At 74.9% G+C, this 54,669-nt stretch carries 56 protein-coding genes (2 of these 56 only partly in view); 27 read left to right on the plus strand and 29 right to left on the minus strand.

Annotated elements, in window-relative coordinates:
• Positions 1-975: the 5' end (the start) of a hypothetical protein gene (locus tag AB0C99_RS19310; RefSeq protein ID WP_362476364.1), read on the minus strand. The gene continues 1,410 nt to the left of window position 1, outside the view; only the first 975 of its 2,385 coding nucleotides appear in the window; the start codon lies at positions 973-975; its stop codon lies beyond the left edge, outside the window.
• Positions 976-1,202: 227 nt separating this feature from the next.
• Between AB0C99_RS19310 and AB0C99_RS19315 the strand changes: the two genes are divergently transcribed.
• The 3 genes from AB0C99_RS19315 (at position 1,203) to AB0C99_RS19325 (ending at position 3,024) form a co-directional block, all read left to right on the plus strand.
• Positions 1,203-2,030, plus strand: a complete 828-nt coding sequence (locus AB0C99_RS19315) for a DeoR/GlpR family DNA-binding transcription regulator (RefSeq protein ID WP_362476365.1) — start codon at positions 1,203-1,205, stop codon at positions 2,028-2,030.
• Positions 2,027-2,461 (plus strand): SRPBCC family protein, encoded by a 435-nt coding sequence (locus AB0C99_RS19320; RefSeq protein ID WP_362476367.1) that lies wholly within the window; start codon positions 2,027-2,029, stop codon positions 2,459-2,461. The genes AB0C99_RS19315 and AB0C99_RS19320 overlap by 4 nt, the downstream gene beginning before the upstream one ends.
• Before the next feature lie 62 nt (positions 2,462-2,523).
• Complete coding sequence (locus AB0C99_RS19325) at positions 2,524-3,024, plus strand: SRPBCC family protein (protein WP_362476369.1); 501 nt, start codon at positions 2,524-2,526, stop codon at positions 3,022-3,024.
• Here the strand turns inward: AB0C99_RS19325 and AB0C99_RS19330 are convergent.
• Positions 2,984-4,114: a PLP-dependent cysteine synthase family protein gene (locus AB0C99_RS19330; RefSeq protein ID WP_362476371.1), complete on the minus strand. Its 1,131-nt coding sequence runs from the start codon at positions 4,112-4,114 to the stop codon at positions 2,984-2,986. The genes AB0C99_RS19325 and AB0C99_RS19330 overlap by 41 nt on opposite strands.
• Before the next feature lie 213 nt (positions 4,115-4,327).
• On the opposite strand from AB0C99_RS19330, the gene AB0C99_RS19335 reads away from it, so the two are divergent.
• Together AB0C99_RS19335 and AB0C99_RS19340 are read left to right on the plus strand one after the other, a co-directional pair.
• Entirely contained in the window at positions 4,328-4,615 is a 288-nt protein-coding gene (locus AB0C99_RS19335; protein ID WP_362476373.1) for a hypothetical protein, read from the plus strand.
• A gap of 196 nt (positions 4,616-4,811) precedes the next feature.
• A complete protein-coding gene (locus AB0C99_RS19340; RefSeq protein ID WP_362476374.1) occupies positions 4,812-5,306 on the plus strand; it encodes an ATP-binding protein in 495 nt (164 codons plus the stop codon).
• A gap of 42 nt (positions 5,307-5,348) precedes the next feature.
• On the opposite strand, the gene AB0C99_RS19345 is transcribed toward AB0C99_RS19340, so the two are convergent.
• The 4 genes from AB0C99_RS19345 to AB0C99_RS19360 form a co-directional block, all read right to left on the minus strand.
• Positions 5,349-7,907 (minus strand): FtsX-like permease family protein, encoded by a 2,559-nt coding sequence (locus AB0C99_RS19345; RefSeq protein WP_362476376.1) that lies wholly within the window; start codon positions 7,905-7,907, stop codon positions 5,349-5,351.
• The gene (locus tag AB0C99_RS19350) at positions 7,904-8,692 is read right to left on the minus strand and encodes an ABC transporter ATP-binding protein (protein WP_362476378.1); all 789 of its coding nucleotides are present in this window, start codon (positions 8,690-8,692) and stop codon (positions 7,904-7,906) included. The genes AB0C99_RS19345 and AB0C99_RS19350 overlap by 4 nt, the downstream gene beginning before the upstream one ends.
• Entirely contained in the window at positions 8,689-8,967 is a 279-nt protein-coding gene (locus tag AB0C99_RS19355) for an SHOCT domain-containing protein (protein WP_362476380.1), read from the minus strand. Before AB0C99_RS19355 ends, AB0C99_RS19350 begins: the two co-directional genes overlap by 4 nt.
• Positions 8,968-9,218: 251 nt before the next feature.
• Complete coding sequence (locus AB0C99_RS19360; protein ID WP_362476382.1) at positions 9,219-9,980, minus strand: methyltransferase domain-containing protein; 762 nt, start codon at positions 9,978-9,980, stop codon at positions 9,219-9,221.
• A gap of 128 nt (positions 9,981-10,108) precedes the next feature.
• Between AB0C99_RS19360 and AB0C99_RS19365 the strand changes: the two genes are divergently transcribed.
• Positions 10,109-10,513, plus strand: a complete 405-nt coding sequence (locus AB0C99_RS19365; protein WP_362476384.1) for a hypothetical protein — start codon at positions 10,109-10,111, stop codon at positions 10,511-10,513.
• Between the two features lie 209 nt (positions 10,514-10,722).
• Here AB0C99_RS19365 and AB0C99_RS19370 read toward each other — a convergent pair whose 3' ends face one another.
• Positions 10,723-11,091 (minus strand): S26 family signal peptidase, encoded by a 369-nt coding sequence (locus AB0C99_RS19370; RefSeq protein WP_362476386.1) that lies wholly within the window; start codon positions 11,089-11,091, stop codon positions 10,723-10,725.
• 101 nt (positions 11,092-11,192) lie between these two features.
• Positions 11,193-12,425 (minus strand): ROK family protein, encoded by a 1,233-nt coding sequence (locus tag AB0C99_RS19375; protein WP_362476388.1) that lies wholly within the window; start codon positions 12,423-12,425, stop codon positions 11,193-11,195.
• A gap of 207 nt (positions 12,426-12,632) precedes the next feature.
• On the opposite strand from AB0C99_RS19375, the gene AB0C99_RS19380 reads away from it, so the two are divergent.
• Together AB0C99_RS19380 and AB0C99_RS19385 are read left to right on the plus strand one after the other, a co-directional pair.
• Positions 12,633-13,856, plus strand: coding sequence for an MFS transporter (locus AB0C99_RS19380; protein ID WP_362476390.1), 1,224 nt, complete (start codon positions 12,633-12,635; stop codon positions 13,854-13,856).
• Between the two features lie 141 nt (positions 13,857-13,997).
• Positions 13,998-14,747 (plus strand): maleylpyruvate isomerase family mycothiol-dependent enzyme, encoded by a 750-nt coding sequence (locus AB0C99_RS19385; RefSeq protein WP_362476392.1) that lies wholly within the window; start codon positions 13,998-14,000, stop codon positions 14,745-14,747.
• Positions 14,748-15,056: 309 nt separating this feature from the next.
• Here the strand turns inward: AB0C99_RS19385 and AB0C99_RS19390 are convergent, their stop codons facing one another.
• The 3 genes from AB0C99_RS19390 to AB0C99_RS19400 form a co-directional block, all read right to left on the minus strand.
• Positions 15,057-15,722, minus strand: coding sequence for a response regulator transcription factor (locus tag AB0C99_RS19390; protein WP_362476394.1), 666 nt, complete (start codon positions 15,720-15,722; stop codon positions 15,057-15,059).
• Positions 15,719-16,939, minus strand: coding sequence for a sensor histidine kinase (locus AB0C99_RS19395; RefSeq protein ID WP_362476396.1), 1,221 nt, complete (start codon positions 16,937-16,939; stop codon positions 15,719-15,721). The genes AB0C99_RS19390 and AB0C99_RS19395 overlap by 4 nt, the downstream gene beginning before the upstream one ends.
• A gap of 102 nt (positions 16,940-17,041) precedes the next feature.
• Positions 17,042-17,746, minus strand: coding sequence for a TetR/AcrR family transcriptional regulator (locus tag AB0C99_RS19400; protein WP_362476398.1), 705 nt, complete (start codon positions 17,744-17,746; stop codon positions 17,042-17,044).
• A 178-nt stretch (positions 17,747-17,924) separates the two neighbouring features.
• On the opposite strand from AB0C99_RS19400, the gene AB0C99_RS19405 reads away from it, so the two are divergent.
• Positions 17,925-18,380, plus strand: coding sequence for a nitroreductase family deazaflavin-dependent oxidoreductase (locus AB0C99_RS19405; RefSeq protein WP_362476400.1), 456 nt, complete (start codon positions 17,925-17,927; stop codon positions 18,378-18,380).
• Positions 18,381-18,480: 100 nt separating this feature from the next.
• Here AB0C99_RS19405 and AB0C99_RS19410 read toward each other — a convergent pair whose 3' ends face one another.
• A complete protein-coding gene (locus AB0C99_RS19410; RefSeq protein WP_362476402.1) occupies positions 18,481-20,091 on the minus strand; it encodes a geranylgeranyl reductase family protein in 1,611 nt (536 codons plus the stop codon).
• Between the two features lie 143 nt (positions 20,092-20,234).
• Between AB0C99_RS19410 and AB0C99_RS19415 the strand changes: the two genes are divergently transcribed.
• Both AB0C99_RS19415 and AB0C99_RS19420 read left to right on the plus strand, forming a co-directional pair.
• A complete protein-coding gene (locus AB0C99_RS19415; RefSeq protein ID WP_362476404.1) occupies positions 20,235-21,602 on the plus strand; it encodes a dipeptidase in 1,368 nt (455 codons plus the stop codon).
• 93 nt (positions 21,603-21,695) lie between these two features.
• The gene (locus AB0C99_RS19420; RefSeq protein ID WP_362476406.1) at positions 21,696-22,433 is read left to right on the plus strand and encodes an MBL fold metallo-hydrolase; all 738 of its coding nucleotides are present in this window, start codon (positions 21,696-21,698) and stop codon (positions 22,431-22,433) included.
• A gap of 28 nt (positions 22,434-22,461) precedes the next feature.
• Here the strand turns inward: AB0C99_RS19420 and AB0C99_RS19425 are convergent, their stop codons facing one another.
• A complete protein-coding gene (locus tag AB0C99_RS19425) occupies positions 22,462-23,496 on the minus strand; it encodes an NUDIX domain-containing protein (protein WP_362476408.1) in 1,035 nt (344 codons plus the stop codon).
• A 157-nt stretch (positions 23,497-23,653) separates the two neighbouring features.
• Between AB0C99_RS19425 and AB0C99_RS19430 the strand changes: the two genes are divergently transcribed.
• Positions 23,654-23,824 (plus strand): hypothetical protein, encoded by a 171-nt coding sequence (locus AB0C99_RS19430; protein WP_362476410.1) that lies wholly within the window; start codon positions 23,654-23,656, stop codon positions 23,822-23,824.
• 37 nt (positions 23,825-23,861) lie between these two features.
• Here the strand turns inward: AB0C99_RS19430 and AB0C99_RS19435 are convergent, their stop codons facing one another.
• Complete coding sequence (locus AB0C99_RS19435) at positions 23,862-24,791, minus strand: ROK family protein (protein ID WP_362476412.1); 930 nt, start codon at positions 24,789-24,791, stop codon at positions 23,862-23,864.
• A gap of 188 nt (positions 24,792-24,979) precedes the next feature.
• Here AB0C99_RS19435 and AB0C99_RS19440 point away from each other — a divergent pair, with 188 nt between their 5' ends.
• Positions 24,980-26,005, plus strand: a complete 1,026-nt coding sequence (locus tag AB0C99_RS19440) for a LacI family DNA-binding transcriptional regulator (protein WP_362476414.1) — start codon at positions 24,980-24,982, stop codon at positions 26,003-26,005.
• Between the two features lie 21 nt (positions 26,006-26,026).
• Here AB0C99_RS19440 and AB0C99_RS19445 read toward each other — a convergent pair whose 3' ends face one another.
• The 6 genes from AB0C99_RS19445 to AB0C99_RS19470 form a co-directional block, all read right to left on the minus strand.
• Positions 26,027-27,760, minus strand: a complete 1,734-nt coding sequence (locus AB0C99_RS19445) for a serine/threonine-protein kinase (RefSeq protein ID WP_362476416.1) — start codon at positions 27,758-27,760, stop codon at positions 26,027-26,029.
• A gap of 96 nt (positions 27,761-27,856) precedes the next feature.
• Positions 27,857-29,146 carry an aldolase/citrate lyase family protein gene (locus AB0C99_RS19450; protein WP_362476418.1) on the minus strand — a complete coding sequence of 430 codons (1,290 nt, stop codon included), beginning with the start codon at positions 29,144-29,146 and terminating at the stop codon, positions 27,857-27,859.
• Positions 29,147-29,306: 160 nt separating this feature from the next.
• The gene (locus AB0C99_RS19455; protein WP_362476420.1) at positions 29,307-30,269 is read right to left on the minus strand and encodes an electron transfer flavoprotein subunit alpha/FixB family protein; all 963 of its coding nucleotides are present in this window, start codon (positions 30,267-30,269) and stop codon (positions 29,307-29,309) included.
• Positions 30,270-30,335: 66 nt separating this feature from the next.
• The gene (locus AB0C99_RS19460) at positions 30,336-31,121 is read right to left on the minus strand and encodes an electron transfer flavoprotein subunit beta/FixA family protein (protein ID WP_362476422.1); all 786 of its coding nucleotides are present in this window, start codon (positions 31,119-31,121) and stop codon (positions 30,336-30,338) included.
• A 208-nt stretch (positions 31,122-31,329) separates the two neighbouring features.
• Positions 31,330-31,863 (minus strand): flavin reductase family protein, encoded by a 534-nt coding sequence (locus AB0C99_RS19465; RefSeq protein ID WP_362476424.1) that lies wholly within the window; start codon positions 31,861-31,863, stop codon positions 31,330-31,332.
• A gap of 221 nt (positions 31,864-32,084) precedes the next feature.
• The gene (locus AB0C99_RS19470; protein ID WP_362476426.1) at positions 32,085-32,396 is read right to left on the minus strand and encodes a thioredoxin family protein; all 312 of its coding nucleotides are present in this window, start codon (positions 32,394-32,396) and stop codon (positions 32,085-32,087) included.
• A 221-nt stretch (positions 32,397-32,617) separates the two neighbouring features.
• Between AB0C99_RS19470 and AB0C99_RS19475 the strand changes: the two genes are divergently transcribed.
• Positions 32,618-33,343: a lysophospholipid acyltransferase family protein gene (locus AB0C99_RS19475; RefSeq protein ID WP_362476428.1), complete on the plus strand. Its 726-nt coding sequence runs from the start codon at positions 32,618-32,620 to the stop codon at positions 33,341-33,343.
• 33 nt (positions 33,344-33,376) lie between these two features.
• Here AB0C99_RS19475 and AB0C99_RS19480 read toward each other — a convergent pair whose 3' ends face one another.
• The 4 genes from AB0C99_RS19480 to AB0C99_RS19495 all read right to left on the minus strand — a co-directional run bounded on the left by AB0C99_RS19480 (position 33,377) and on the right by AB0C99_RS19495 (position 37,512).
• Complete coding sequence (locus AB0C99_RS19480; protein WP_362476430.1) at positions 33,377-34,069, minus strand: phenylalanine--tRNA ligase beta subunit-related protein; 693 nt, start codon at positions 34,067-34,069, stop codon at positions 33,377-33,379.
• 172 nt (positions 34,070-34,241) lie between these two features.
• A complete protein-coding gene (locus AB0C99_RS19485; protein WP_362476471.1) occupies positions 34,242-35,321 on the minus strand; it encodes a low specificity L-threonine aldolase in 1,080 nt (359 codons plus the stop codon).
• Positions 35,318-36,079 (minus strand): SDR family oxidoreductase, encoded by a 762-nt coding sequence (locus AB0C99_RS19490; RefSeq protein WP_362476473.1) that lies wholly within the window; start codon positions 36,077-36,079, stop codon positions 35,318-35,320. Before AB0C99_RS19490 ends, AB0C99_RS19485 begins: the two co-directional genes overlap by 4 nt.
• A 26-nt stretch (positions 36,080-36,105) precedes the next feature.
• The gene (locus tag AB0C99_RS19495) at positions 36,106-37,512 is read right to left on the minus strand and encodes a DUF6421 family protein (RefSeq protein WP_362476432.1); all 1,407 of its coding nucleotides are present in this window, start codon (positions 37,510-37,512) and stop codon (positions 36,106-36,108) included.
• Positions 37,513-37,782: 270 nt separating this feature from the next.
• Between AB0C99_RS19495 and AB0C99_RS19500 the strand changes: the two genes are divergently transcribed.
• Complete coding sequence (locus AB0C99_RS19500; RefSeq protein WP_362476433.1) at positions 37,783-38,466, plus strand: glycerophosphodiester phosphodiesterase family protein; 684 nt, start codon at positions 37,783-37,785, stop codon at positions 38,464-38,466.
• 2 nt (positions 38,467-38,468) lie between these two features.
• Here the strand turns inward: AB0C99_RS19500 and AB0C99_RS19505 are convergent, their stop codons facing one another.
• On the minus strand, positions 38,469-39,020 hold the full coding sequence (locus AB0C99_RS19505; RefSeq protein ID WP_362476435.1) for a GNAT family N-acetyltransferase: 552 nt from the start codon (positions 39,018-39,020) through the stop codon (positions 38,469-38,471).
• A gap of 181 nt (positions 39,021-39,201) precedes the next feature.
• Here AB0C99_RS19505 and AB0C99_RS19510 point away from each other — a divergent pair, with 181 nt between their 5' ends.
• The 4 genes from AB0C99_RS19510 to AB0C99_RS19525 all read left to right on the plus strand — a co-directional run bounded on the left by AB0C99_RS19510 (position 39,202) and on the right by AB0C99_RS19525 (position 42,505).
• Positions 39,202-39,774: a DUF5134 domain-containing protein gene (locus tag AB0C99_RS19510; RefSeq protein ID WP_362476437.1), complete on the plus strand. Its 573-nt coding sequence runs from the start codon at positions 39,202-39,204 to the stop codon at positions 39,772-39,774.
• Between the two features lie 84 nt (positions 39,775-39,858).
• On the plus strand, positions 39,859-40,797 hold the full coding sequence (locus AB0C99_RS19515) for a M56 family metallopeptidase (RefSeq protein WP_362476438.1): 939 nt from the start codon (positions 39,859-39,861) through the stop codon (positions 40,795-40,797).
• Positions 40,798-40,993: 196 nt separating this feature from the next.
• Entirely contained in the window at positions 40,994-41,668 is a 675-nt protein-coding gene (locus AB0C99_RS19520; protein ID WP_362476440.1) for a phosphatase PAP2 family protein, read from the plus strand.
• A gap of 129 nt (positions 41,669-41,797) precedes the next feature.
• Complete coding sequence (locus tag AB0C99_RS19525) at positions 41,798-42,505, plus strand: helix-turn-helix domain-containing protein (RefSeq protein ID WP_362476442.1); 708 nt, start codon at positions 41,798-41,800, stop codon at positions 42,503-42,505.
• Here the strand turns inward: AB0C99_RS19525 and AB0C99_RS19530 are convergent.
• Entirely contained in the window at positions 42,471-43,940 is a 1,470-nt protein-coding gene (locus AB0C99_RS19530; protein WP_362476474.1) for a hypothetical protein, read from the minus strand. The genes AB0C99_RS19525 and AB0C99_RS19530 overlap by 35 nt on opposite strands.
• A 246-nt stretch (positions 43,941-44,186) precedes the next feature.
• On the opposite strand from AB0C99_RS19530, the gene AB0C99_RS19535 reads away from it, so the two are divergent.
• Positions 44,187-44,837: a DUF305 domain-containing protein gene (locus tag AB0C99_RS19535; protein WP_362476443.1), complete on the plus strand. Its 651-nt coding sequence runs from the start codon at positions 44,187-44,189 to the stop codon at positions 44,835-44,837.
• A 68-nt stretch (positions 44,838-44,905) separates the two neighbouring features.
• Here AB0C99_RS19535 and AB0C99_RS19540 read toward each other — a convergent pair whose 3' ends face one another.
• Positions 44,906-45,277, minus strand: a complete 372-nt coding sequence (locus tag AB0C99_RS19540; protein ID WP_362476444.1) for a helix-turn-helix transcriptional regulator — start codon at positions 45,275-45,277, stop codon at positions 44,906-44,908.
• 168 nt (positions 45,278-45,445) lie between these two features.
• Here AB0C99_RS19540 and AB0C99_RS19545 point away from each other — a divergent pair, with 168 nt between their 5' ends.
• The 5 genes from AB0C99_RS19545 (at position 45,446) to AB0C99_RS19565 (ending at position 50,527) form a co-directional block, all read left to right on the plus strand.
• Entirely contained in the window at positions 45,446-46,531 is a 1,086-nt protein-coding gene (locus tag AB0C99_RS19545; RefSeq protein WP_362476445.1) for an NADH:flavin oxidoreductase/NADH oxidase, read from the plus strand.
• A gap of 149 nt (positions 46,532-46,680) precedes the next feature.
• Entirely contained in the window at positions 46,681-47,766 is a 1,086-nt protein-coding gene (locus tag AB0C99_RS19550) for an exo-alpha-sialidase (protein ID WP_362476446.1), read from the plus strand.
• A 43-nt stretch (positions 47,767-47,809) separates the two neighbouring features.
• On the plus strand, positions 47,810-48,487 hold the full coding sequence (locus AB0C99_RS19555) for a uracil-DNA glycosylase (RefSeq protein ID WP_362476448.1): 678 nt from the start codon (positions 47,810-47,812) through the stop codon (positions 48,485-48,487).
• A complete protein-coding gene (locus AB0C99_RS19560) occupies positions 48,484-49,509 on the plus strand; it encodes a BadF/BadG/BcrA/BcrD ATPase family protein (protein WP_362476449.1) in 1,026 nt (341 codons plus the stop codon). Before AB0C99_RS19555 ends, AB0C99_RS19560 begins: the two co-directional genes overlap by 4 nt.
• Positions 49,510-49,606: 97 nt before the next feature.
• Complete coding sequence (locus tag AB0C99_RS19565) at positions 49,607-50,527, plus strand: hypothetical protein (protein ID WP_362476451.1); 921 nt, start codon at positions 49,607-49,609, stop codon at positions 50,525-50,527.
• Positions 50,528-50,645: 118 nt separating this feature from the next.
• Here the strand turns inward: AB0C99_RS19565 and AB0C99_RS19570 are convergent, their stop codons facing one another.
• Positions 50,646-51,698, minus strand: a complete 1,053-nt coding sequence (locus AB0C99_RS19570; RefSeq protein WP_362476453.1) for a lactonase family protein — start codon at positions 51,696-51,698, stop codon at positions 50,646-50,648.
• A 124-nt stretch (positions 51,699-51,822) separates the two neighbouring features.
• A complete protein-coding gene (locus AB0C99_RS19575) occupies positions 51,823-53,328 on the minus strand; it encodes an FUSC family protein (RefSeq protein ID WP_362476475.1) in 1,506 nt (501 codons plus the stop codon).
• 292 nt (positions 53,329-53,620) lie between these two features.
• Between AB0C99_RS19575 and AB0C99_RS19580 the strand changes: the two genes are divergently transcribed.
• The gene (locus AB0C99_RS19580) at positions 53,621-54,157 is read left to right on the plus strand and encodes an Lrp/AsnC family transcriptional regulator (RefSeq protein WP_362476455.1); all 537 of its coding nucleotides are present in this window, start codon (positions 53,621-53,623) and stop codon (positions 54,155-54,157) included.
• Positions 54,154-54,669, plus strand: partial view of an HAD family phosphatase gene (locus tag AB0C99_RS19585; RefSeq protein ID WP_362476456.1) — the 5' portion only. The gene runs 204 nt beyond the window's last position; 516 of the gene's 720 nt are visible here — the first part of the coding sequence; its start codon is at positions 54,154-54,156; its stop codon lies beyond the right edge, outside the window. The genes AB0C99_RS19580 and AB0C99_RS19585 overlap by 4 nt, the downstream gene beginning before the upstream one ends.

Raw genomic sequence — 54,669 nt, forward strand, 5'->3', positions numbered from 1 at the left:
GGCCCGTTCGATCCGCAGGTCCAGGCGGTTCTCGCTGCGGCCCCGGCGGCAGACCACGACCAGGACGGTGCCGGCGAGGACCAGCAGGGCGGCGCGCACGACCAGGCCGAGCGCGCCGATGAGGCTGCCGGGGGTGTCGTACCGGGCGGTGGCCTGGGCGAGGACGGCGGCCACGGTGAGGAAGCCGGCGGCGGTGTGCGCGGCGCGCAGCCGGGCGACGAGCCGGCGCCCGTACCAGAAGCCGGGGCGGCCGAGGGCGGGCCGCAGGGTGACGGGGGTGGCGCCGTCGGCGGCCTCGGTGTCGGAGGCGGGCGGCACGGCAGGGCCGGGGTCGGTCTCGTAGCCGGTGGGCGGGCGCTGGGCCTCGTACGCGCTCCAGGTGCGGTTGGACAGGTACCAGAGCAGTCCGACGAGGGCGGTGGGGACGACGGCGGCGAGGGCGAGGCGGCGGCCGGGCTGGGACCACCAGCCGCCGCGCTCGGCGGAGAGGAAGCCGAGCCAGGAGCGCTGCCCGGCGCAGGGGCCGGAGCCCGCGCACTGCCAGGCCGTCAGGTCGAGGGCGACCTCGCAGGCGGCGGCGGTGAGGAGCACGGTGAGGGTGAGCGCGACGAGCCGGACGAGGACCCCGTAGAGGCGGACCAGGCGGGCCCGGCCCGGCGCGGGCGGGCGCATCCAGTGGGCGAGGTTGGCGACCATGAACGGCAGGAGCAGCAGCCAGAGGGCGCGGGCCCCGTTGCCGGAGGTGAGGTTGGACCAGCAGTACGCCTCGGGGACGGGCCGGTCGGCGTGGCGCTCGGGGTGGTCCTCGGCGTCGAGGTCGTCCCTGCGGCGGTACATCGCGGCCGTCCGGTCGCCGGTGACCCGCGCGGTGCGCGGGTCGTCCAGCATGTCGGCCGCGGTGGCCCCGCCCACGCCGTGGACGAGCAGTTCGAGCGCCGCACCCCCGTGCTTCGGGTCGGGTGTGGCAGGGGACACTTCGGTGACTCGCTCTCTGAGTGGGAGGATTCGACGGCAACAGCAGGATCGCGGACGGCCGGGCCTCTCGGCGCGGCCCTCCCGGATTCCGTCACCCGTTCTCCTCATTCCCCTTTTCCGGACCCCTGTCTCCCTCTCTCTCCGTCTCTCTTCCTCTTCTCTTCCTCCTTTTTCCTCTCTCGCTATCCCTCTCTCCCCGTTCCCTACGGAAAGGACCGGCCCCGGCGGTGACTGACAATCAGAACCTTCTCGCGGAGCAGCGGCGCGCCCTGATTCTCGACGAGGTACGGCGGCGCGGCGGCGTCCGGGTGAACGAGCTGACCCGCCGCCTCAACGTCTCCGACATGACGGTCCGCCGGGACCTGGACGCGCTGGCCCGGCAGGGCGTGGTGGCGAAGGTGCACGGCGGGGCGGTGCCGGTGGCCGACGCGAGCAGCCACGAGCCGGGCTTCGAGGCGAAGTCGGCGCTGGAGCTCGGGGCGAAGGAGGAGATCGCGCGGGCGGCGGCGGCGATGGTCCGGCCCGGGACGGCGATCGCCCTGTCGGGGGGTACGACCACGTACGCGCTGGCCCGGCAGCTGCTGGACGTTCCGGACCTGACGGTGGTGACCAACTCGGTGCGGGTCGCGGACGTCTTCCACGAGGCGCAGCAGGCGGGCGCCGGCGGGGAGGCGCGGCCGGGGGCGGCGACGGTGGTGCTGACCGGCGGGGTGCGCACGCCCTCGGACGCGCTGGTGGGGCCGGTGGCCGACCAGGCGATCCGCTCGCTGCACTTCGACGCGCTGTTCCTGGGCGTGCACGGGATCTCGGTGGAGGCGGGGCTCTCAACGCCGAACCTGGCGGAGGCCGAGACCAACCGGCGGCTGATGCGGGCGGCGCGCCGGGTGGTGGTGGTCGCGGACCACACCAAGTGGGGCACGGTGGGGCTGAGTTCGTTCGCGACGCTGGACGAGGTGGACACCCTGGTGACGGACCGGGGGCTGTCGGCCCAGGAGCGCGAGGAGATCGCGGAGCGGCTGCCCGGTCTGGTGGTGGCGGGCGAGGAGCCGGAGTGAGGCGGTTCCGGGTGGAGCGGACCACGGCGCTGGCGCCCGGCGCGGTGTGGCGGCGGCTGACGGACTGGCCGGCGCACGGGGCGCAGGTGCCGCTGACGCGGACGACGGTGCTGACGGCGGGGCCGAGCGGGGTGGGCACCCGCTTCACGGCCAGGACCGGTCTGGGGCGGTTCGGCTTCGACGACCCGATGGAGGTCGTGGTCTTCGAGCCGCCCGCCCCCGGCCGTACCGCCGTGTGCCGGCTGGTGAAGCTGGGCCGGGTGGTGCGGGGCGCGGCCTCGTTCGAGGTGGCGGAGACGCCCGGGGGCAGCCGGGTGGTGTGGACGGAGGAGCTGAGCGTACGCGGGGTCCCGGCCGCCCTCGATCCCGTACTGGCCCTGGCGGGGCGGGTGCTGTTCGGGCGGGCGCTGGACGGACTGCTGCGTAACTGACGGCTGGTCAGCTACGGTGGGGGGTCGAACTGATTCCCGATCCCCGACGGGAGGTACGACCCATGGCACACCGACTGAGGCCGGTGGAGCTCGGCTTCGCCGCGTCCGCCCCGCTGCGCCTGGTGTTCACCACGGCGGTCGCCGCCCCGCCGGCGGCGGTCTACCGCTCGCTGGCGGTGGAGGTGGCCAGCACCCCCGCGTGGTTCCCCGCCGTCGCCTTGGCCACACCGACCGGCGGCGGCGCGGGCCGGACGGTGCGGCTCAGGGGCGGGGTGGTCTTCCACGAGACGATCCTCGCGACCGACCCCGCCGCCCGCTACGCCTACCGGGTCGACGAGACGAACGTCCCCGGCCTCTCCGCGCTCCTGGAGGAGTGGGTGCTCTCCCCCACGGCGGACGGCACGCACGTGCGCTGGACCATGGCCGTCGACGGCAACGGCGCCTGCCGGCTGGCGATGCGGCTGGCCCGGCCCGGTGTCGGCAAGTCCTTCCGGGACGCGATGCGCGGCCTGGAGCGGCGGCTCACTCCGGCCAGACACCCGTCTCCAGGAAGCGCTGGATAGTCGCCGCGTACGGGGCGATGTCGAGGCCCTGCTCGGCGAGCCAGGCGTCCGAGTAGTACTTGTCGAGGTAGCGCTCGCCCGGGTCGCAGATCAGGGTGACGACGCTGCCGGTGCGCTTCTCGGCGACCATCTGGGCGACGATCTTCAGCGCGCTCCACAGGCCGGTGCCGGTGGAGCCGCCCGCCTTGCGCCCGATGGCCGTCTCCAGGGCGCGGACGGCGGCCACGCTCGCCGCGTCGGGCACCTTCATCATGCGGTCGATGGCGCCGGGCACGAAGCTGGGCTCCATGCGGGGCCGGCCGATGCCCTCGATCCGCGAGCCGCAGTCGGCGCTGGCGTCGGGGTCGTGGTGGGTCCAGCCGTCGAAGAAACAGGAGTTCTCCGGGTCGGCGACGCAGACCCGGGTGTCGTGCTGCATGTAGTGCACGTAGCGGGCGATGGTGGCCGAGGTGCCGCCGGTGCCGGCCGTGGCGACGATCCAGGCGGGCTCGGGGTACCGCTCCAGCTTGAGCTGCTGGTAGATCGATTCGGCGATGTTGTTGTTGCCGCGCCAGTCGGTGGCCCGCTCGGCGTAGGTGAACTGGTCCATGTAGTGCCCGCCGGTGCGCTCGGCGAGCGCGGCGGCCTCGTCGTACATCGTGCGCGAGTCGTCGACGAAGTGGCACTGCCCGCCGTGGAATTCGATCAGGCGGCACTTCTCGGGGCTGGTGGTGCGGGGCATGACGGCGATGAACGGGACGCCGATCAGCTTGGCGAAGTACGCCTCGGAGACGGCGGTCGAGCCGCTGGACGCCTCGATGACCGGGGCGCCCGGGCGGATCCAGCCGTTGCACAGGCCGTAGAGGAAGAGCGAGCGGGCCAGCCGGTGCTTGAGGCTGCCGGTGGGGTGGGTCGACTCGTCCTTGAGGTAGAGGTCGATGCCCCAGCTCTCGGGCAGCGGGAAGCGCAGCAGGTGGGTGTCGGCCGAGCGGTTCGCGTCGGCGTGCACCTTGCGCACGGCCTCCTTGAGCCAGGACCGGTAGCCGGGGTCGCTGCGGTCCACGTCGATGGTGGTGGCGGCGTCGCGCGCGATGTCGTCGGTGCTGGTCATGTGCGCCTCTCCTCGTGCCGGTGGGCAACGTGCCCCACTGACCGACGATACCGCTCTCACCTGGGCAAACGTTCGCTTTGGGAGTCCATAGGAGTGCCTTGCAGACGGCCGCGCGAGGGGCGGTCCGGCGGCCGTTCCGGGGGCCTGCTGGTGCCGGGGGCGGCGGCCCGGCACACTGGGAGCGGAGTGCCTGCGCGAAGGGGGCGGAGCGAGATGACGGAGCCCGAGTTCACGGCCACGGGGGTACGGATCGACCGCTGGCCCAGGTCGCTGACCCGCGCGGGCGAGGTCCGCGTCGAGGACGGCCGGCTGTCGCTGCTGACCAGTTACGGGAGCGAGATCGACAGCGCGCCGGTGGACACGGTCCGCGCGGGCCGCCCCTGGTTCGCGAAGTCCGACGAGGCGGTCGCGACGGTGAACGGCACGCGCTACCGGATCTCCGGGATGTCGGCCTCCGGGCGTCTCCTGGACGTCCTCCGGAAGGCGGACCCTCACCCCTGATCCGGGCTTCGATCCGTCCCTGACCTGCGGCGAGTCGCCGCGAGTTGCGGCCCCGTCACCACTGGTCCAGGCTGGGAACCATCTCACCCAGGGTTTACCGGCGGTGACGCTGCGAGCCGGCCCACCGTCCTGCCACACCGCATGACAGATCCGAATCTCCGTCTTCTTCCGGACCTCATTTCGGGGAGTCGCAGCCGTGATCAGCGAGCCCAGCAGGTACTGCACGGTGGAGCTCCAGGCCCTGCCGTCGCGGATCGGTCAGGTCCGCAGAATCGTTTCGGCGCAGTTGCGCCACTGGCAGCTCGACGCGTTGGTCGATCTCGCCGAGCTCGGTGTCACCGAGCTGCTGACCAACGTCCACCGGCACGCCGAGCCCGACAAGACGTGCACCGTCGAGGTCGAGCTGCTGCTCGACCGGCTCACCGTCTCGGTCCGGGACCACGATCCCCGGATCCCGGACGTGACCGAACCCCCGGACGTGGACGCCGAGTTCGCGACCTCGGGCCGCGGCCTCGCCATCATCGAGGCGATGAGCGAGAGCTGGGGCGTCCGCCCGCAGGGGGCCTCGGGGAAGGTCGTCTGGTTCACCCTCCAGGCCCCGCCCTCCCCGCTCGCGGACACCCCGCGCTCCCACGTCGTGTACGGGGCGACGACGACGGGGCCGCTGCAGTCCCCGGCGCTGGTGCGCTGAGCCCGGGGGTCGCCTCCCCCGGGCTCGGCGCCGCCGCCCCCGTCACTCCGTGGCGATCGCCCGCAGCACGTCCAGGCGGGCGGCCCGGCGGGCCGGGCGCCAGGCGGCCGTGACGCCGGCGGCGAGGCCGACCGCGGCGACCGCCGCGAGCCGCACCGGCGGCAGGGCGAGCACGAAGGAGCCGTCGTCCGCGCCGCCCGAGGCGCGGACCAGCACCCAGCCGAGGAAGCCGCCGAGGAGCAGCCCGCCCGCCGTGCCGAACGCGGCGATCAGGACCGACTCCCAGCGGACCGTCGCCCGCAGCTGGGCGCGGGTCTGGCCGACCGCCCGCAGCAGGCCCAGCTCCCGGGTCCGCTCGTGGACGGCGAGCGTGAGCGTGTTCGCGATCCCGAGCAGGGCGATCAGCACCGCCAGCGCGAGCAGCGCGTAGACCAGCGTCAGCATCATGTCGATGCCCGCCGCCGAACTCTCCGCGTACTCCGCCCTGGTCTGCACCTCCGGGCCGCCGAAGCGCGCCGCGACCCGCTCCACCGCCGCCTTGCCCGCCTCCGCCGCGACCCCGTCCCGGAACGTGACGGCCACCAGCCGGTCCGCGTCCTGGGTGCGGTGCGGCGCCCAGGCGGCCCGGCTGAGGACGTAGTCCCCGGCGAGGTCGGCACGCTCGTACACGGCCCGCACCGTGAAGGTCGCCCTGGTGCCGTCAGCGAAGGCGAGTTCGGCCGGGCGCCCGGGTGCCAGCCCGTACCGCTCCGCCTCGGCCGCCGCCACCGCGAGACCGTCCGTGCCGAGCCCGGCCAGGGAGCCCCGTACCGTCCCCAGGTCGAAGGCGCGGGCCAGCGCCGCCGGGTCGGCGACGGTCAGGGCCCGGCCCCGGCCGTCCACCTCCGCGACGCCCTGGCCCAGTCCCACCGCGCTCCCGACCTCGGGCAGCGCCGCGATCGCGGGCGCGAGCCGGGGGCTCAGCCCGCTGCCGCCCGCCCCGAAGGACGGCGCGGCGACGGCGACGTCCCCGGCGAAGGAGCGGGAGACCGTCCGGTCCATCGTCGCCTTCAGCGAGGCGCCGAAGACGGTGAAGAGCGCGACCACGGCCACCCCGGTCATCAGCGCCGTCGCCGTGGCCGCCGTGCGCCGGGGGCTGCGCAGCGCGTTGCGGCGCGCGAGCCGGTGGTCCACGCCGCGCAGCGGGGCGCCCAGGACCCGTACCGCGAGCGTGGCGGCCGGCGGGCCGAGGACCACGAAGGCGGCGAGGGCGAGCACCGCCCCGGCCCCCGCGAGCCACAGCGACGGCGTGCCCAGCACCCCGGCCAGGGCCAGGCCCACGGCCAGGGCGAGCAGTCCGGCGCCCGTCGCGGTCCGGGCGCGGGAGGCCCCGGAGGCGTCCACCGCCGTCTCGCGCAGCGCGGCGAGCGGGGCGGTGCGCCCGGCGCGCACGGCGGGCAGCAGCGCGGAACCGGCGCAGACGGCGATCCCTACACCGAACGGCAGCGCGAGGGAGCCCGCCTCCACCACCAGCGCGCCCTCCGGGAAGGGGAAGCCGAGCGCGGGGAACAGCGCCTGGAGCCCGGCCGCGACGCCGATCCCGGCGAGCAGCCCGGCGCCGGAGGCGAGGACGGCGACGGCGAGCGCCTCGGCGAGCGTCATGGTGACGACCTGGCGGCGCCCGGCGCCGAGGGCGCGCAGCAGCGCGTTCTCGCGGGTCCGCTGGGCGACGACGATCGCGAAGGTGTTGTGGATGGTGAACACCGAGACCAGCAGCGCCACCCCGCTGAACACCAGCAGGAAGGTGGTGAACAGGTCGAGGAAGCGGCCGGAGACCGCCGTGTTGCTCTCCTCGGCCGCCTGCTGCCCGGTCACGGCCTCGGTCCCCGCCGGGAGTACGGGTCCCAGCGCGTCGACGAGCGCCCGCTGGGAGGTGCCGGGACCGGCCCGGACGAGGATGTCGGTGGCCTGGCCGGGCTTCGGCGTGAGGTACTTCTCGGCGTCCGCGCGGGTCAGCCCCGTGTAGGTGACCTGCCCCATGCCGTCCGCCCCGCCGAAGGTGGCGAGGCCGACGACGGTCACCCGCAGCGGTTCGGGGGTGCGCAGCACGGTGGTGGAGCCGATCCGCAGCCCGCCCGCCTCGGCCGCGCCGCGGTTGACGACGGCCTCCCCGGCGCGCTCCGGGGCGCGCCCGGCGACCACGGCGTACGGGTTGAGCTCGGGGTCCGGGATCCAGTAGCCGGCGAGGGTGGGCGGCCCCTTGCCGCCGACCGGGCGGCCGTCGGCGCCGACGAGCTGCCCGGCGCCCTCGATGCGGGGGACGGCGGCGGCGACGCCGGGCACCCGGGCCAGCCGTTCGGCGAGGGCCGCGTCGACGGGCCGCCGGGCTCCCTGCGCCTCCCCGGCGACGGTCACCACACCAGCACCCCGGACGACCGCGTCGGTGCCGCGGTTGGCGTCGGCGAACAGGGTGCCGAAGCTCGCGCGCAGGGTGTCGCCCATGACCAGGGTGCCGGTGAGGAAGCCGACGCCGAGCAGGACGGCGGCGAAGGTGCCGAGGAAGCGGCGCCTGCGGGCGCGCAGCGAGGCGAGGCCGAGGCGCAGGGTGACGGCGGCGGTCATCGCGGCGCTCCCGCCTGAGCGTGGAGTTCGCGCGGATCGAGGGCCTTCATCCGGTCCAGGACCCGCCCGGGCGTGGGGGCGGGCATCCGGTCGACGAGCCGTCCGTCGGCGAGGAAGACGACCTCGTCGGCGTGGGAGGCGGCGACCGGATCGTGGGTGACCATCACGACCGTGCGGCCGGTGCGCCGGACGGTGTCGCCGAGCAGCCGCAGCACCTCCTCGCCGGAGCGGGAGTCGAGGTTGCCGGTGGGTTCGTCGGCGAAGACGACGTCCGGGTCCCCGGCGAAGGCGCGGGCGACGGCGACCCGCTGCTGCTGCCCGCCGGAGAGCTCGCCGGGCCGGTGGCGCAGCCGGCCGCGGAGGCCGACCGCGTCGACGAGGGCGTCGACCCGGGCCCGGTCGGGGGCGCGGCCCGCGAGGTCGAGGGGCAGGGTGATGTTCTCGGCGACGGTGAGGGTCGGCAGCAGGTTGAACGCCTGGAAGACGAAGCCGATCCGCTCCCGGCGCAGCAGCGTGAGCCGCCGGTCGTCGAGCGCGGACAGCTCGGTGTCGCCGATCAGGACGGTGCCGGAGGTGAGCGTGTCGAGCCCGGCGGCGCAGTGCATCAGGGTGGACTTGCCGGAGCCGGAGGGCCCCATGATGGCGGTGAAGCGGCCGGCCGGGAAGTCGACGCTCACCCCGTCCAGGGCCCTGACCTCGGTGTCCCCGCGGCCGTAGACCTTGACGGCGTCGACGACGCGGGCGGCGGGTGTGGCGGTGGCCGTGACGGCGGGCGTGGCGCTCATGAGCGGCGCCCCTTCTCCCCGGCGGAGCGCCCGAACTGCTCCTCCAGGACGGTCAGCCGACGCCAGTACTCGTCCTCGTCGATCTCACCGGCGGCGAAACGGTGCCCCAGCAGCGCGATCGGCGACTGCTCGTCGACGCGCGGGCCCCAAGGGCCGCGGCGGCGGCGCGGGCCGAAACGGCGCAGGGCGGTGACGACGGTGACGATCACCGCCGCCCAGACGAGCGGGAAGAGGAGGACCCAGGGTCCGGGTCCCGCGTGGGCGAGGGTGTTCATGGTGCTCAGCTCCTCGGGTGGTCGATGCTTCGAGACTCACCCGAGGGACCCCTCCGGGTCGTCGTGCGGCCGGCGGCTCCTCCGGTACGCCACGGGGAGTACCGGAGAGGGCGACGGCTGCTCCTGGGCGCGAAGGGGCCCGAGGGCGGGAGCGGGAGCCGGGCGGGGACCGGGGGCCGGGAGCGGTGCGGGCCCGGGAAGGCGGGAGCGGTGCAGGCCCCGGAGGGCGGGAGCGGTGCAGGCCCGGCCTCTCAGTCGACCGGCACCAGCGTCAGGTACGCGATCCCGAGCAGCCCCCGGTAGCCGAGCCAGGCCGAGCGCTGGCGGTCCACGCGGGCGCGGAGCGCGGCGGCCTCCGGGTGGCGGGGGTGGCGGGCGAGCCAGAGTTCGGCGTCGTGGCGGTAGCCGGATTCGAAGGCGTCCCACTCCTCCTCGCTCGCCGTCTCGGTCCACAGCGGCCGGAAGCCCGCGTCGATCGCGAGGTCGACGAGCCCGGCGAGGGACGGGTGGTCGTCGGCGCGGGCGCCGGGCCACATCGTGGCGAGCTCCGCGTCGGTGGGGGTGCGCCGCCAGTAGCCCTCTCCCAGCACGACCCGCCCGCCCGGCCGCACCAGGCGCCGCAACTCCCGCAGCACGAGGCCGAGATCGTACGTGCCGTCCGCGCACAGGGCCTGGCCCGAGCCGAGGCACAGCACCGCGTCGGCGGGCTCGCGCGTGGTGCCACGCGCGGACTCCTCGACGTACCGGACCCGCTCGGACAGCCCGCGCCGGGCGGCGCGTTCGCGGCCGAGGGCCAGGTCGGCGCCGTCGATGTCGACGCCGGTCCCGGTGGCGCCGGGCGTGGCCTCCAGGACCCGCAGCATCAACTCGCCCTGGCCGCAGCCGATGTCGAGCACACGCGCGGGCGAACTCGCCGCGACCCGGGCCACGAGCCCGCGGGCCCGGTCCTCGGAGAGCGGACCGTGGAAGGTGAGGCCGCTGCCGAGGCGCGGCGGAAGGTCGTGTGCGGTCATGGGGCGCGACCCTATGCGCCCCGCACGGCGGCGACCAGCGCTTTTCCCGGGCCTCGGCACGGGCTGCGACCAGCGCGTCTCCGGGGCCTCGGGCACGGGCGGCGCCCGGGGCGTGAGAGGGTCCGGGGATGACGGAAGCGACGACGGACGACCTGGACCGGGCCGTGGCCGACGCCTCGGCCCCCGCGTGGACGACCCGGGTACGGGCCGGGCGCGACCTGGCCCCGTACGCCGGGCTGCCCCGGGCGGCGGAGGCGCTCCTCGCGCTGCTGCTGGACCCCGAGGACACGGCCGTGACGCGCGCGACGGCGGAGGCCCTGACCCGGGCGGGCACGGCGGACGCCTTGCGCTTCGTCGCCCGCGCGGCGGCCCGGGCGGACGCCCAGCAGGCCGACTGGCTGGCGACGGGCGCCCACGACGCCCTCCCGGAGACGACCACCGAGCCCACCGCCCCACGGGACGCACTGGCCGAGGACCCGGACGAGGCGGTACGCAGGGGAGCCGAACTCCTGGCGGCACGGCCGACCGGCTGAACTGAACGGGCGAGGCGGCGCCCCGGACCCGTGCGAGCGCGGCGGCACGAGCCCGCAGGGGCGCGGCACGGTACGGCGCCCCCCAGACACGTGCAGGCGCGGCACGGTACGGCGGCCCCGTAACCCCGTACAAGGCACGGCGGCCCCGCCCCGCACCCCGTACCGGCGCGGCACAGCCCCCTCCCGTACCCCCGCCGATCGCCGCGCGGTCAGGCCCCGGCGTCCGGTGCGGTGGCCCGGCGGGCCTTCTCCGCGGCTCCCGGGCGGGGGACGCCGTCGACCGAGACGCAGATGCCGAAGACGCGGGCGTGCCCCGTCCAGCCGTTGACGTGGCCGCGGTTGTTGCTGATCTGCACCCGCCGCCTGGCGTGGTCCACGGCCGAGACGAGGTGCAGGTACACCGTCCCGGCGACGCGGGCGAGGACGATGTCGCCGGGGGTCAGCCGCGCCGGGTCGACAGGCACGACGAGCACCCGCTGCCTGCTGCGGATCAGCGGGACCATCGAGGAGCCGGTGGGCCGGAAGCCCGCCTCCGCCCCGGCCGCGAGCCTGCTCGCCACCCCGTCCAGTACACCCATGCGGCGATCGTGGCAGACCCGCCGGGCACCGCCCCACCGGTTTTCCGGCCCGGCGGGGCCCGACGCACGGGGTCCGGCGGGGGTTCTCCGGGGGCCCCGCCCTACTCCCCCGACGCCCCGCCGAGCGCCGTCAGCGGGTCGTCCAGGACCGGCTGCCAGGCGAGTTCGGCGGCGCCGACCAGGCTGTTGTGGTCCAGGGTCGCGGGGAGGATCGGGACGCCGCCGCTGCGGCCCCAGAGGCTGCGGTCGGCGACGACGGCGCGGAGGCGGCCGGGGTCGGCGTTGAGGAGTTCGCGGTGCAGGCCGCCGAGGATGATCCGGTCCGGGTTGAGGATGTTCACCAGGCCCGCGAGCCCGAGGCCGAGCCGGTCGATCAGCTCCTCCGTCGCGACCCGGACGCCGGGGTCGTCGCGCTGGTCGCGCAGCAGGTCGCGGGCCTGCTGGAGCAGGGAGACCTCGGGTCCGGGGGCGCGGCCGGCGGCGGTGAGGAAGGCGAGCGGGTCGGTCTCGACGTCGAGGCAGCCGCGCGAGCCGCAGTGGCAGGGGCGGCCCTCGGGGTTGACGGTGAGGTGGCCGACCTCCAGGGCGAGGCCCGAACTCCCGGTGTGCAGGCGCCCGTCGAGGACGAGGGCGCCGCCGACGCCGCGGTGGCCGGTCGCCACGCACAGCAGGTCCTTCGCGCCGCGCCCGGCGCCGTGGCGGTGCTCGGCGAGGGCGGCGAGGTTGACGTCGTTGCCGGTGAAGGCGGGGCCCTCGATGCCGGCCGCGCGGACCTGCTCGGCGAAGATCTCGCGGACCGGCGCCCCGGCGGGCCAGGCGAGGTGGAGCGGGTTGAGGGCGGTGCCCTCGGGCTCGGCGACGGCGGAGGGCGCGGCGAGGCCCGCGCCGACGCAGCGGCGGCCGGTCTCGCGGAGCAGCCCGGCGCCCGCCTCGACGACCGCGCCGAGGACCTGCGCGGGGTCGGCGGAGACGGTGACGCAGCCGGGGGCGGTGGCCACCAGGGTGCCGCCGAGGCCGACCAGGGCGGCGCGGAAGCCGTCGGCGTGGACCTGCGCGGCGAGGGCGACGGGGCCCTTCTCGTCGACGGACAGGCGGTGCGAGGGCCGCCCCTGCGAACCGGCGGCGGCGCCCGGGTTGGAGTCGACCCGGATCAGGCCCAGGGCCTCCAGCTCGGCGGCGACGGCTCCGGCGGTGGCGCGGGTCACGCCGAGCTCGGCGGTGAGCACCGCCCGGGTCGGCGCCCGGCCCGTGTGCACCAGCTCCAGCGCGGGTCCGAGCGCGCCGCGCCCCCTGTCCAGCCGTGTCCGCGTGGTCGTCGTCGCCTTGCCGTTCATGGGGGCGAGTCTCCCATGATCGGTCCGCTGATCGGTCCGTGCCGGGGTCCTGTCGGCCTCCCTTTGGCCGGGTATCGCCGCCTCCCGAGCGGGCCGGGCGCGCGGGGCGGCCCGCCGCGCGCCCGGGAACGGCCGGGGTACGCGGCCCGCGCGGGGCGCCGCGCACCCGTCTTGAAACCGGAGCCCGATGCCCCCTATCCTGACTTTGTGCCGCTACTAAACAAAGTACGGACGGCCGTATCGGGGGGCCCCGGCGGAGACACCGCCTCACTCCCCCTGTCCCGCCTCCGCTCCGCCCTGACCCTGTTCTTCGCCCTCGACGGCTTCCTCTTCGCCGGCTGGGTGGTCCGCATCCCGGCCATCAAGCAGCAGACCGGTGCCACCGCCGGAGACCTCGGCCTCGCCCTGCTCGGCGTGTCCGCGGGCGCAGTCGTCACGATGACCCTCACCGGGCGCCTCTGCCGCCGCTACGGCAGCCACACCGTGACCGTCGTCACCGCCGTCCTGCTCTCGCTCTCCCTCGCCCTGCCGCCGCTCACCCGCAGCCCGCTCGCCCTCGGCCTCGTCCTGCTGCTGTTCGGCGCCGCGTACGGCGGCATCAACGTGGCCATGAACAGCGCCGCCGTCGATCTCGTCGCCGCCCTCCGCAGGCCCGTCATGCCGAGCTTCCACGCCGCCTACAGCCTCGGCGGCATGGTCGGCGCCGGGCTCGGCGGGCTCGTCGCCGCCGGGCTCTCGCCCACCGCGCACCTGCTCGCCCTGACCGCCGCCGGACTGCTCCTGACGGCCGCCGCCGGCCCCGTACTCCTGCGGCACCCCTCGCCCGCGCCGCCCGAGCGCCTGCCCGCCCGGCCCGCCACAGGGCGCCCGTCCGCCGGGGCCCGCCGCGCCGTCCTGGTGTTCGGCGTGATCGCGCTGTGCACGGCATACGGGGAGGGGGCGCTCGCCGACTGGGGCGCCCTGCACCTCTCGCAGGACCTGGGCGCGCACCCCGGCGTCGCGGCGGCGGGCTACTCGCTGTTCGCACTCACCATGACGGCCGGGCGGCTGTCCGGCACCGTCCTGCTCGAACGGCTCGGCCAGACCCGCACCCTCGTCGCCGGCGGGCTCACCGCCGCCGCGGGCATGATGCTCGGCGCGCTCGCCCCGACCGTCTGGGCGGCGCTGCTCGGCTTCGCCGTCACCGGGCTCGGCCTCGCCAACATCTTCCCCGTCGCCGTCGCCCGCGCGGGCGCCCTCGCGGGCCCGAGCGGGGTCGCCACCGCCTCCACCCTCGGCTACGGCGGGATGCTGCTGGGCCCGCCGTCCATCGGCTTCCTCGCCGAGTGGTCCTCCCTGCCGGTGGCCCTCACCACCGTCGCCGTCCTCGCCGCGGGCGCCGCCGTCATGGGCTACGTCACCCGCAACCCGCGAGCCGACAGCGCGAGTTGAGGGAGCGGCGCGGGGCCTGCCGGACCCGGCGGGGCCCGGCCTGACCGAGGCGGGGCCCCGCCCGGGCCCCGCTCCGGCCGGGTGGCCTGGGCCGCGAAAATCCGGCCCGGCCCACCGCCCCGACGGGCCATAATCCGCCCCATGGACACCCTGAGCACCGACACCCACATCGACTCGCTCGACGCGGCGGGCGCCGCCCTCCTGGCCGCCGCCGCGAAGGCCGGCACCGACGCCGAGGTCCCGACCTGTCCGGACTGGCGGGTGCGCGACCTGCTGCGGCACACCAGCATGGTGCACCGCTGGGCCACCGACCTCGTGACCACCGGCGATCCGTCCTTCCGCCCCGGGATCACGGAGCCGCCGCAGGAGCTGGACGGCGACGCGCTCCTCGCGTACGCCCACGAGAGCCACGCGCGGCTCGTCGGGGCGCTGCGCGCCGCCCCGGACGACCTGGACTGCTGGACCTTCCTGCCCGCCCCGTCGCCGCGCGCCTTCTGGGCCCGGCGGCAGAACCACGAGACCACCGTGCACCGCGCCGACGCCGAGTCCTCGCTGGCCACGGCGCCGGGGCCGGTGGACCCGCTCGTCGCCGCCGACGGCATCGACGAGCTGCTGAGCGGCTTCCACGCCCGCGACCGCAGCCGGGTCCGCACCGACCGGCCGCGCACCCTGCGGGTCCGCACCACGGACGGTGACGCCGTGTGGACCGTGCACCTGTCCGAGGCGGCGCCGCGCACCGAACGGGGCGCCGAGGGCCCCGCCGACTGCGAACTGAGCGGCCCCGCGGCGGTGTTGTACCTCGCGCTGTGGAACCGGCTCCCGCAGGACACGCTCACCGTCACCGGCGACCCGGCCCTCGCGCGGCTGTGGCGGGAGCACTCGGGGATCTGAACGCCCTGGGACGCGCCCCGGGACGCGCCCCGGGCGGCGCCCCGGGCGGTGCCCCGGTCCGAGCCGGGGTCCGCGCCCGCATCCGGGCCGGGGCCCGAGCCCGGGTCCGGGCCGGGGCCCGAGCCCGGGTCCGAGCGGGGGCCCGAGCCCGGGTCCGAGCGGAGGTCCAAGCCGGGGTCCACGTCCCGGTCCGAGCCGGGGTCCACGCCCGGGCCCGCGCCGGGGTCCGAGCCCGGGTTCCAGGCCGGAGTCCGCGCCCCGTCCCGCGCCCGGGCGGCGCCCCGCTCCCGCCCCGCCCCCGCCCCGCCCTCAGCCGAGCCAGCCCGGCCGGACCAGCCCCGACTCGTAGGCGAGGACGACGAGCTGGGCCCGGTCGCGGGCGCCGAGCTTCACCATGGTGCGGCTCACGTGCGTCTTGGCGGTGAGCGGGCTGACCACCAGCCGGCGGGCGATCTCGTCGTTCGACAGGCCGATGCCGACCAGGGCCATCACCTCCCGCTCGCGCTCGGTGAGCCCGTCCAGACCGGCGACGCGCTCCGGCGCCCTGGACCGGGCGGCGAACTCCTCGATGAGCCGCCGCGTCACCCCGGGCGACAGCAGCGCGTCGCCGTCGACCACGGCGCGCACCGCCCGCACCAGCTCCTCCGGTTCGGTGTCCTTGACGAGGAAGCCGGAGGCGCCGGAGCGGATGGCCTCGAAGACGTACTCGTCGAGCTCGAAGGTGGTCAGCATGACCACCCGGACCGCGCCGAGCCCCGGGTCGCCGGTGATCAGGCGGGTGGCGGCGAGCCCGTCCCGGTGCGGCATCCGGATGTCCATCAGGACCACGTCCGGGCGCAGTTCGCGCACCCGGGCGACGGCCTCCTCTCCGTCGGCGGCCTCGCCGGCCACCTCGATGTCGGGCTGCGCGTCCAGCAGGGCGCGGAAGCCCGCCCGGACGAGCGACTGGTCGTCGGCGAGCACGACGCGGATCACGGGGACTCCTCGGGACGTACGGGGAGGGTGGCGCGCACCCGGAAACCTCCGTCGGGCCGGGTGCCCGCCTCGATGGTGCCACCGAGCGCGGCGGCCCGCTCCCGCATCCCCGCCAGCCCGTTGCCGCTGCCGCCCGCGTCGCCGCCGGTGGCCGGGCCCGCGTCGTCGACCCGTACGGTCAGCGCGTCCGGCCCGTAGCCGAGGACGAGTTCGGCGGTGCGCGAGCCGGAGTGGCGCACGACGTTGGTCAGCGCCTCCTGCGCGATCCGGAAGGCGGCGAGCTCGGTGCCGGGCGGCAGGTGCCGCCGCCGCCCCTCCACCCGGCTGGTCACGGCGAGCCCGGCGGCGGCGGCCTGTTCGACGAGCTCGGGCAGCCGGTCGAGGCCGGGGGCCGGGGCGCGGGGCGCGTCGCCGGGGGCGCGCAGGGTGTCGAGCACCTGCCGCACCTCGCCGAGCGCCTCCTTGCTCGCCGCCTTGATGGCGGTGAGGGCGGTACGGGCCTGGGCGGGGTCCGCGTCGAGCAGGGCGAGCCCGACACCGGCCTGGACGTTGATGACGGACAGCGAGTGGGCGAGGACGTCGTGGAGTTCGCGGGCGATCCGCAGGCGTTCCTCGTCGGCCCTGCGGCGCTCGGCGGCGGCCCGTTCGGCGCGCTCTTTCACCCACTGCTCGCGCCGCACCCGGGCCAGCTCGGCGGCGGCGAGGATCGCGACGGCGAAGGCGGCGACCGGGAGCTCCTGCCCCCAGGGCGCGGGGCCGTCGCCCGGCGGCGGCAGCCACCGGTAGAGCCAGTGCGCGAGGAGCAGGTGCCCGGCCCAGAGCAGGCCGAGGGCCCACCAGGCCGCGTGGCGGTGCCCGTGCACGACGGCGGCGAAGCAGGCGACGGCCACGGCGGCGAAGACCGGGCCGTACGCGTAACCGGCGGCCAGGTACCCGAGGGTGGCCGCCGCCACGCCGAACACCACCGGGACGGGGTGGCGGTGGCGCACCAGGAGCGGGGCGCAGGCGAGCAGGAGCAGCGCCCGGCCGAGGGTGTCGAGGGCGAGCCGGTCGGGCTGGTTGCGGGCGGCGAAACCGGTGCCGACCAGCACGAAGACGGTGATCGGGAGCGTCGAGCGCCAGGCCAGGCCCCCGCCGTGTTCCCGGGCGGCCCACCGCCACGGGCGCGGCCACGGCGGGCCGCCGTGGCCGGGGGTGCTCGTCGGGTGCGCGTCCATGGCGCCACGCTAGACGCCCCGGGGGCGGCGGGGCGTCCGCCGGGCGGGGTGGCCGCCCGTACTCCCCCGGGAGTACGGGCGCACGGGCTCGCCCGCGGCGGGTCAGAGGGCGGGCAGCAGCCCGACCTCGCGGCCGAGGCGCTCGGCGGAGGCGGCGAAGAAGGCGTCCCGGTCCTCGACGACGTTGTGGAACTGGCCGAACAGCTCGAACGAAACCAGCCCGAAGAGCTCGGCCCAGGCGGCGACGAGGGCGACGGCGAGGGCGGGCGGCAGGTCGGGGGCCAGGTCGGCGGCGAGCCGCTCGGCCTCCGGGCGCAGCCCGGCCGGCAGCGGCGGCAGGGCGACGCCCCGGCCCCGGTGGGCGCCCCGGGCCAGCCCGATGAGGACGAGGCCGACGCGGGCGGCGGGGCCGATGGTGTCCTGGGGCGCGGTGTAGCCGGGCACCGGGGAGCCGTAGATCAGCGCGTACTCGTGGGGGTGGGCGAGGGCCCAGGCCCGGACGGCGCGGCAGACGGCGGTCCAGCGGGCCAGGTGGTCGTCGGGCGCGGCGGCCGCGGCTGCGGCGTCGGCCCCCTCGGCGGCGGCGCCGACCGCGTCGTAGGCGTCGACGATCAGCGCGGTCAGGAGGTCGTCGCGGCTCGGGAAGTAGCGGTAGAGGGCCGAGGACACCATGCCGAGCTCGCGGGCGACGGCGCGCAAGGAGAGCTTGGCGGCGCCCTCGGCGGCGAGCTGGGTCCGGGCCTCGTCCTTGATGGCCGCGGTGATCTCGACGCGGGCGCGGGCGCGGGCTCCTTGAACGGTGGTCATGGAGAGCAGTCTGCCATGAATCAGAGCACCGCACCGAAATCGGAGCATCGAACCGAAACGAGAGCAGTGCTCTTGCATGAGAGCGCCGGGCGAGGCACACTGAAGTCAAGCGAGAGCAGTGCTCACGGAACAGAGCATCGCTCCGGCTCGATCGTCCACCACTCTCCGGGAGCCCGCGATGACCACGCCGAAGCCTTACTACCTCCAGGGCAGCCCCTTCGCCGTCCGCCTCAACAGCGTCATCGGCTGGCTCGCCCGCCACGGCGTCAGCCTCGCCGGCTCGGCCGAGCTCAGCGTCCGGGGCCGCAAGAGCGGCGAGATGCAGCGCATCCCCGTCAACCCGTACGAGCACGGGGACGCCCGCTACCTGGTCTCGGCGCGCGGGCACTCCCAGTGGGTCCGCAACATGCGGGCGGCCGGCGGCGGCGAGCTGCGGGTCGGCCGTAAGGTCCGCCCCTTCACCGCCGTCGAGGTGCCGGACGCGGAGAAGCCCGAGGTGCTGCGCGGGTATCTGCGCCGCTGGGGCTGGCAGGTCAGCCAGTTCTTCCAGGGCGTGACCGCCGACTCGACCGACGAGGAGCTGGCCGCCGTCGCCGCCGACCACCCGGTCTTCCGCATCACGGTCGCGGCGTGACGCCGGTACGCCACGAGGGCGGCACGGATCCGCTCCGTACCGCCCTCGTCCCACGCTCCGCCACGGCGGGAGCGGCCGAGGCCGCCCGCCGGGCCGTCCGTCAGGCCCCCTCGGGCCCCTGCCCGCCGTCGGCGGGACGCCGATCGGGCGCGCCCTCGGCCGCGTCGGCGAGCTTCACGTCATCCGGCTCGGCCACCACGTCCTTCGCGACCACGGCGTCCGTCACGACCACCGAGTCCGCCGCGTCGGGCACGGCCACCACGTCCGTCGCCCCCGCAGCCGCCGTCACGTCCGGCGCCTCCGGCGCACCCGCCACGCCCGCCACGTCCGCCGCCTCCGCCTCGGGCTCCGGCGTCCCGTCCTTGCGGGAGACGCCCCGGCCCGCCGGGCCGACGCCCGAGGCGGTGTCCATGCGCCGGTCCAGCAGGTCGATCGCGCGCCGCGCGAAGCCGTTGCCCCGGACCAGACCGCCCAGGGTGGCCGCGCCGCGCGTGATGTCGGCGAACGCGTTCCACGCGGGACGGAAGCCCGTGATGGTCGCGTGCAGCAGCCCCGGGCGGCGCTCGAACAGCGCCAGCATCCGGCGGCCCACGGCCATCTCGACACCCAGGCCCGCCTTGATGGCGAAGGCGTAGTTCAGCGCCTGCCGGCGCGCGTCCACCGCGTCGCCCGCCTCGGCGACCCGCACCGCCCACTCGCCGGCGAGCCGGCCGGAGCGCAGCGCGAAGGAGATGCCCTCGCGGGTCCACGGTTCGAGCAGACCGGCCGCGTCGCCGCAGACCAGCACCCGGCCGCGGGAGAGCGGCGAGTCGTCCGTGCGGCAGCGGGTCAGATGCCCGGAGGAGATGGCCGGTTCGAAGCCCGCCAGGCCCAGCCGGGCCACGAAGTCCTCCAGATAGCGCTTGGTCGCCGCGCCCTCGCCGCGCGCCGAGATGACGCCGACGGTCAGGGTGTCGCCCTTGGGGAAGACCCAGCCGTAACTCCCGGGCAGCGGGCCCCAGTCGATGAGCACGCGGCCCCGCCAGTCCTCGGCCACCGACGCCGGGACGGGGATCTCCGCCTCAAGACCCAGGTCCACCTGGCCCAGCTTCACGCCGACGTGCGCCCCTATCCGGCCGGCGCTTCCGTCGGCGCCGACGACGGCGCGCGCGAGGACGGTCTCGCCGTCCGCGAGGACCACGGCGACCGTGCGCCGGTCGGGCACGGCCGGGCCGTGCTGCTCGACGCGGCTGACGGTGGCTCCGGTGCGCAGCTCGGCGCCCGCCTTCTGCGCGTGCTCGACCAGCTGGGCGTCGAACTCGGGCCGGTTGATGAGCCCGAACAGCATGCGGCGCGAGCGGCGGGTGCGGGTGAAGCGCCCGTCGAGGGAGAAGGTGACGGCCTTGACCCGGTCCTGGAGGGGCAGTTCGAAGCCGGGGGGCAGGGCGTCGCGCGAGGGGCCGATGATGCCTCCGCCGCAGGTCTTGTAGCGCGGGAGCTCGGCCTTCTCCAGGAGCAGCACCCGGCGCCCCGCGACGGCCGCCGCGTACGCCGCGGAGGCTCCGGCGGGGCCGGCACCCACGACGACCACGTCCCAGACCATGGCCGGACCCCCGTCCGGTCCCGTCGATCCCGCCGCGGCCGTGCCCGACTCCGCCGCTCCGGCGTCTGCGTTCTCGCTGCTCACGATGTGCTTCTGCTCCTGATCCGACCGGTGGTTCCTGCTGTGCACGCATCCTACGACCCGGTAGTCACGCGTCACCGCGCCGCCCCGCGCCGACCCGCGCCGTAGGATCGGCCGTACGTTCGCCCGTACAACCGATACGCGGCGACGCGCCCACACGTCACAACGTCGCACCCACCAGGAGCGTGCCCATGACCGCGAATCCGATCGCCGAGACCGTCGCATCCCTGATGCCCCGCGCCAAGGCGGAGCTGACGGAGCTGGTGGCCTTCCAGTCGGTAGCGGACGAGGCCGTCGCCCCGCGCAGCGAGTGCGAGGGCGCCGCGAACTGGGTGGCGGACGCGCTGCGCGCCGAGGGCTTCCAGGACGTGGCGCTGCTCGACACCCCCGACGGCACGCAGTCGGTGTACGGCCTGCTGCCCGGCCCGGACGGCGCCCCGACCGTCCTCCTCTACGCGCACTACGACGTGCAGCCGATGCTGGTCGAGGCGGACTGGGTGACCCCGCCGTTCGAGCTCACCGAGCGCGCGGACGGGCGCTGGTACGGGCGCGGCGCCGCCGACTGCAAGGGCGGGTTCATCATGCACCTGCTCGCGCTGCGCGCCCTGAAGGCGAACGGCGGGATCCCGGTCTCGGTCAAGGTGATCGTGGAGGGCTCGGAGGAGCAGGGCACCGGCGGCCTGGAGCGGTACGCGGAGGCGCACCCGGAGCTGCTCACCGCGGACGCCATCGTCATCGGCGACGCGGGCAACTTCCGGGTCGGCCTGCCGACCGTGACGGCGACCCTGCGCGGCATGACGATGATCCGGGTGACCATCGACACCCTCCAGGGCAACCTGCACTCGGGCCAGTTCGGCGGTGCGGCGCCGGACGCGCTCGCCGCGCTCATCCGCGTACTGGACTCGCTGCGCGACGAGACGGGCGCGACGGTCATCGACGGGCTGCCGGCCGACGCGGTGTGGGAGGGCCTGCAGTACCCGGAGGCCGACTTCCGCAAGGACGCCAAGGTGCTGGACGGGGTGGACCTGCCGGGTGTCGGCACGGTCGCGGACCGGATCTGGGCGCGCCCGGCGGTGACCGTGATCGGCATCGACGCGCACCCCGTCGCCGGGGCCACGCCGTCGATCCCGTCGACCGCCCGCGCGCAGATCAGCCTGCGGGTGCCGCCGGGCCAGGACGCGGCGAAGGCGACGGAGCTGCTGTACGCGCACATCGAGAAGCACACGCCGTGGAACGCGCGCGTGAAGCTGGAGCAGGTCGGCCAGGGCCAGGCGTTCCAGGCGGACACGTCGAGCCCGGCGTACACCTCGATGGCGGAGGCGATGCGGCTCGCGTACCCGGGCGAGGAGATGCAGGCGGCGGGCATGGGCGGCTCGATCCCGCTGTGCAACACCCTCGCCGCGCTGTACCCGGAGTCGGAGATCCTGCTGATCGGCCTGAGCGAGCCGGAGGCGCAGATCCACGCGGTGAACGAGTCGGTGTCCCCGCAGGAGCTGGAGCGCCTGTCGGTGGCCGAGGCGCACTTCCTGCTGAACTACGCGGCGTCCAAGCGGGGTTGATCCCGACCCTGTCGTGGGGATGACGCTCTGGGCGTAACTCGCCCAGAGCGTACTCGCGTGCTCCGGACGGGCGGGGCCGCTTACGTTCGGCCCATGACGCTTCCGGATCACGCACCCCACTCCCCCGACCCCGCCGACCCGGCCGGCCTCGTCGAACTCGTCGAGGTCACGCCCCGCCTGTCCATGCTGCGGCTGCCCATCGGGCAGGCGTACGTGTGGCGGGACGACTCCGGACTGACCCTCGTCGACGCCGGCTGGGTGGGCGCGGCGGACGCGATGGAGGCGGCGCTGCGCGGCGCGGGCCTGGATCCCGCGCGGATCCGCCGCATCGTGCTGACGCACTGTCACCGCGACCACGTGGGCGCGGCGCAGGAGCTCGCCGACCGGTACGGCTGCGAGATCCTGGCGCACGCGCTGGACGCCCCGGTGATCCGGGGTGAACTCCCGGTCCCGGAGCCGGATCTGCTCGACTGGGAGGTGCCGCTGTACGCGCACGGGCTGACCGTCCCGGAGGCCCCGCCGACCAAGGTGGACCGGGAGCTCGCGGACGGCGAGGTGCTGGACTTCGGCGACGGTGCGGTGGTGCTGCACACCCCGGGCCACACCCCCGGCTCGCTCGCGGTGCATCTCCCGTGCCACGGTGTGCTGTTGACGGGGGACACGGTCGCGACCGTGCAGGGGGTGACCTTCGGCGTCTTCCACGTGGACCGGGCGCTGGCCATGGAGTCGATGCGGCGGCTGGCGGAGCTGGCGCCCTCGGTGCTGTGCTGCGGCCACGGCGAGCCGGTGACCGAGGACACGGCGGAGAAGCTGCGCGGGGCGCTGGCCTGACCAGCCCCTTCCCCGGGGCGGGCGGCGGTCAGCCGACGGGGTCGCCGGCCTCCAGGTTGAGGACGGTGCCGCGCTCGCGGGCCCGCAGCGCCCAGCGCAGGCGGCGGTAGCGGACGGGGGGCAGCAGGTCGGCCGCCTCCTCCTCGGTGACGAACCGCCAGGCGCGCAGCTCGGCGCCGGGCAGCAGCAGCCGCCCGGCCTCGGCGGCGGGCAGCCGGCCGCCGTCGAACAGCAGCCGCAGGCCCCCGTAGCCGGGCGGCTGGGGCCGTTCCCAGTCGACGAGCAGCAGCCGGGGTACGGCGTCGAGTTCGAGCCCGATCTCCTCGGCGACCTCGCGCATCCCGGCGCGGGCGGGCGGTTCGCCGGGCTCGACGACGCCGCCGGGGAACTCCCAGCCCGGCTTGTAAGTGGGGTCGACGAGGAGGAAACGGTCCTGCTCGTCGAAGAGCAGCACGCCCGCCGCCAGGGTCTCGCCGGTGGGCTCCGGGGTCTGCACGATGCCGCAGGGGCCCGCGAGCCCGGCGGCGACGGCGTCGGCGACGGCCCGCGCCGTCTCGGCCGGGGTGCGCCCGCCGTTGTCGACGGCGTAGGCGTCCTCGCCGAGCCAGCCGCCGAGGGCGGTCCGGTACGGCTCGATGCGGGTGTGGCACCAGCGGCGGGTCCGGGTCCCGGGGTCGCCGGCCCGCTCCTCGCGGGCGTCGATCCGCGCCCGCAGGATCGTTTCATCCACGGTGAGCACCACGTGCCGGACCTCGATCCGGCGGGCGGCGAGCGCGCCGAAGATCTCGTCGCGGTACTCCTGCCGCAGCAGGGTCATCGGCACCACGAGCACCCCGCCCACCTCGGCGAGCAGCGCGGCGGCGGTGTCCACGACCAGCCGGCGCCAGATCGCCAGGTCCTGGAAGTCGTCGACCTCCGCGAGGCGTTGCTTCGGCAGCAGCAGACCGAGCCCGCCGCCGACGACCTCGGGGTCGTACAGGGTGCTGTTCGGGATCAGCTCGACCAGTTCGCGCGCGGTGCTGGTCTTGCCCGCCCCGAACGCGCCGTTGAGCCAGACGATCACGTCTCCCCCTCTTCGTCATGCCCCCTGAGGCTTGCCCGCACCACCCTGCCACGGAAACCCCCGGCGGGGGCGGCGGGCCGGAACCGGGCCCGCCCCGGGCGCGTAACACTTCGGGACGGGCCGTCGTTGGAGACGGCGAGCACGAGGGGGTGCGGAGATGAGTCGTACGGTGCTGGAGCGCTTTCCCGCGGGAGGTCCGTGGGGCAGTTGGCCCGCCGAGGAGTTCGCCGGCGCGCGGCGCGCCGAGGGGCTGCCGGCGCGGGTCGTGATGGACCTGGAGTCCGACGCCTTCCTGGTGATCGTGGAGCAGCGCGTTCCGGAGGAGTGAGAGGTCCGGCGCCCGCTCGCCCGCGCCCGTCCCCGGGTCAGTCCTCCGGGAAGGCCGCCGCCGCCGCGCCGAGGAGTCCGGCGTCGGTGCCGGTGAGGGCGGGGACGACGGTGAGGCCCTGGACGAACGACAGGGTGGCGTACGAGCGCAGGCTGCGGCGCAGCGGCGCGAACAGCACCTCGCCCGCGCCCGCGACGCCGCCGCCGACGACGGCGATGTCCACCTCGACCAGGCTGGCGGTGGCGGCGATCCCGGCGGCCAGCGCCTGCGCCGCGCGCTCGAAGGAGGCCACGGCCACGGGGTCGCCCGCCGCCGCCGAGGCGGCCACCGCGGCGGCCGTGACGTCGCCGTCGGGGCCGGGCCGCCACCCCTCGGCGAGGGCGCGCCAGGCCAGGTGCGGCCCGCTGGCGATCCGCTCGACGCAGCCGCGCCCGCCGCAGGCGCACGGCTCGCCGTCGAGGTCGACGCTGATGTGGCCGATGTGCCCGGCGTTGCCGGTGGGCCCGGTGTGGAGCCGGCCGCCCAGGACGAGCCCGCCGCCCACACCCGTGGAGACCACGAGGCACAGGGCGTTGTCATGGCCCCGGGCGGCGCCCAGCCAGTGCTCGGCGGCGGTCATCGCGACCCCGTCGCCGATCAGGACGACGGGCAGTCCGCCCACCGCCCGCCGCACCCGCTCGACGACCGGGAAGCCCCGCCAGCCGGGCACGTTGACGGGGCTGACGGTGCCCGCGGAGGCGTCTACGGGGCCCGCGCTCCCGATCCCGACGGCACGGACCGCGCCCCAGGACGCCGACCGCGCCAGCTCCTCGACGACCCCGGACACGGCGGCCATGACCGTCTCGCCGTCCTCCCGCGCGGGCGTGGCCCGCTGCGCGCGCACGAGGATCCGGCCGGCTCGGTCGACCAGCGCACCGGCGATCTTGGTACCGCCGATGTCGAGGGCGACGACGAGGTCAGTGCTCATGGGCTCCGGATCTCCGTGGGGCGGTGAGAACGACAAGGACAGGATGGACGGGAAGGACGGGACAGACGATGAGGAAGGTGACTGTGACCTACAGTCTTCCCACCGCTGACAACGTTGTCCAGGCCCTATGCTCGACAGCAACGAGATCGAGACGCCGATCCCCCGCCCCGACGAAGGAACCGCGCACCGTGGCCGACACCGCCCGCCGCCCCGAGCACCGATACGGCAATCGGCCCACCATGAAGGACGTGGCCGCCCGCGCGGGTGTCGGCCTCAAGACGGTCTCCCGCGTGGTCAACGGCGAGCCGGGCGTCACCCCCGACACCGAGCGGCGGGTCCAGGAGGCGATCGACTCCCTGGGCTTCCGCCGCAACGACAGCGCGCGCGTGCTCCGCAAGGGCCGCACGGCGTCGGTCGGCCTGGTCCTGGAGGACCTGGCCGACCCGTTCTACGGCCCGCTGAGCCGCGCGGTCGAGGAGGTCGCCCGCGCGCACGGCGCCCTGCTCATCAACGGCTCCAGCGCCGAGGACCCGGAGCGCGAGCAGGAGCTGGCCCTGGCGCTCTGCGCGCGCCGCGTGGACGGACTGATCGTCATCCCGGCGGGCTCCGACCACCGTTATCTGGAGCCGGAGATCCAGGCGGGCGTCGCCACGGTCTTCGTGGACCGTCCGGCGGGCCGCATCGACGCGGACGTCGTCCTCTCGGACAGCTACGGCGGCGCGCGCGAGGGCGTGGCGCACCTCATCGCGCACGGCCACCGCCGCATCGGCTTCGTCGGCGACCGCCCCCGCATCCACACCGCCACCGAGCGCCTGCGCGGCTACCGGGCGGCGATGGAGGACGCGGGCCTGGAGGTGGCCGACAGCTGGGTCTCCCTCGGCCCGACCGACCCGGAGCGGGTCGCCGGGACCGTACGCGCGATGCTGTCGGGTCCCGACCCGGTCACGGCCCTGTTCGCGGGCAACAACCGCGTGACCGTGACGGCGGTCCGCGTGCTGGCGGAGCACGCGGCGCCGGTCGCCCTGGTCGGCTTCGACGACATCGAGCTGGCGGACCTGCTCGGCATCACGGTCATCGCCCAGGACGCGGCGGCCCTGGGCCGCACGGCGGCCGAGCGCCTGTTCCGCCGCCTGGACGGCGTCGAGGAGCCCCCCACGACCACGGTCCTGCCGACCAGGCTCATCCCCCGGGGCTCGGGCGAGCTCGCCCCCTGACTCCGGGGGTCCCGGTGCGGGCTAGCAGACGCGCAGCCCGTCGACGGGCCCGCCGCCCGCGCCGCCCCTCAGGTGCAGGACGCTGACGTACACGTTGGTGTTGCCGCTGTCGTCGTCGGTCCGGGCCCACCAGCGGCTGCTCTGCCCGCCGTAGCTCTCGCTGTGGTCGAGGTCGACCTGGCAGTAGAAGACGTGCGGTCCCGCCCCCAGGGAGCCCATCTCCCCGCCGTCGTACCGCTTGGTGACGGCGCTCCGCACGACCTGGCAGGTCGCCGAACTCCCCGAGGCCGCGCACCCGGAGACGGCGGGAGGCGGCGCGGCGGTCGTGGTGGCGGCGGTGGCCCCGCCGCTGGGCCGGGCGCCGGAGGTGGCCGCACCGGCGCCTCCCTTGCGCGGGGTGGCGGAGGCGCCCCGCGAGGACGGCACGGCGCCCGGCTCCGAGGGCCGTCCGGCCTCCGTGGCGGCACCGGCGCCGGGCGAGGCGCTCTCCCCGGGCCCGGGGGTACGGGCGGCGGCGGTGCCGGTGGTGGGGCCGCCGTCCGCCGGCTCGCCCCCGTCCAGCACGTGCCCGGGATCGCCGGTGCCGCCCCCGGCCGGGCGCTCGCCCGCGACGGCGGTCCCGCCGGTGTCCCGCTCCATCACGGCGTACGTGACACCTCCCCCGACGAGCACCACCCCGGCCACGGCGGCGGCGACCAGCCCCCGGGCACGCCGACGCGGCGGGGGCGACGAAGGCGGCGGCACGGGCGGCCCGAAACCGGGACCGACGACAGGGGAGGGCGGTACGGGGACGGGGACGGGCGCAGGTACTAGCACCGGCGCAGGCACATGAGCAGGCACAACAGGTAGAGGAGCAGGCACGGGAGCGGGCGTGGCGACCGCGGCGGCGGCGGCCCCCTCCGCTCCCGGGGCCCCCGCGTCCCCCCGCGCCACCGCCCCCAGCAGCAGCGCCGCCTCCCGCGCCCCCGGCCGCTCCGCCGGGTCCTTGGCGAGGAGCCGGAGCAGGGCGGGGGCGAGCGGGCCGGAGCGTACGGGTTCGGGGAGCGGGTCGGTGACGATGGCGGCGAGGGTGGACCAGGTGGAGGTGCGCCGGAACGGCACCGCGCCCTCGACGGCGGCGAACAGGGTGGCGCCGAGCGCCCACACGTCGGCGGCGGGTGCGGGCGCGGCGCCCCGGGCGCGTTCCGGGGAGAGGTAGTCGAGGGAGCCGACGATCTCGCCGCTGCGGGTGAGCCGGGCGGCGGTCCCGTCGGCGGGGTCCTCGATGGTGGCGATGCCGAAGTCGGTGAGGAGGACCCGCCCCGAGCGGTCGAGCAGGATGTTGCCGGGCTTCACGTCCCGGTGCAGCACCCCGGCCTCGTGCGCGGCGGCGAGCGCCTCCAGGACGCGGGCGCCGATCCGGGCGGCCTCGACGGGGTCCAGGGGTCCTTCGGCGGCGAGGAGGTCGTCGAGGGAGGGCCCGTCGACGAGCTCCATGACGATGACGGGGCGCCCCTCGTGCTCGGTCACGTCGTGGACGGCGACGACTCCGGGGTGGCGGACCCGGGCGGCGGCGCGGGCCTCGCGCCGCATCCGCTGGCGCATGGCGTCGAGTTCGGGCGCCGCCGTGTCGGTGTAGGTGCGCAGTTCCTTGACGGCGACCTCGCGGCCGAGGATCTCGTCGACGGCCTGCCAGACGACTCCCATGCCGCCGCGGCCGAGTCTGCGCACGATGCGGTAGCGGCCCGCGAGCCGCCCGTTCTCCCCCGATGACACCGCTGCCCCGTTCCCCGTCCGGACTCATGAACCAAAAAATCATGAACACGCACAGAGTACGGGGCAGTTGGCGCGAAAACGACGTTTACCGGGAGGTCACTGCGCCTGGGCGGTCAGATCGCCGCGCCGGGGGGCGGAGAACCGGTCGAGGTCCGCGCGGGTGAGCCCGGTGAGGGCGTCGACCTCGGCGGTGTCGAGGGCGCCGCAGTCGATGCCGCGCAGCAGGTAGGAGGAGAGCGCCTTGGCGGTGGCGGGCTCGTCCATGACGTCGCCGCCCGCGTGGTTGGCGTAGGCGGACAGGCGCTTGGCGGCGGCCTGGAAGCCCTCGCGGTAGAAGGCGAAGACGGCGGCGTAGCGGGTGGGGATGTGCCCCGGGTGCATGTCCCAGCCCTGGTAGTAGGCGCGGGCGAGGGCGCGGCGGGTGAGCCCGTAGTGGAGCTTCCACGCCTCGTGGACGTGGGCGGTGGAGCCGACCGGGAGGACGTTGGTGGAGCCGTCGGAGACGCGGACGCCGGTGCCGGCTGCGGCGACCTGCATGATCGCCTTGGCGTGGTCGGCGGCGGGGTGGTCGCTGGCCTGGTAGGCGGCGGAGACGCCGAGGCAGGCGCTGTAGTCGAAGGTGCCGTAGTGGAGGCCGGTGGCGCGGCCCTCGGCGGCGTCGATCATCCGGGCGACGGCGGCGGTGCCGTCGGCGGCGAGGATGGACTGGCTGGTCTCGATCTGGATCTCGAAGCCGAGCCGGCCCTCGTCGAGGCCGTGGGCCTTCTCGAAGGCTTCGAGGAGCCGGACGAAGGCGGTGACCTGCTCGGGGTAGGTGACCTTGGGGAGGGTGAGGACGAGCCCGTCGGGCAGGCCGCCGTTCTCCATGAGGCCGGTGAGGAAGACGTCGGTGGTGCGGATGCCCCGGTCGCGTACGGCGGACTCCATGCACTTCATCCGGATGCCCATGTACGGGGCGGCGCTGAGGTCCGCGTACGCCTCGGTGATGATCCGCGCGGCGCGGGCGGCGTCGTGGTCCTCGTCGGTGCCCCCGTAGCCGTCCTCGAAGTCGACCCGGAGGTCCTCGACGGGCTCGCGCTCCAGCTTGGCGCGGACGCGGCCGTACACGTCCTCGGCGAGCTCGTCGGAGAGGCCGAGGACGCCGGCGAAGGTGGCGGCGTCGGGGGCGTGCTCGTCGAGGGCGGCGAGGGCCTGGTCGCCCCAGGAGCGGATCGTCCCGGCGTCGAAGACGTTGCCGGGTACGTAGACGGTGTGGACGGGCTGACGGGTGCCGGGGTCTCCCGGGTAGCGCCGGTCCAGCTCGGCGTCGACCGTGGCGAGGGAGGCGCTGATCTCCTCGCTGACCGCGCCCGCGAGGCTCGTCGACACCTTCTCCTGCTGACCCATCCCAGATCCTCCTGTTTTCCGCTGCACGGAATCAACAATCCGTATAGCGAAGTTAATGTCCCGGCCGGACCCGCGTCAATGGCTGTCCGAAACGACCGGGGGCCGCGCGGTGAAGATCACCACGCGGCCCCCGGACCGCAGAAGAACCGCAGGTCAGCCCTTAGCCCTTGCGGGCCTTGACCTCGTCGGTCAGCTGCGGCACGACGTCGAACAGGTCGCCGACGACGCCGTAGTCGACCAGGTCGAAGATCGGGGCCTCGGCGTCCTTGTTGATGGCCACGATGGTCTTCGAGGTCTGCATGCCCGCGCGGTGCTGGATCGCGCCGGAGATGCCGGAGGCGATGTACAGCTGCGGCGAGACCGACTTGCCGGTCTGGCCGACCTGGCTGGAGTGCGGGTACCAGCCGGCGTCGACGGCGGCGCGGGAGGCGCCGACGGCGGCACCGAGGGAGTCGGCGAGCGCCTCGATGATCGCGAAGTTCTCGGCGCCGTTGACGCCACGGCCGCCGGAGACCACGATCGCGGCCTCGGTCAGCTCCGGGCGGCCGGTCGACTCGCGCGGGGTGCGGGCGACGACCTTGGTGCCGGTGGCCTGCGCCGAGAAGGAGACCGCGAGGGCCTCGACGGCGCCGGCGGCGGGGGCGGCCTCGACGGCGGCCGAGTTCGGCTTGACCGTGATGACCGGGGTGCCCTTGGAGACGCGGGACTTGGTGGTGAAGGAGGCGGCGAACGCGGACTGCGTCGCGACCGGACCCTCGTCACCGGCCTCCAGGTCCACGGCGTCGGTGATGATGCCGGAGCCGATGCGGACGGCGAGGCGGGCCGCGATCTCCTTGCCCTCGGCGGAGGACGGGACGAGCACGGCGGCCGGGGACACGGCCTCGTAGGCGGCCTGGAGCGCGTCGACCTTCGGGACGACGAGGTACTCGCCGAACTCGGGGGCGTCGGCGGTGAGGACCTTCACGGCGCCGTGCTCGGCGAGGGCCGCGGCGGTGTCGGCGGCGCCGTTGCCGAGCGCGACGGCGACGGGCTCGCCGAGGCGGCGGGCCAGCGTGAGCAGCTCCAGGGTGGGCTTGCGGACGGCTCCGTCGACGTGGTCGACGTAGACGAGAATCTCAGCCATGGGACTTCAATCTCCTGCGGAAGAAACGGGGACGGCCTGAGGGGTCGGCGCGGGGCGCCCGGGCCCCTAGATGAACTTCTGGCTCGCGAGGAACTCCGCGAGCTGCTTGCCGCCCTCGCCCTCGTCCTTGACGATCGTGCCCGCGGTGCGCGCCGGGCGCTCGTCCGCCGAGTCGACCTTGGTCCAGGAGCCCTCCAGGCCGACCTCGTCCGCCTCGATGTCCAGGTCGGACAGGTCCAGGGACTCCACCGGCTTCTTCTTGGCGGCCATGATGCCCTTGAAGGAGGGGTAGCGCGCCTCGCCCGACTGGTCGGTCACGGAGACCACGGCGGGGAGGGACGCCTCCAGCTGCTCGGAGGCGGTGTCGCCGTCGCGGCGGCCCTTGACGGTGCCGTCCTCGACGGAGACCTCGGAGAGCAGGGTGACCTGCGGGACACCGAGGCGCTCGGCCAGGATGGCGGGCAGGACGCCCATGGTGCCGTCGGTGGAGGCCATGCCCGCGATGACGAGGTCGTAGCCGGTCTTCTCGATCGCCTTGGCGAGCACCAGCGAGGTGCCCATGACGTCGGTGCCGTGCAGGTCGTCGTCCTCGACGTGGACGGCCTTGTCGGCGCCCATGGAGAGCGCCTTGCGCAGCGCGTCCTTGGCGTCCTCGGGGCCGACGGTCAGCACGGTGACCTCGGCGTCGTCGGCCTCTTCCGCGATCTGGAGCGCCTGCTCCACCGCGTACTCGTCCAGCTCGGACAGCAGGCCGTCGACGTCGTCGCGGTCGACGGTCAGGTCGTCCGCGAACTTCCGGTCGCCGGTGGCGTCCGGCACGTACTTCACACAGACAACGATCCTCAAGCTCACGCCGGCTCTCCTACTGCATCGTCATAACGGGCTGCCTTGTTGCTCGCAGCATAGGCGCCTGAAGGGCGGGGTTCCGGTCGGGGATCCGGACGCCGCCGAACGCCCCGACCGAAATATTACTCGCCAGTACACCCAGTTCGTTACAAGTAAGCAAGCGCTCAGCCGTGTGACCTTGCCAACGCGGCCCGACCGGCCCGCGCGGGAACTCTCAGTCGCGCAGCGCGTTGAAGCGACCCTGGTGGTAGAGGAGCGGACGGCCGCCCCCGGCCGGGTCGCCCGCGATCGCCTCGGCTATCACGATCCGGTGGTCCCCGGCGGGGACCCGGGCCACCACCCGGCACACCAGCCAGGCCAGCACGCCGTCCAGCACCGGCACGCCCTCGGGGCCGCGGCTCCACCGGGTGGGAGCCCCGAACCGGTCGGCGCCGCTGCGGGCGAAGGTCGCGGCGAGCTCCGCCTGATGCTCGCCGAGTATGTGGACGCCGATGTGCTCGGCCTCGGCCACCACGGGCCAGCTGGAGGAGCCGGTGCCCACGCCGAAGGAGATCAGCGGCGGCTCGGCGGCGACGGAGTTGAGCGAGGTGGCCGTGAAGCCGACCGGGCGCTCGCCGTGCGCGGTGATCACCGCGACACCGGCGGCGTGCTGCCGGAAGACGGAACGGAGCAGGTCGGGAGAGGCGGGCCTGGGTGCACCGAAGGCGGGAAACGTCGGGAGCGTGCGGAGCTCGGGCGAGACCGTCATGGAATTGTCCTTCTGCGAGGGCGGCGTGAGAGGAGTCGCGGGGTGGTCAGACACCCGGACAGCGCGCGCTCGAGTTGCGGGCCAGGTCCACATGGGCCCGCCCGTAGAGAAGGAGTTCTGGGGGCACTACGCCAGACTGACGATCGTTGCCGCGTGCAGTCAAGTGCGTACCGCGATGTGGGAGATGTGTCACCGCGTCAGGGACGGCGCCGCACACCCCGTCAGACCGCCCGGCCCAGCGCGGCGATGACGTCGGCCCGGCGGGGCTGCCCGGCGGCGCGCCGCACGATCCGCCCGGACCGGTCGAGGACGAGTACCGTGGGCGTACGGACGATGCCGAGCGCGCGCACCAGGTCCAGCCGCTCCTCGGCGTCGATCTCGACGTGTCCGACCCCCTCCACCATCGCGGCCACCTCCGCGAGGGTCCGGCGGGTGGCCCGGCAGGGCTGGCAGAAGGCGGTGGAGAACTGCACCAGGGTGGCCCGCTCCCCCAGCTCCGCGCCCAGCTCCTCGGCGCCCACGACATCGGTCATGTCCTCTGCTCCTCCTGTGGTCCTGCCAGGTGCAGCGTCCCAGGTAATCGAACGATTCCCGCCACGAGCACCCGGAGTGACGAGAATCTCCCCGTACGAAGCCACCTGGACTGGTCACGGGGGCCCACATGGGGCACGATCTGCCCAAAGCCGAAAACCTACGGCCGCGTAACTTCGCCGGGAGAACCCTCCCCAGGCACTGACGAAGGGGTTCTTCCCAGATGGCAGAGCTCGTCTATCGGCCGGTCATCGGCGCCGCACTCACCCTGTTCAAGGCGCTCGACCTGAAGATCGACACTCAGGGTTCGCAGCACATCCCCCGCGAGGGCGGGGCGGTGATCGTCAGCAACCACATCAGCTATCTGGACTTCATCTTCACCGGGCTGGCCGCGCTGCCGCAGAAGCGGCTGGTGCGCTTCATGGCCAAGGAGTCGGTCTTCCGGCACAAGGTCTCCGGCCCGCTGATGCGCGCCATGAAGCACATCCCGGTGGACCGCGCCCAGGGCGAGCACGCGTACGAGCACGCGCTGCGCTCGCTGCGCGCGGGCGAGCTCGTCGGCGTCTTCCCCGAGGCGACCATCTCCCCGTCGTTCACCCTGAAGAGCTTCAAGTCCGGCGCCGCGCGCCTGGCGCAGGAGGCCGGCGTCCCGCTGATCCCGGTGGCGCTCTGGGGCACCCAGCGGATCTGGACCAAGGGCCACCCGCGCAACTTCAAGCGCAGCCACATCCCGGTCACCATCCGCGTCGGCGAGCCCCTGGAGGCCCCGGCCGACCAGTACGCGGGCGCCATCACCCGGCGGCTGCGCGAGCGCGTCCAGGAGCTGCTGGAGGCCGCTCAGCGGGCGTATCCGGTGCGCCCCAAGGACGCGGCCGACACCTGGTGGGTGCCCGCGCACCTCGGGGGCACGGCGCCGACCCCGGACGAGGTCAAGGCCGCCGAGAAGTAGTCCCGCGGCGGCCCCGGCCGCTCCGGTGAAACGTCACTCCGGGTCGCGGACCGTGATCCGTGCCCCGGGGCTGACCTTCTGCAGCGCCTCGGCGAGCTCCTCGCCGGCCGCGCGCAGCTCGTCGAGCGTCATCGGCACCAGCGACTCCAGCAGGAAGATCGCGTCGGTGGTGTCGTCCTCGATCCGGGTGCGCGGGCCCTGGCGCCAGTTCCAGCGGCGGCAGGTGACACCCGCCTCGTCGCACCAGATCACCTCGCCCGGCTCGGGGTGCTCGACGCTCTCCTCGCCGCCCGCGACGGTGACGAACTCCTCCTCGCCGGTGGCCCGGACGAGCCGCATGGAGCCCTGGATCTTGTTCAGGTCCTCGCCGCCGACCGGGATCAGGTGGGCCACGCTGACCGCGTTGTACGCGTCCACGAGCCGGTTGATCCGGGGCAGCCCGCCGTCCGCGAGCGCGCGCTTGGCCAGCGCCTCGGCGGAGTTGCGGGTACGGGAGGGCTTGGCGCCGAACGCGGAGTAGGCGGCGCGCCAGGCGGCCACGTGCGGGTCCTTGTCCGGGGCCTGCCCGTCGAGCCGCTCGGCGAGCCGGCGGGCGGCCTCGTCGAGCAGGGCCGAACTGGTCTCGTCGCTGGGTCCGTTGACGAGTCCGCGCGCCTCGACGGCGAGGTGGGTGAAGCCGGGTACGAGGGTGCGTACCTCGTCGGAGACGGTGAGCGTCAGGGTCATGGTCCGCCGTTCGGTGTTCCGGGTTTCAGAGCGTGCGGTCCAGCATAGAGCACCGGATAATCCACTTCACTGGACTTCCCGCCGGAAGCGCGGGGCATGACGGAACGGCCGGGCGGAAGTGCGTCACCTCCGCCCGGCCGTCGGCCTCGGGGCCCCTCGGGCCCGCGCGGGACTACCGCGCCATCTCTTCCTTCAGCGCCTGGAGGAAGGCGTCGACGTCGTCCTCCGTGGTGTCGAAGGAGCACATCCAGCGCACGTCGCCGGCCGCCTCGTCCCAGAAGTAGAAGCGGAACCGCTCCTGGAGCCGCCTGCTGACCTCGTGCGGCAGCCGCGCGAAGACCGCGTTGGCCTGGACCGGGTAGAGGATCTCCACCCCGTCCACGCCGCGCACGCCGGCCGCGAGGCGCCGGGCCATCGTGTTGGCGTGGCGGGCGTTGCGCAGCCACAGGTCCTTGGCGAGCAGCGCCTCCAGCTGGACGGAGACGAAGCGCATCTTGGAGGCGAGCTGCATGGACAGCTTGCGCAGGTGCTTCATGTGGCTGACGGCGTCGGGGTTGAGCACGACGACGGCCTCGCCGAACATCATCCCGTTCTTGGTGCCGCCGTACGAGATGACGTCCACGCCGGCCGCGCTGGTGAACGCGCGCATGGGCACGTCGAGCGAGGCGGCGGCGTTGGCTATCCGGGCGCCGTCGAGGTGGACCTTCATGCCCTTGGCGTGGGCGTGCTCGACGACGGCCTTGATCTCGTCCACGGTGTAGACGGTGCCCAGCTCGGTGTTCTGGGTGATCGAGACGACCTGGGGCATCGCCCGGTGCTCGTCCTCCCAGCCCCACGCCTGCCGGTCGATCAGCTCGGGGGTGAGCTTGCCGTCCGGGGTGGCCACGGTGAGCAGCTTGAGGCCGCCCATGCGCTCGGGGGCACCGCCCTCGTCCACGTTGATGTGCGCGGACTCGGCGCAGATCACCGCGCCCCAGCGGTCGGTGAGCGCCTGGAGCGCGGTCACGTTGGCCCCGGTCCCGTTGAAGACCGGGAACGCCTCGGCCGAGGGGCCGAAGTGGCTGTGCATGATCCGCTGGAGGTGGTCGGTGTACTGGTCCTCGCCGTAGGCGACCTGATGGCCGTCGTTGGCGAGGGCGATGGCCGCGAGGATCTCGGGGTGCACGCCGGCGTAGTTGTCGCTGGCGAAGCCCCGGACCGACGGGTCGTGGTGACGACGGGCGTCGGTCTTCGGGCCCAGGGCCGCGGTCACGGCTTGGGGGTCAGCCACAGGCGCTGTCCATTCACTTCCTGTGCGGGCCGGTCCCACAGTCCGGCGATGGCGTCGGCCAGGTCCTTGACGTCGGTGAAGCCCGCGAACTTCGCATTGGGGCGTTCGGCGCGCATGGCGTCGTGCACCAGTGCCTTGATCACCAGGATGGCAGCCGCGGCCTGGGCGCCGTCGTCGCCCCCCGCCTTGCGGAAGGAGTCGGCCATGGCGAGGGTCCACGCCTCGGCCGCCGCCTTGCCGGCGTTGTACGCGGCGTTGTTGGCGACCGGCTTGTGCGCGCCGACCTGGCTGATCAGGGCGTAGCGGCCGCGGCCGCCGCTGCGCAGCAGGCCGTCGTGGAAGGCGAGCGAGGTGTGCTGGACCGTGCGGATCAGGAGCTTCTCCAGGAAGTCCCAGTCCTTGAGGTCGGTCTCGACGAAGGACTGGCTGCCGCGCCAGCCGCCGACCAGGTGCACCAGGCCGTCGATCCGGCCGAATTCCTTCTCGGTCTTCTCGGCCCACTCCTTGGTCGCGGCCAGGTCGAGCAGGTCGACCGTGTCGCCGACGACCCGGGCGCCGCCGTGGGCGTAACGGGCGGCGTCGACGGCCTCCGCGAGGCGCGCCGGGTCGGCGTCGGAGGCGACGACGGTGGCGCCGGCCTCGGCGAGGCGGAGCAGGGTCGCCCGGCCGGCGGGGCCGGCCGCTCCGGCGACGGCGACGACGGCGCCGTCGAGGGGCCCACCGTTTCCGTTGGCGTTCATGGTCGCCGCCTCCTCGGTCTGCTCGGTCACGCGGCGGCCCGCGCGGGGTCCGAAGCGCTGGTGGCGGTGATGCCCTTGGTCGCGGCGATCACGCCCTTGAGCTTCTTGGCGAGGGCCTCATAGAACATGCTGAGCGGAAACTCGTCCGGAAGCACGTCGTCGACGAGCTTGCGGGGCGGCAGGCTCAGGTCGAGGGCGTCGGGGCCCTTGGCCCAGGTGGAGCCGGGGTGCGGGGCGAGGTAGGTGGAGACCAGCTCGTACGCCTTGAACCAGTGGACCAGCTTCGGGCGGTCGATGCCGTCGCGGTAGAGCTGCTCGATCTCGCCGCAGAGGCGGTTGGTGACCTCGGGGGCGCGCTGCCAGTCGATCTTCAGCGTGTTGTCGGTCCAGCGCACCACGTCGTGCTTGTGGAGGTACGCGAAGAGGAGCTGGCCGCCGAGACCGTCGTAGTTGCGGTTGCGGTCGCCGGAGAGCGGGAAGCGGAACATGCGGTCGAAGAGGACCGCGTACTGCACGTCGCGGCCGTGCTCGTTGCCCTCGCCCTCCAGCTTCACGGCCTCCTTGAAGGCGGTGAGGTCGCAGCGGAGCTCCTCCAGGCCGTACATCCAGAACGGCTGGCGCTGCTTGATCATGAAGGGGTCGAAGGGCAGGTCGCCGTGGCTGTGGGTGCGGTCGTGGACCATGTCCCACAGGACGAACGCCTTCTCGCAGCGGTCCTGGTCCTGGACCATGGCGGCGATGTCCTCGGGCAGCTCGATGCCCAGGGTGTCGACGGCGGCCTCGGTGACCTTGCGGAAGCGGGCGGCCTCGCGGTCGCAGAAGATGCCGCCCCAGCTGAAGCGCTCGGGGGCCTCGCGGACGGCGATGGTCTCCGGGAAGAGGACGGCCGAGTTGGTGTCGTACCCGGCGGTGAAGTCCTCGAAGGAGATGCCGCAGAACAGCGGGTTGTCGTAGCGGGTGGCCTCCAGCTCGGAGAGCCACTCGGGCCACACCATGCGCAGCACGACGGCCTCGAAGTTGCGGTCCGGGTTGCCGTTCTGCGTGTACATCGGGAAGAGCACCAGGTGCTGGAGCCCGTCCACGCGGTTGGCGGCCGGCTGGAAGGCGAGCAGCGCGTCGAGGAAGTCGGGGACCGCGAAGCCGCCCTCGGCCCACTTGCGCAGGTCGGCGACGAGCGCGCGGTGGTACTCCGCGTCGTGCGGGAGCAGCGGGGAGAGCGCTTCGACCGCGGCGACGACACGCGCGACGGTCCGCTCGGCGTGGGCGAGGGCGGGGGCGCCCTCGGCCCGGAAGTCGATGGAGCCGTCCGCGCTCTGCCAGGGGCGGAGCTCCTCCACGGCATTCTTGAGCTCGGGCCAGGCAGGGTGGTCGACCACGGGTGCGTCGGCGGATATCCCCCCACCGGTCACGTCCTGCACAAGAATTTCCGTCATGCCTCTTCCTCCACAGGAGAACCTCGCGTCAAGACACCGTAACCATCGACGCTTCCCGGCCACAAGAGGGGTATGGGAAATTCTCCTGTCAAACCCCCTGATCGACCGCTCTTTTTCCTGTCTCGTGGGGGTGACACCCGAGAAATGCGGCGTTCCGCCGGGTCACGGGTGAGCGGCGGCCCAGCGATTAGGCTGCCTCGGGCACCACTCCTCCGGGCGCGGCACTCCGCCGGGCGCGTAGCTCCGCCGGACAAGGGAAGCGAGAAGGTCTTGGGTTTCCTCACCATCGGTCACCGCGGGGTCATGGGCGTCGAGCCCGAGAACACCCTGCGCTCCTTCGTCCGGGCCGCGCGGGAGGGCCTGGACGTCATCGAGCTCGACCTGCACCTCAGCAAGGACGGCGCGCTGGTCGTCATGCACGACGCGGAGGTGGACCGCACCACCGACGGCAGCGGCCCGATCCACGAGAAGACCCTGGCGGAGCTGCGCGAGCTCGACGCGGGCTCGGGCGAGCGGGTGCCGGTCTTCGAGGAGGTCCTGGACGCGGTCGGCACGCCGCTCCAGGCGGAGATCAAGGACGTCGCGGCGGCGCGGACGCTCGCCGGGGTGTTCTCCGCGCGCGGGCTCGCGGACCGGGTCGAGGTGATCTCGTTCCACGACGAGGCCCTGGCCGAGACGCGCGCGCTACTCCCCGAGGTGCGCACGGCGCTGGTCGCCGGGCGGCGCCAGTCCGAGGTGGTGGAGCGGGCCCTGGCGGTGGGCGCCGGGGCGCTCGTCCTGGAGCTGCGCTTCCTCAGCCTGGACACCGTGCGGCGGGCCCACGCGGCGGGGCTGCGGGTCACCGCGTGGACGGTGAACACCGAGGACGAGCTGCGCCTCGCGTACGCGCTGGGGCTCGACGGGGTGACGACCGACGAGCCCGCGATCCGGGCCGCGGTCGCCCGCACCGCCTGAGGTCAGCCGAGCTGCTTCACCAGCAGCTCGAACTGCAGGTCGTCGCGCTGCGGCAGGCCGAAGCGCTCGTCGCCGTACGGGAAGGGGGTCATCCGGCCGGTGCGGCGGTAGCCGCGCCGCTCGTACCAGGCGATGAGCTCCTCGCGCACCGAGATGACGGTCATGTGCATCTCGGCCACGTCCCACAGCTCGCGCACCCGGCGCTCCGCCTCTGCGATGATCTGCCGGCCGAGGCCCGCGCCCTGGAGCTCCGGGCGGACCGCGAACATGCCGAAGTAGGCCGCGTCGCCGCGGTGTTCGAGCTGGCAGCAGGCGACGAGCTCGCCGTCGCGCTCGACCACCATCAGCCGGCTGCCGGGCGCGGTGATGACCGCCGCCACGCCCTCGGCGTCGGTCCGCTGGCCCTGGAGGATGTCCGCCTCGGTGGTCCAGCCGGTCCGGCTGGAGTCGCCCCGGTAGGCCGACTCGACGAGCGGCACGAGCGCCGGGACGTCGCCCGTCTCGGCGTCGCGGTAGGTGATCCGGCCGGTGTGCTGGGACGCGGCGGTGTCCATGTGTACGGGGCTCCCCTCGGGCGCTGACGATCGGCGGGCGCGATCACCCCGAGCCTAGCGCGCGCCCCGCACTCCCCCTCGTACACCTGTGCGCGCCCGTGCGCCCGCGTGCCCGGGAGGGGAGCCGGGCATCCCCTTACCCGGACGGGGAGGGTTCCCGGTCGGCGAGGAGGGGTCCCGTATGCATGGACCGGCGCTGTCCGGCTGGCTGCTCGTGGTGGTCTGCGCGGCCGGCGGGGCGTACTGCCTGCTGCGGATGCGCCGCAGCTCCGGGGAGGAGCGGCGGGCCGCGGGCGGCGAGGCGGTGATGGGCTTCGGGATGGCCGCGATGGCGCTGCCCGCCACGGTGGCGGCCCCGCCGGAGTGGGTGCTGCTGCTGTACGTGGCGGTCTTCGGCCTCGCGGCCCTGCCGGGCCTGTCCGGGGCGCTGCGGGGGGAGGGCCACCACGCGCACCACCTGGTGGGCTCGCTGGCGATGGTCTACATGGCGGTGGCGATGGTCGTGGCGCCCGGCGCGGGGGCGCACGCGGGGCACGGGGGCGCGGCGCCCGGCACCGGGGGCGTACCCCTGCTGACCGGGGCGCTGCTCGCCTACTTCGGGGCGTACGTGCTGCGGTCGGGCACCCGTCTGGTGCCGGTCGCGGTGCCCTCGGGCGCCGCCGGGGCGGGGCGGCCGGCCGCCGGTGCGGAGCTGACGCTGGTGTGCCGCCTGTCGATGGCCCTCGCGATGCTCGCGATGCTGCTCACGCTCTGACGGGCGGGCACGGCAAACGTGGCGTGCGTCACTTGATCGACGAGGGCATACCCCGGCGCGGTACCCGCTCCATAAGGTGGCGCCATGTTGGTCTCCCTCGCGCTGCTCGCGCTCGGCGTCCTGACCGCCGCCGTGGCCCCGCGGCTCCTGTCCCGGGCCGACTGGGCGGAGCGGGAACCCGTGGTGGCGCTGTGGGTGTGGCAGTGCGTCGTGGCGGCGGTGCTCGTCAGCTTCGCCCTGTCGATGACGTTCAGCGCCTCGGCCGCCTGGCAGGCGGTGCGCGGGCAGGTCTTCGCGCCCGCGCCGCACGCGGTGATCGAGGCGTACGAGCTGGGCGCCGGCGGTCCCTGGTCGGCGGCGCTGGCCGTGCTGCTCGCCGCCGCCGGGCTGTGGAGCGGGGCGATGCTGGGCCGCGAGATCGGCCTCGCCCGCGCCCGCCGGCGGCAGCGCCGCTGCGAACTGCTGGTGCGCGCCCCGCTGTTGCCCGGCGAGGAGGCCGCGGGCGGCGAGCGCCTGGTGATCCTGGAGGGCGAGCGGGCGGACGCCTGGTGGCTGCCGGGCGGGGCGCCGCGCCTGGTGATCACGACGGGGGCGCTGCGGCGGCTCAAGGGCCGGCAGCTCGACGCGGTCCTCGCGCACGAGCAGGGGCACGCCCGGGCGCGGCACGACTGGCTGCTGCACTGCTCGGGCGCGCTGGCCGAGGGTTTCCCGGGGGTGCCGGTCTTCGCGGCCTTCCGGGGCGAGATGCACCGGCTGGTGGAACTGGCGGCGGACGACGTGGCCTCGCGCCGCTTCGGGCGGCTGACGATCGCGCTCGCGCTGGTCGAACTCAACGAGGACCGGGGGGCGTTCGGCCGCGCGCCGGGCCCCGGGACGGGGCTCCCGCAGCGCGTCGACCGGCTGCTGGCCGCGGCGCCCCGGCTGACCGCCGCCCGCCGGCTGCGCCTGACGGCCGCGGCGGCGCTGGTGCCGGTGGTCCCGGTCCTGGTCGCCTTCGTACCGGCGCTGCGCGCGCTGAACTAGGCGCCGCGGCCCGCGGCCGGTCCCGCGCCCGGACCGGCGGTCTGGGGACCGCGCCCGGCTCGGCGGCCGACGCCCGGCCCCGCCCCGGAGGCCCGGCCCCGCCCCGGAAGCCCGGCCCCGAGCCCGGCCCGGACCCGACCCGCCGGGGTGGGGCCGGGCGCGGGGCGTGGTGGGGGCGTCGGGCAGGATCGGGGCCATGCGTATCTCCGCCGTCGTCTCCGGCGCCCTGGCCGTGCTGCTGCTCGTCCTCGTGGTCCTGGGGTGGCCACCGCTGCTCTCCTTCGACCGGGACGTCGCCGAGGCGCTGCACCGCAGCGCGGTCGCCGAGCCCGGGATCACCCATCTCAACCGGATCCTGACCGACTGGGTCTGGGACCCGTGGACCATGCGCGCGCTGACCGCCGTCGCCGTCGGCTGGCTGTGGTGGCGGCGCGAGCGGCTGCTCGCGCTGTGGGTGGCGGGCACCAGCCTGTTCGCGGTGGGCTTCCAGCAGGCGCTGAAGGCCGCCGTGGACCGGCCGCGGCCCGTCTGGCCCGACCCGGTCGACTCGGCGAACTACTCCTCGTTCCCGTCCGGGCACGTGATGACGGCGACGGTCACCTGCGGGCTGCTGCTGTGGGTGCTGGCGCTGCACTGGACCGAGACCCGGCGGGGCTGGGGCACGCTCACCGGGGCCGCCCTGGTGTCGGTCGTCGGGGTCGGCTGGACCCGGGTGTACCTGGGGGTGCACTGGCCCTCGGACGTGCTGGGCGGCTGGCTCTTCGGCTGGGCCTGCGTGGCCGGGTCGGTCCTCGCGTACCGGGAGGTCGAGCGCCGTCGGAGCGGCGGCCCGCGGGCGGACGCCGGGAGCATCATGGGAGAGAGGCGTTGAAGCCGCCTGTCCTGGACGATCCCCCGCGTCGCCCAGAACAGACGGCATGTCCCGCTTCGGGCCACGAGGGCACGACGGCAGGACGCGCTGAGTATATTGGCTGCCAGCCAGTCAACGCAGGAGTCCAGCATGTCCCCGCGTAGCGCACAGGTCAATGAAGAGCTTCGGCGGCGCTCCCGTGAGCGGATCCTTCAGGCGACGGTGGAGCTGGTCGACGAGCGCGGCTACGAGGCGACGACCCTCGCGGACATCGCCGCCCGGGCCGGCTCGGCGCGCGGCCTCATCTCGTACTACTTCCCGGGCAAGCGCCAGTTGCTGCAGTCCGCGGTGCACCGGCTGATGCATCTGACGCTGGCGGAGGCGCTGGAGCGGGAGCCGCGCACGGAGGACGGCCGGGAGCGCATGGCGCGGGCGATCGACGCGATCCTGGGGCTCGCGGAGGACCGGCCGGTGCTGATGCGGACGCACATGGCGGGGATCCTGCAGGCCGAGGGCTTCGTGCGCTGCCCCGAGCAGCAGCGGCTCGCGGAGCTGCTGCGGGACACCGTGGTCCGGTACGGCTCGGAGGACGTGGACACCGACTATCCGCTGTTGCGGGCGCTTCTGATGGGGGCGGTGGTGGCGGTGCTGCTGCCGGGGGCCCCGATGCCGGGGGCGCGGCTGCGCTCCGAGCTGTTCCAGCGCTACGGGCTGGAGTGGGAGCGGGGGGCGCCGCCGGACGGACCTCGTCCGCCCGACGGCGCCCCGGGTGCGCGTACGGCGTTACCGGTCCCGCCGGACCGGGTGCCGCGCCAGGGGTCGGCTAGTCGAAGTAGTCGGGCTGCGTCTGGACGTTGAGCTCGTCGAGACGGACCCGGGCCGCCTTGTCGGTGCGCTTGTCGCTGAGCTTCAGGACGTCGAAGCCCTTGGCGATGTCGTTCGAGTAGATGTAGCCGTTGTAGTAGTAGGCCGACCAGGAGCCGCCGGTGACGGGGGTGGTCGCGGAGACCGGGCCGCGCTCGAAGTACGCGATCTCCTTCGGGCGGCGGGAGTCGGTGAAGTCCCAGACGGAGACGCCGCCCTGGTACCACGCCTGGACCATGATGTCCTTGCCCTTGACCGGGATCAGCGAGCCGTTGTGGGCGACGCAGTTCTCGGTGTCGGCCTGGTGGCGCGGGATCTTGAAGTAGCTGCGGAAGACGAGCTTGCGCTTGTCGCCCTTGCCGACGATGTCGTAGATGCCGTCCGCGCCGCGGTTCGGGCCGACGACCGCGTTGCAGGTGGCCGCGCCGCCGCCGCCGAGCTCGTCGGTGAAGACGACCTTGTTGGCCTTCTGGTTGAAGGTGGCGGAGTGCCAGAACGCGAAGTTGACGTTGTCCTGGACGCGGTCGATGACCCGCGGGTGCTCCGGGTCCTTGATGTCGAAGAGGATGCCGTCGCCCATGCACGCGCCGGCGGCCAGGTCCTCCTCGGGCAGCACGGTCAGGTCGTGGCAGCCGGTGGTCTTGGAGACGCCCGGGTTGGTGGGCTCACCGGGGTTGCCGCCGCCGTCCGGGCCCTCACCGGGGAACAGGACGGGGAAGTTGACGACCTTGGCCTGCTGCGGGGCCTTGCGCGGCACCTTGATGACGGAGATGCCGTCGTGCGGGGGCTGGCAATCGGGGAAGGCGGCGTTGGGCGAGTACGAGGAGACGTAGACGTACACGTCCTTGCGCTTCGGCACCAGCGTGTGGGTGTGCGAACCGCAGGCCGTCTCGACGGCGGCCACGTACTTCGGGTTCGCGATGTCGCTGATGTCGAAGATCTTCATGCCCTCCCAGGATTCCTTCACCGAGGCGGGCTGGGGAACGCTGGCACAGGAGTTGTCGCTGCGGGAGGAGTCGGTGGACAGGAAGAGCAGGTTCCCGGAGACCGAGACGTCGTTCTGGGAGCCGGGGCACAGCACCTGGGCCACCGTCTTGGGCGACTTGGGGTTGCTGATGTCGAAGATGCGGAAGCCGTCGTAGTTGCCGGCGAAGGCGTACTTGCCCTGGAAGGCGAGGTCCGAGTTGATGCCCTTCAGGGCGTCCTTCGGGACGTTCGCCAGGTGTGCGATGTTGGGGCTGTGGACGATCTCGTCCACACCGGGTATCTCGCCCGCCGCGATGGCGGCGCGCGCTTCCGCCACCCGCTCCGCGGAGACGGTGGCGGGCGCGCCGGCGTCGCCCGGGTCGGGGGTGGCGGCTGCGGGGCCGGCGGCGAGCAGGCTGACCAGCAGCCCGGCCGCGGCGGTCACCACGGCCAAGCCTCTGATCCGTGCGCGCGGGGTACTCGTGGTACGCAAGGAAGTCTCTCCGTCCTCATCTGGTGTCGCACAGTTGAACGAGGGTGGGACGTCGGCAGTATCTTCCTTGCTGTGCACATCTCAACAGATGGCAACAGAGACGTAATGAAGAAACACCTGTTCCAGCCCGCCCGCGCCGCCCGAGTCGTCCGAGTGGTCCGAGTGGTCCGAGTCATCGAAGTGATCCGAGTCGCCCAAGTGCCCGTGGAGGTCGTGTTGTCGAAGCACCGTGTCCGTGGAGCGGCCTCGGCCGCGCTCGCCGTCGCCGCCGTGTTCGCGCTCGCCGCGTGCGAGTCGGGGGCGGGGACGGCCGCGCCCCCGGCCGCGAAGCCGAGCGGCCCCTCGGTGATCGCGCCGGGCAAGCCGGGCGAGCCGGCGAGGAAGGTGTCCCCCGAGGAGGCGGCGCGGCTGATGCCCGACGAACGCCCCAACGGCGCCGACTACATGTACGTCCAGATGATGATCGAGCACCACCGGCAGGCGCTCACCATGACCTCACTGGTGGCGGAGCGCGGCGAGTCGCGCCAGGTGCGGAAGGTCGCCGAGCGGATCTCGGCGGCGCAGGGCCCGGAGATCGGCGCCATGGAGGGCTGGCTGAAGAACAACGGCGGGCCGCGCCCGCAGTCCGGCCACGACCACCACACGATGCCGGGGATGGCGACCGAGGCACAGCTGGCCGAGTTGCGCGCCGCCAAGGGGAAGGCGTTCGACACGCTCTTCATCAAGTTGATGATCACGCATCACGAGGGGGCCGTGACGATGGCGGGCGAGGTGCTCAGCCAGGGCAACAACGTGCTGGTGGAGGAGATGGCGAACGACGTCATCGCCCAGCAGACCGTGGAGATCGACCGGATGCGCTCCCTGTAGTCCGGGAAGTCCTCCCGGGAGGCTTCGGCAGTGGTACGCCGGAAGCCTCCCGGCAGGCAGGGGTGCCCTCAGGAGGTGGCGCGCGTGGGGGCGCCGAGGCGTTCGGCCTGGGCGCCCGCGGCGGTCAGGACGCTGTCGAGGAGCCCCGGGAAGAGCGCCTCCAGGTCGTCGCGGCGCAGCTTGTTCAGCTTGGCGGTGCCCCGGTAGATCTGCTGGACGACGCCGCTCTCGCGCAGCACCCGGAAGTGGTGGGTGCTGGTGGACTTGGTGACCGGCAGCTCGAAGTAGGAGCAGCTCAGTTCGGCCCCGGTGTCGGCGAGGGCCATGCAGCGCACGATCCGCAGCCGGACGGCGTCCGACAGGGCGTGCAGCACGGCTTCGAGCCGGATGTCCTCGCGCGCGGGGTGCTCCAGGACTCTGGCGTTGGTCGCGGTCGTCACGGCTGCGGCTCCACTTCTGTCCGGGGGGTGTGCGGGCTGTCGGGCGGCTCTCGGGAAGGTGTGCGGCCATTGTACGAGCGCCCTCGTAGTTTGACAGGCGCCGTACTACGAGAAGTATCGTAGTAAGCCCTCCCAGGCCGTACCACCGTCCCGGAAACGGAGTCCCCCATGAGCAGCGCCCTCTTCGAGCCCCTCACCCTGAGGTCCCTCACGATCCCCAACCGGGTGTGGATGGCCCCGATGTGCCAGTACTCGGCTGAGCCCTCGGGCCCCTGCGCCGGTGTGGCCCGCGACTGGCACTTCGCCCACTACGCGGCCCGCGCCACGGGCGGCACCGGACTGATCCTCGTCGAGGCGACGGCCGTCGCCCCCGAGGGCCGGATCAGCCCCGCCGACCTCGGCCTCTGGGACGACGGCCAGATCGAGGGCCTGCGCCGGATCACCGACTTCCTGAAGGAGCACGGCACCGTCCCCGGCATCCAGATCGCCCACGCCGGGCGCAAGGCGTCGACCAACCGCCCCTGGGACGGCCGCGGCCCCGTGGACCCGGCCACCGGACTGGCCTGGCAGCCGGTCGGGCCGAGCCCGGTCGCCTTCGCCGACGACCACCCCGTGCCGACCGAGCTGACCGTGGAGCGGATCCACGAGATCGCCGGACAGTTCGCCGACGCGGCCCGGCGCGCGCTCGCCGCCGGCTTCGAGGTCGTGGAGGTGCACGGCGCCCACGGCTATCTGATCGGCGAGTTCCTCTCCCCGCACAGCAACCGGCGCACTGACACCTACGGCGGCTCGTTCGAGAACCGCGTCCGCTTCGCCCTGGAGGTCGTCGACGCGGTCCGCGCGGTGTGGCCCGCCGACCTGCCGGTGTTCTTCCGGATCTCCGCCACCGACTGGCTCGACGAGCACGGCTGGACCGCGGACGAGACCGTCCGCTTCGCCGCGCTGCTCCGCGCGCACGGCGTCGACCTGCTCGACGTCTCCACGGGCGGCAACGGCGGCGCCCCGCGCATCCCCGTCGGCCCCGGCTACCAGGTGCCGTTCGCCGCGCGGGTGAAGGCGGAGACCGGGCTGCCGGTCGCGGCGGTCGGGCTGATCACCGAGAGCCGCCAGGCCGAGGAGATCGTCGCCGGCGGGGACGCGGACGCCGTCCTCCTCGGCCGCGAGCTGCTCCGCGACGCCTCCTGGGCCCGGCGCGCCGCCCGCGAGCTGGACGCCGAGACCCACGCCCCGGCCCCGTACGCCTGGGCGATCTGAGGACCGGCCGGGCGGGACGGGCCCCGGCCTCGGGGTCGGGGGCTTCAACACGCCGCTGACCTGGGGCGCGGCCGTCTCCGGGGGCCGTTGTCAGTGCACGGGTGCAGACTGGCCCGTATCCGCGACGACGGCGTCCTGGAGGTGTCGGCATGTCCGAGGTGCTACTGACCGTAGGCACCCGCAAGGGTCTGTTCATCGGCCACTACCGTGAGGACCGCTGGGAGTTCGGCGAACCCCGTTTCCACGCGCAGGCGATCTATTCGATCGGCATCGACACCAGAGGCCCCGCGCCCCGGATCCTGGTCGGCGGGGACAGCGCCCACTGGGGCCCGTCCGTCTTCCACTCCGACGACCTCGGCGCCACCTGGACCGAACCGGCCGCACCCGCCGTCAGGTTCCCCCAGGACACCGGCGCCTCCCTGGAGCGGGTGTGGCAGCTCCACCCGGCGCCCGCGCACTCCCCCGGCGTCGTGTACGCGGGGACCGAACCGGCCGCGCTCTTCCGGTCCGCCGACGGCGGCGAGTCCTTCGAGCTGGTCCGCCCGCTGTGGGAGCACCCGACCCGGGACCGCTGGGTGCCGGGCGGCGGCGGCGAGGCGGTGCACACCGTCGTCACCGACCCCCGCGATCCCGACGCCGTGACCGTCGCCGTGTCCACGGCGGGCGTCTTCCGCTCCCGGGACGGCGGGGCGAGCTGGGACCCGGCCAACGAGGGCGTCTCCGCGGTCTTCCTGCCCGACCCGCACCCGGAGTTCGGCCAGTGCGTCCACAAGATCGCGCAGGACGCGGGCGACCTCGACCGGCTCTATCTGCAGAACCACTGGGGCGTCTTCCGCAGCGACGACGCCGGCGGCCGGTGGACCGACATCGGCGCCGGGCTCCCCTCCGACTTCGGCTTCACCGTCGCGGCCCACCCGCACCGCCCCGACACCGCCTATGTGTTCCCCATCAACGCCGACTCCGACCGGGTCCCCGCCGGGCACCGCTGCCGCGTCTACCGCACCACGGACGCGGGCGGGAGCTGGCAGCCGCTCAGCGAGGGGCTGCCGGAGGGCGACCACTACGGCACGGTGCTCCGCGACGCCCTGTGCACCGACGACGGGGACCCGGCGGGCGTCTACTTCGGCAACCGCAACGGGGAGGTGTACGCGAGCGCCGACGACGGCGACAGCTGGCGGCTCCTCGCCGAGCACCTGCCCGACGTGCTGTGCGTGCGCGCGGCGGTGCTGGGCTGAGCTGCGGGACCCGTTGTCGGAGTGCGCCAGTAGAGTGACGGACGTGGCAGCACGACCGTTGAACGAAATCGTCGAGGCCGGGTGGGCGCAGGCGCTCGCACCGGTGGCCGAACGCATCGCCTCCATGGGCGACTTCCTCCGGCAGGAGGTCGCCGCGGGGCGCACCTATCTACCCTCGGGGGCCAATGTCCTCAGGGCCTTCCAGCAGCCCTTCGACGAGGTGCGGGTCCTCATCGTCGGCCAGGACCCCTATCCGACCCCCGGGCACGCCGTGGGGCTGAGCTTCTCCGTGGCGCCCGACGTGCGCCCGGTGCCGCCGAGCCTGGACAACATCTTCCTGGAGATGCACCGGGACCTCGGGCACCCCCGCCCGTCGAACGGCGACCTGACGCCGTGGACCCGGCAGGGTGTCCTCCTGCTCAACAGGGCGCTCACCACCGCCCCGCGGCGGCCCGGCGCGCACCGGGACAAGGGCTGGGAGGCCGTCACCGAGCAGGCCATCCGGGCGCTCGCCGCGCGCGGCAAGCCGCTGGTGTCGGTGCTGTGGGGCCGGGACGCGCGCAACCTGCGCCCGCTCCTCGGCGACCTGCCCGCGATCGAGTCCTCGCACCCCTCGCCGATGTCGGCGGACCGGGGCTTCTTCGGCTCGCGCCCCTTCAGCCGCACCAACGAGCTGCTGCTCCGTCAGGGCGCCGAGCCGGTGGACTGGCAGCTGCCGTGACGGACGGGGCGGAGCGCGGGCTGGTCCTCGGCGTCGACTCCGGCGGCTCGGGGCTGCGGATCGCGCTCGCCCGCGCCGCCGACGGCCGGGTGCTGGAGACGACCGCCTCCGCCGAACCCGTACGCACCGGGGCGGGCGGCATCGACGCGGGCCATCTGCTGGCCCAGTTGCTGCCCGCCGTCGCGTCGCTGACGGCACGGGCCGAGGGCGCAGACCCCGGCGGCGACTCCGGTGGCACAGACCCCGGCGGCGCGGGCCGGATCGTGGCGGTCGCCGTCGGGGCGGCCGGGATGGCGACCCTCGGCGACGGGCTGCGGGCCGAACTGCCGGGCGCCTTCGCGCGCGCCTGGGGTGTGCGGCGGCTCGCGCTGGCCGCCGACGCCGTCACCGCCTACGCGGGGGCGCTGGGCCAGCGCCCGGGCGCCGTCGTCGCGGGCGGCACGGGCCTGATCGCGATGGGCACCGACCTGACCGGCTGGCGCCGGGCCGACGGCTGGGGCCATCTCCTCGGCGACTGCGGCAGCGGGGCGTGGATCGGGCGCGCCGGGCTCGAAGCGGCGATGCGGGCGCACGACGGCAGACGCGGCGGTTCGGCGGCGCTCCTGGCGTGCGCCGAGGACCTGTTCGGCCCGGTGGCCGGGCTGCCGGGCGCCCTCTACCCCCGAAGCGACCGGCCCGCCGTCCTCGCCTCCTTCGCGCCCCGGGTGAGCGCCTGCGCCGCCGCCGGCGACCCGGTCGCGGCGGACGTCCTGGCGCGGGCCGCCCGGCACATCGCGGAGGCCGCGGAGGCCGTCTGCCCGCCCGAGGCGGACGTCGAAGTGGCCCTGACGGGCGGCCTGTTCAAGATGGGCGAGCCCCTGCTGGGCCCGCTCCGCGCGGAGCTCGGCGGGCTGCTGCCGCGGGCCCGCGAGGTGCCCGCCGCGGGTGATCCGCTCGCCGGGGCGGTGACGATCGCCGCCGCGCTCGCGGACGGGACGCTGCGGCTGCCGGAGGATCCACGCCTCCTCCAACTCACCAGGTAATCGGCGGTTCCCGGCGACTCGGACATACAGGGGCAGAAGTCGCTCAGCCGCACCTCACCGCAGTGCGGGACGGGCAAGCGCAGTAGCATACGGCGCCATGAGCTCCCCCACTGGGCCTACTCCCGGCCTGCCTGTACGAATGCCGCGCCCCCGCCAGTCCGGGCGGCACCGGCGCCCCGAACCCGTGGTGGCGCCCGAGGGCGCTCCCGCGCTCGTCCTCGCCGTTCCCGGCGTGCCGTCGGCCGCCATACGCTCGCTGGCCGAGGAGGTCGTGAGCATCGCCCGCTCGGAGCTGCCCGGCCTGGAGGCCGTGATCGGCTACCTGGACGGCGACGACGCCACCGAGTACCCGAGCCTCGGCGGCGTCCTCGCGCGCGCCGCCGCGCTGCGCACCGAGCGCTACGAGCTGGCCGTCGCGGCCGGCCGTGAGGTCACCGCCCCCGAGGGCCCGGCCGCCGTCGTCGTCCCGCTGCTCGCGGGCCCCGACAGCGCCCTGCTCCGGCAGGTCCGGCAGGCCGTGATGGACGACGGCAACACGGCGGAGCTGACCGACGTGCTCGGCCCGCACCCGCTGCTCGCCGAGGCCCTGCACGTACGCCTCTCGGAGGCCGGTCTGGCGCGGGCCGACCGGGCGCGCCTGTTCACGGTCGCCACGGCGGCCGACGGCATCATCCTGGCCACGGTCGGCGGCGAGGAGGCGGTGCAGGCCGCCGGTATCACCGGAATGCTGCTGGCGGCCCGGCTGGCCGTGCCCGTGATGGCGGCGGCGCTCGACCAGGAGGGCTCGATCGCCTCGATCTCCGAGCAGCTGCGCGCCGCCGGTGCGGAGCAGCTCGCGCTGGCCCCGTACCTGATCGGCCCGGAGCTGGCCGACGGCCTGCTCGACGCGGCGGCCAAGGAGGCCGACTGCGCGACGGCGGAGGCGCTCGGCGCGTACCCGGCCATCGGCAAGCTGGTGCTCTCGCAGTACGCCTCGGCGCTGGGGATCTCCCCGCAGCAGGGCGCGCCCGTCCACTGACGGACGGCGCCGCGGGGGACGGCGGAGGCAGTGACGGGAAGGGCCCGCACCGGAGGATTCCGGAGCGGGCCCTTCCCGTTGACCGCCGCCCGCGCGGGAGGCGGGCAGCGGTCAGCGGTCAGCCGAAGACGACGCAGGAGGCGGCGGGCGCGGGAACCGAGCCCGCGCGGGACGGCAGGCCGGTCTCCTGGTCCACCGTGAACCAGGTGACGTCTCCGGAGCGCTCGTTCGCCGCGTACAGGTGACGGCCGGAGGGGCCGAGGGCGAGGTCGCGGGGCCAGTGGCCGCCGCAGGGCACGGAGGCGGTCAGCTCGGCCTTCTCGCCGCTCGCGTCGAGGGCGAGGACGGCGAGGCTGTCGTGGCCGCGCACAGCCGCCCACAGGAAGCGCCCGTCGGGGGCGACGACGAGCTCGGAGGGGTAGCGGTCCCCGGTGGCGTCCTCGGGGACGACCGGGGTCTCGCGGAGCGCTTCGAGGACGCCGGCGGCGGCGTCCCAGCGGCAGACGGTGACCGTGGGCTCCAGCTCGTTGAGGACGTAGGCGTGGCCGCCGTCCGGGTGGAAGGCGAGGTGCCGGGGCCCGGTGCCGGGGCGCAGCGCCGTCGTGCCGTGCGGGCGCAGGGTGCCGGTGGCCGGGTCCAGGGCGGAGACGGTCACGGAGTCGGTGCCGAGGTCCACGGCGAGCACCCAGCGTCCGCTGGGGTCGGGCAGCACCTGGTGGGCGTGCGGCGCCTCCTGGCGTCCCGCGACCGGGCCGGAGCCCCGGTGGCGGGCCACGTCGGCGACGGGGCCCGGGGAGCCGTCGGCGGCGAGGGGCAGCACGCTGACGCTGCCGGAGGTGTAGTTGGCGGTGAGGAGGTGCCCGGCGGCGAGGGCCAGGTGGGTGGGGGCGGCGCCGTCGACCGGGACGGGGGCGCCGAGCAGCCGGGGCGCGGGGTCTTCGGCGGCGCCGACCGCGAAGGCCGCCGCGGCGCCTTCGGTGGTCTCGGAGACGGCGTAGAGCAGCGCGCCGCCGGGGGCGAGGGCGAGGTACGAGGGGTCGGCGACGGCGTCGCTCTCCCCGACGACCTCCAGCGCGGCGCCGTCCGGCGCCAGCTCGGCGACGAGCACGCCCCGGCCGCCGGCCGAGGTGAACGATCCGATGTATGCCCGTGTCCGGCGTGCGTCGCCCACGGCGCCTCCCCTGTGCGGTGTCCCCTGGCCGGTCGCGGCGGACCGGCCGTCCGTCGGGGCGACGTTAGCAGGTCTAGACCAGGGGGTGGCGGGGTGCCGGTGGATCACCGGGTACGGCGGGCCGTCAGGCCGCCGGGACGAGGGGCGCGCGGGGCGAGGTGCGGAGGGGCCCCGCCAGGTCGACGAGGGCGCGCTCCAGGCCGTGCAGGTGGTGCAGGGCCGCCTCGGCGCCCGGGTGGTGGGGCGGGAGGGCGGGCGAGAGGGCCTCGACACGTCCGGCCGCCGCCTCGGCCGGGGGTACGAGGGCGTGCACGGCGGCCTCGACGCGCCAGGCCGCGGCGACCAGGCGGGCGTCGTGCGAGGCGTCCGGGTCGGCGGCGACGGCGGCGAGCCCCCGGGTCTCCCGGGCGCAGTCGTCGAGCAGCGCGAGGACCCGGCGGGCGCGGGCCTTGCGGGCGCGCAGCGGGCTCAGCGGGTGGACGAGGGGGGCCAGCGAGAGGCGGGCGCGGCCGAGCAGCAGCTCCAGTTCGGCGGCGTGCGACGCCGGGTCGGCGGCCGGGTCGCCGGCCAGCCGCCGGGCGGCGGCCGTGGTGCAGGCGTGCACGGAGCCGACGGCCCGCTGGATCCAGGCGTTGGTCGCGGCGTGCGTGGTGACCGGCAGCAGCGCGACGCCGACGGCCGCGCCGAGCGCGCCGACCGCGGTCTCCTGGAAGCGGAGCAGCAGCAGCCCGGGGTGCAGGACGCCGAGCAGCCCGTACAGCAGCCCCGCCATGACGGTGACGAAGAACATCATCCAGCTGTACGAGAGCGGGGCCGTGTAGAAGATGCCGAAGACGCACACGGCGACCAGGACGGCCGTCGGGGCGCCGGCGCCGCCCAGCGGCAGGGCGATCAGCAGTCCGGCGGCGATGCCGGTGACGGTGCCGACGACCCGGCGGAAGCCGCGGACGAGGGTCTCGCCGCGCGAGGCGGTGTTGACGAAGATCCACCAGGCGGTGCCGACGGCCCAGTACCAGCGGTCCGGGGAGACGAGCTGTCCGGCGACGAGGGCGACGGCGCAGGCGACGGTGGCCTGGAACGCCTGTCGCGTGGTGGCGCGGGCCAGCCCGGTGCCGGGCAGCGGGGCGGGCGCGGCGGGCGGCGGGACGCGCCGCTCGATGCACCAGGCGACGAAGCGGACCGCGCTCGCGGCGCCGAGCGCCAGCAGGACGGCCGCGTACAGCTCGGGGAGCTGCGCGGGCACGGCGTGCAGGAACTGGGTCACGAAGAACTGCATGAAGGCGAAGATGCCGAGCGCGTGCCCGCGCGGCCCCCAGCGGCGCGCGTACACGCCGGCGAAGACGACGAGCAGCCAGGCGGCGTCGCGCAGGGCGGGCAGCCCGTGCAGCGCGGTCGCGAGGGCGAGGACGGGGAAGCCGGCCAGCGGCAGCAGGGCCGTGGTGACGGCCTGGCGGCGCACGGTCGGGTCGCCCACCGTGAACAGCGCCAGGAGCGCGGCGAGCCCCGCGGTGATGGAGGCGGTCAGGGACAGCCCCGCCAGTTCGGCCGCGGCGACGGCCAGTCCGACGCCGAGGACGGCCCGCGAGGCCACCCGCAGCCGCACCCTGCCCGGGTCGGGTGCCACGCACACGAGCCGGAACAGCCTGCCCCCGGCCGCCAGGCCCTTCTTCACGGCGGTCGATCCGCCCCCGCTGCCGTACACACACCCTCTTCGTCGTCGCGCGATGCCCTCTGGACATGGCGATGGCGCCGCGGGTCCGGGACCGGCCACCTCGCCGGTCCGGCGCGTGCGCGGCGCCATCTGTCCAACTCTCCGAAGAGGAAAGCATCCCTCCGCCCAGTGGCTCAACCGGCGGCCCGATGAGTGGGCCATTGGTACAGTCGAGGCGACGGATGACCGGCCACAGGGAGGCCAACGGACCATGGCGGTGGACGAGCTCGACACCCGCATCCTGCGGCTCCTCATCGAGCAGCCGCGCACCAGCGTGCGCGAGTACGCGCGTGTCCTCGGGGTCGCCCGGGGCACCGTCCAGGCCCGGATCGACCGGCTGGAACGGGACGGCGTGATCACGGCGACGGGCCCGGTGCTCTCCCCCGCGGCCCTCGGGCACCCGGTGCTGGCCTTCGTGCACATCGAGGTCACCCAGGGACACCTCGACGAGGTCGGTGACGCGCTGGCGACCGTCCCGGAGATCGTGGAAGCCTTCTCGATCACGGGCGGCGGCGATCTGTGGACCCGGGTGGTCGCGCGGGACGCGGGCCATCTGGAGGACGTCATCCAGCGGCTGATCCAGCTCCCCGGCGTGGTCCGCACCCGGACCGAGATCGCGCTGCGCGAGCGGGTGGCGCACCGGCTGCTGCCGCTGGTGGAGTCGGTGGGGCGGCGGGGCGGCCAGGGGACCGGGAGGGACCAAGGACCCTCCGTTTCCGCCGGACCCTCTGACAGGGTGGGCGCATGAGCACCCCGCGCGTTTCGGTCGTCTTCGATCTCGACGGCACGCTGGTCGACAGCGAGCCCAACTACTTCGAGGCGACCCGCCGCGCCCTCGCCGCGCACGGGGTGACGGCCTTCGACTGGGCGCGCCACACGGACTTCATCGGGATCGGCACCCTGGAGTCGCTGCGCGCGCTGGCCGCCGAGTACGGCGTGACCGCCCCGGCCGAGGACCTCCTCGACGCCACGAACTGGCACTACCTGGAGCTCGCCCGGGCGGCGACGCCCGGCTTCCCCGAGATGCGCGCCTTCGTGGAGCGGCTGTCCGCGCGGGGGGTGCCGATGGCGGTCGCCTCGGGTTCCTCGCCGGCCGCGATCGAGGCCGTCCTGACGGGGACGGGCCTTGACGCGTATCTGAAGACGGTCGTCTCGGCCGAGGAGGTCGAGCGGGGCAAGCCCGCGCCGGACGTCTTCCTGGAGGCGGCCCGCCGCCTGGGCGCGGCCCCGGAGCGGTGCGTGGTCCTGGAGGACGCGCCG

The sequence above is a fragment of the Streptomyces sp. NPDC048659 genome, from assembly GCF_040650575.1.
Lineage (GTDB): Bacteria > Actinomycetota > Actinomycetes > Streptomycetales > Streptomycetaceae > Streptomyces.

Excerpts from the sequence above, each read along its gene's own strand:
- AB0C99_RS19495 (WP_362476432.1), bottom strand. The coding sequence starts at position 37,512 with ATGACGGAAATTCTTGTGCAGGACGTGACCGGTGGGGGGATATCCGCC.
- AB0C99_RS19385 (WP_362476392.1), top strand. The coding sequence starts at position 13,998 with ATGGACACCCTGAGCACCGACACCCACATCGACTCGCTCGACGCGGCG.
- AB0C99_RS19400 (WP_362476398.1), bottom strand. The coding sequence starts at position 17,746 with ATGACCACCGTTCAAGGAGCCCGCGCCCGCGCCCGCGTCGAGATCACC.
- AB0C99_RS19345 (WP_362476376.1), bottom strand. The coding sequence starts at position 7,907 with ATGACCGCCGCCGTCACCCTGCGCCTCGGCCTCGCCTCGCTGCGCGCC.
- AB0C99_RS19405 (WP_362476400.1), top strand. The coding sequence starts at position 17,925 with ATGACCACGCCGAAGCCTTACTACCTCCAGGGCAGCCCCTTCGCCGTC.
- AB0C99_RS19335 (WP_362476373.1), top strand. The coding sequence starts at position 4,328 with ATGACGGAGCCCGAGTTCACGGCCACGGGGGTACGGATCGACCGCTGG.
- AB0C99_RS19355 (WP_362476380.1), bottom strand. The coding sequence starts at position 8,967 with ATGAACACCCTCGCCCACGCGGGACCCGGACCCTGGGTCCTCCTCTTC.
- AB0C99_RS19525 (WP_362476442.1), top strand. The coding sequence starts at position 41,798 with ATGTCCCCGCGTAGCGCACAGGTCAATGAAGAGCTTCGGCGGCGCTCC.
- AB0C99_RS19480 (WP_362476430.1), bottom strand. The coding sequence starts at position 34,069 with ATGACCCTGACGCTCACCGTCTCCGACGAGGTACGCACCCTCGTACCC.
- AB0C99_RS19325 (WP_362476369.1), top strand. The coding sequence starts at position 2,524 with ATGGCACACCGACTGAGGCCGGTGGAGCTCGGCTTCGCCGCGTCCGCC.
- AB0C99_RS19375 (WP_362476388.1), bottom strand. The coding sequence starts at position 12,425 with ATGAACGGCAAGGCGACGACGACCACGCGGACACGGCTGGACAGGGGG.
- AB0C99_RS19475 (WP_362476428.1), top strand. The coding sequence starts at position 32,618 with ATGGCAGAGCTCGTCTATCGGCCGGTCATCGGCGCCGCACTCACCCTG.
- AB0C99_RS19420 (WP_362476406.1), top strand. The coding sequence starts at position 21,696 with ATGACGCTTCCGGATCACGCACCCCACTCCCCCGACCCCGCCGACCCG.
- AB0C99_RS19580 (WP_362476455.1), top strand. The coding sequence starts at position 53,621 with ATGGCGGTGGACGAGCTCGACACCCGCATCCTGCGGCTCCTCATCGAG.
- AB0C99_RS19510 (WP_362476437.1), top strand. The coding sequence starts at position 39,202 with ATGCATGGACCGGCGCTGTCCGGCTGGCTGCTCGTGGTGGTCTGCGCG.
- AB0C99_RS19435 (WP_362476412.1), bottom strand. The coding sequence starts at position 24,791 with ATGAGCACTGACCTCGTCGTCGCCCTCGACATCGGCGGTACCAAGATC.
- AB0C99_RS19330 (WP_362476371.1), bottom strand. The coding sequence starts at position 4,114 with ATGACCAGCACCGACGACATCGCGCGCGACGCCGCCACCACCATCGAC.
- AB0C99_RS19505 (WP_362476435.1), bottom strand. The coding sequence starts at position 39,020 with ATGGACACCGCCGCGTCCCAGCACACCGGCCGGATCACCTACCGCGAC.
- AB0C99_RS19395 (WP_362476396.1), bottom strand. The coding sequence starts at position 16,939 with ATGGACGCGCACCCGACGAGCACCCCCGGCCACGGCGGCCCGCCGTGG.
- AB0C99_RS19450 (WP_362476418.1), bottom strand. The coding sequence starts at position 29,146 with ATGGGTCAGCAGGAGAAGGTGTCGACGAGCCTCGCGGGCGCGGTCAGC.
- AB0C99_RS19360 (WP_362476382.1), bottom strand. The coding sequence starts at position 9,980 with ATGACCGCACACGACCTTCCGCCGCGCCTCGGCAGCGGCCTCACCTTC.
- AB0C99_RS19470 (WP_362476426.1), bottom strand. The coding sequence starts at position 32,396 with ATGACCGATGTCGTGGGCGCCGAGGAGCTGGGCGCGGAGCTGGGGGAG.
- AB0C99_RS19545 (WP_362476445.1), top strand. The coding sequence starts at position 45,446 with ATGAGCAGCGCCCTCTTCGAGCCCCTCACCCTGAGGTCCCTCACGATC.
- AB0C99_RS19430 (WP_362476410.1), top strand. The coding sequence starts at position 23,654 with ATGAGTCGTACGGTGCTGGAGCGCTTTCCCGCGGGAGGTCCGTGGGGC.
- AB0C99_RS19490 (WP_362476473.1), bottom strand. The coding sequence starts at position 36,079 with ATGAACGCCAACGGAAACGGTGGGCCCCTCGACGGCGCCGTCGTCGCC.
- AB0C99_RS19515 (WP_362476438.1), top strand. The coding sequence starts at position 39,859 with ATGTTGGTCTCCCTCGCGCTGCTCGCGCTCGGCGTCCTGACCGCCGCC.
- AB0C99_RS19370 (WP_362476386.1), bottom strand. The coding sequence starts at position 11,091 with ATGGGTGTACTGGACGGGGTGGCGAGCAGGCTCGCGGCCGGGGCGGAG.
- AB0C99_RS19350 (WP_362476378.1), bottom strand. The coding sequence starts at position 8,692 with ATGAGCGCCACGCCCGCCGTCACGGCCACCGCCACACCCGCCGCCCGC.
- AB0C99_RS19415 (WP_362476404.1), top strand. The coding sequence starts at position 20,235 with ATGACCGCGAATCCGATCGCCGAGACCGTCGCATCCCTGATGCCCCGC.
- AB0C99_RS19550 (WP_362476446.1), top strand. The coding sequence starts at position 46,681 with ATGTCCGAGGTGCTACTGACCGTAGGCACCCGCAAGGGTCTGTTCATC.
- AB0C99_RS19365 (WP_362476384.1), top strand. The coding sequence starts at position 10,109 with ATGACGGAAGCGACGACGGACGACCTGGACCGGGCCGTGGCCGACGCC.
- AB0C99_RS19455 (WP_362476420.1), bottom strand. The coding sequence starts at position 30,269 with ATGGCTGAGATTCTCGTCTACGTCGACCACGTCGACGGAGCCGTCCGC.
- AB0C99_RS19565 (WP_362476451.1), top strand. The coding sequence starts at position 49,607 with ATGAGCTCCCCCACTGGGCCTACTCCCGGCCTGCCTGTACGAATGCCG.
- AB0C99_RS19520 (WP_362476440.1), top strand. The coding sequence starts at position 40,994 with ATGCGTATCTCCGCCGTCGTCTCCGGCGCCCTGGCCGTGCTGCTGCTC.
- AB0C99_RS19465 (WP_362476424.1), bottom strand. The coding sequence starts at position 31,863 with ATGACGGTCTCGCCCGAGCTCCGCACGCTCCCGACGTTTCCCGCCTTC.